Annotated in this window: 55 protein-coding genes (1 of these 55 running past the window's edge); 20 read left to right on the top strand and 35 right to left on the bottom strand. The window is 67.4% G+C overall.

Annotation, left to right across the window (positions count from 1 at the left end; translation table 11 throughout):
* Both G342_RS0107810 and G342_RS0107805 read right to left on the bottom strand, forming a co-directional pair.
* Positions 1–40, bottom strand: the beginning of a protein-coding gene (locus tag G342_RS0107810) for an Rrf2 family transcriptional regulator (RefSeq protein WP_026304236.1). 422 nt of this gene lie to the left of the window's left edge; only the first 40 of its 462 coding nucleotides appear in the window; the start codon lies at positions 38–40; the stop codon falls past the left edge of the window.
* Positions 41–109: 69 nt separating this feature from the next.
* Positions 110–751 carry an HAD family hydrolase gene (locus tag G342_RS0107805; RefSeq protein WP_018182565.1) on the bottom strand — a complete coding sequence of 214 codons (642 nt, stop codon included), beginning with the start codon at positions 749–751 and terminating at the stop codon, positions 110–112.
* Between the two features lie 340 nt (positions 752–1,091).
* Here G342_RS0107805 and G342_RS25215 point away from each other — a divergent pair, with 340 nt between their 5' ends.
* The gene (locus G342_RS25215) at positions 1,092–3,851 is read left to right on the top strand and encodes a hypothetical protein (RefSeq protein ID WP_018182564.1); all 2,760 of its coding nucleotides are present in this window, start codon (positions 1,092–1,094) and stop codon (positions 3,849–3,851) included.
* A 40-nt stretch (positions 3,852–3,891) separates the two neighbouring features.
* On the opposite strand, the gene mutY is transcribed toward G342_RS25215, so the two are convergent.
* Positions 3,892–4,983, bottom strand: a complete 1,092-nt coding sequence (mutY, locus tag G342_RS0107795) for an A/G-specific adenine glycosylase (RefSeq protein WP_018182563.1) — start codon at positions 4,981–4,983, stop codon at positions 3,892–3,894.
* A 188-nt stretch (positions 4,984–5,171) separates the two neighbouring features.
* Here mutY and G342_RS0107790 point away from each other — a divergent pair, with 188 nt between their 5' ends.
* A complete protein-coding gene (locus G342_RS0107790; RefSeq protein ID WP_018182562.1) occupies positions 5,172–6,086 on the top strand; it encodes an MBL fold metallo-hydrolase in 915 nt (304 codons plus the stop codon).
* Positions 6,087–6,097: 11 nt separating this feature from the next.
* On the opposite strand, the gene G342_RS0107785 is transcribed toward G342_RS0107790, so the two are convergent.
* Positions 6,098–7,702: an ABC-F family ATP-binding cassette domain-containing protein gene (locus G342_RS0107785; RefSeq protein ID WP_245557238.1), complete on the bottom strand. Its 1,605-nt coding sequence runs from the start codon at positions 7,700–7,702 to the stop codon at positions 6,098–6,100.
* Between the two features lie 225 nt (positions 7,703–7,927).
* On the opposite strand from G342_RS0107785, the gene G342_RS0107780 reads away from it, so the two are divergent.
* The gene (locus tag G342_RS0107780) at positions 7,928–8,743 is read left to right on the top strand and encodes a class I SAM-dependent methyltransferase (protein WP_018182560.1); all 816 of its coding nucleotides are present in this window, start codon (positions 7,928–7,930) and stop codon (positions 8,741–8,743) included.
* Between the two features lie 28 nt (positions 8,744–8,771).
* On the opposite strand, the gene smc is transcribed toward G342_RS0107780, so the two are convergent.
* The 3 genes from smc to G342_RS0107765 form a co-directional block, all read right to left on the bottom strand.
* Positions 8,772–12,233 carry a chromosome segregation protein SMC gene (smc, locus tag G342_RS0107775; RefSeq protein WP_018182559.1) on the bottom strand — a complete coding sequence of 1,154 codons (3,462 nt, stop codon included), beginning with the start codon at positions 12,231–12,233 and terminating at the stop codon, positions 8,772–8,774.
* Positions 12,234–12,380: 147 nt separating this feature from the next.
* Entirely contained in the window at positions 12,381–13,019 is a 639-nt protein-coding gene (locus G342_RS0107770; RefSeq protein WP_018182558.1) for a DsbA family protein, read from the bottom strand.
* A 112-nt stretch (positions 13,020–13,131) separates the two neighbouring features.
* Positions 13,132–13,638: a DUF721 domain-containing protein gene (locus tag G342_RS0107765; protein ID WP_018182557.1), complete on the bottom strand. Its 507-nt coding sequence runs from the start codon at positions 13,636–13,638 to the stop codon at positions 13,132–13,134.
* 230 nt (positions 13,639–13,868) lie between these two features.
* Between G342_RS0107765 and G342_RS0107760 the strand changes: the two genes are divergently transcribed.
* The 5 genes from G342_RS0107760 to atpF all read left to right on the top strand — a co-directional run bounded on the left by G342_RS0107760 (position 13,869) and on the right by atpF (position 16,568).
* A complete protein-coding gene (locus G342_RS0107760) occupies positions 13,869–14,264 on the top strand; it encodes an AtpZ/AtpI family protein (RefSeq protein ID WP_018182556.1) in 396 nt (131 codons plus the stop codon).
* A 55-nt stretch (positions 14,265–14,319) separates the two neighbouring features.
* On the top strand, positions 14,320–15,072 hold the full coding sequence (locus tag G342_RS0107755) for a F0F1 ATP synthase subunit A (protein ID WP_018182555.1): 753 nt from the start codon (positions 14,320–14,322) through the stop codon (positions 15,070–15,072).
* A 63-nt stretch (positions 15,073–15,135) separates the two neighbouring features.
* On the top strand, positions 15,136–15,363 hold the full coding sequence (locus G342_RS0107750; protein ID WP_018182554.1) for a F0F1 ATP synthase subunit C: 228 nt from the start codon (positions 15,136–15,138) through the stop codon (positions 15,361–15,363).
* Between the two features lie 93 nt (positions 15,364–15,456).
* A complete protein-coding gene (locus tag G342_RS0107745; RefSeq protein WP_018182553.1) occupies positions 15,457–16,068 on the top strand; it encodes a F0F1 ATP synthase subunit B in 612 nt (203 codons plus the stop codon).
* A gap of 14 nt (positions 16,069–16,082) precedes the next feature.
* Positions 16,083–16,568, top strand: coding sequence for a F0F1 ATP synthase subunit B (gene atpF / locus G342_RS0107740; RefSeq protein WP_018182552.1), 486 nt, complete (start codon positions 16,083–16,085; stop codon positions 16,566–16,568).
* 6 nt (positions 16,569–16,574) lie between these two features.
* Here atpF and G342_RS23580 read toward each other — a convergent pair whose 3' ends face one another.
* From G342_RS23580 to G342_RS0107720, 4 genes are all read right to left on the bottom strand, one after another.
* Complete coding sequence (locus G342_RS23580) at positions 16,575–17,294, bottom strand: ribonuclease HII (RefSeq protein WP_018182551.1); 720 nt, start codon at positions 17,292–17,294, stop codon at positions 16,575–16,577.
* Positions 17,295–17,408: 114 nt separating this feature from the next.
* On the bottom strand, positions 17,409–18,197 hold the full coding sequence (locus G342_RS0107730) for a hypothetical protein (protein WP_026304233.1): 789 nt from the start codon (positions 18,195–18,197) through the stop codon (positions 17,409–17,411).
* Positions 18,198–18,310: 113 nt separating this feature from the next.
* Positions 18,311–19,060, bottom strand: a complete 750-nt coding sequence (locus G342_RS0107725; protein WP_026304232.1) for an NYN domain-containing protein — start codon at positions 19,058–19,060, stop codon at positions 18,311–18,313.
* Between the two features lie 376 nt (positions 19,061–19,436).
* Positions 19,437–20,576: a PA0069 family radical SAM protein gene (locus G342_RS0107720; RefSeq protein ID WP_018182548.1), complete on the bottom strand. Its 1,140-nt coding sequence runs from the start codon at positions 20,574–20,576 to the stop codon at positions 19,437–19,439.
* Between the two features lie 112 nt (positions 20,577–20,688).
* Here G342_RS0107720 and G342_RS0107715 point away from each other — a divergent pair, with 112 nt between their 5' ends.
* Positions 20,689–21,279: a glycosyltransferase gene (locus G342_RS0107715; RefSeq protein ID WP_018182547.1), complete on the top strand. Its 591-nt coding sequence runs from the start codon at positions 20,689–20,691 to the stop codon at positions 21,277–21,279.
* Between the two features lie 3 nt (positions 21,280–21,282).
* Here the strand turns inward: G342_RS0107715 and moaB are convergent, their stop codons facing one another.
* The 4 genes from moaB to G342_RS0107695 all read right to left on the bottom strand — a co-directional run bounded on the left by moaB (position 21,283) and on the right by G342_RS0107695 (position 25,968).
* On the bottom strand, positions 21,283–21,837 hold the full coding sequence (gene moaB / locus G342_RS0107710; protein ID WP_018182546.1) for a molybdenum cofactor biosynthesis protein B: 555 nt from the start codon (positions 21,835–21,837) through the stop codon (positions 21,283–21,285).
* Positions 21,838–21,908: 71 nt separating this feature from the next.
* Positions 21,909–22,829, bottom strand: coding sequence for a 4-(cytidine 5'-diphospho)-2-C-methyl-D-erythritol kinase (locus G342_RS0107705; RefSeq protein WP_018182545.1), 921 nt, complete (start codon positions 22,827–22,829; stop codon positions 21,909–21,911).
* Positions 22,826–24,796 carry a tetratricopeptide repeat protein gene (locus G342_RS23575; protein WP_018182544.1) on the bottom strand — a complete coding sequence of 657 codons (1,971 nt, stop codon included), beginning with the start codon at positions 24,794–24,796 and terminating at the stop codon, positions 22,826–22,828. The genes G342_RS0107705 and G342_RS23575 overlap by 4 nt, the downstream gene beginning before the upstream one ends.
* A 152-nt stretch (positions 24,797–24,948) precedes the next feature.
* Positions 24,949–25,968, bottom strand: coding sequence for a polyprenyl synthetase family protein (locus G342_RS0107695; RefSeq protein WP_026304230.1), 1,020 nt, complete (start codon positions 25,966–25,968; stop codon positions 24,949–24,951).
* Positions 25,969–26,195: 227 nt separating this feature from the next.
* On the opposite strand from G342_RS0107695, the gene G342_RS0107690 reads away from it, so the two are divergent.
* The 4 genes from G342_RS0107690 (at position 26,196) to G342_RS0107675 (ending at position 28,406) form a co-directional block, all read left to right on the top strand.
* Positions 26,196–26,423, top strand: a complete 228-nt coding sequence (locus tag G342_RS0107690) for a putative signal transducing protein (RefSeq protein ID WP_018182542.1) — start codon at positions 26,196–26,198, stop codon at positions 26,421–26,423.
* 3 nt (positions 26,424–26,426) lie between these two features.
* Positions 26,427–27,266, top strand: coding sequence for a tRNA1(Val) (adenine(37)-N6)-methyltransferase (locus tag G342_RS0107685; protein ID WP_018182541.1), 840 nt, complete (start codon positions 26,427–26,429; stop codon positions 27,264–27,266).
* Entirely contained in the window at positions 27,263–28,144 is an 882-nt protein-coding gene (locus tag G342_RS0107680) for a S49 family peptidase (RefSeq protein ID WP_018182540.1), read from the top strand. Before G342_RS0107685 ends, G342_RS0107680 begins: the two co-directional genes overlap by 4 nt.
* Before the next feature lie 73 nt (positions 28,145–28,217).
* On the top strand, positions 28,218–28,406 hold the full coding sequence (locus G342_RS0107675; protein ID WP_018182539.1) for a hypothetical protein: 189 nt from the start codon (positions 28,218–28,220) through the stop codon (positions 28,404–28,406).
* A gap of 47 nt (positions 28,407–28,453) precedes the next feature.
* Here the strand turns inward: G342_RS0107675 and G342_RS0107670 are convergent, their stop codons facing one another.
* The 3 genes from G342_RS0107670 to G342_RS0107655 form a co-directional block, all read right to left on the bottom strand.
* Positions 28,454–28,843 (bottom strand): hypothetical protein, encoded by a 390-nt coding sequence (locus G342_RS0107670; protein WP_018182538.1) that lies wholly within the window; start codon positions 28,841–28,843, stop codon positions 28,454–28,456.
* A 197-nt stretch (positions 28,844–29,040) separates the two neighbouring features.
* Positions 29,041–31,251 carry a glycine--tRNA ligase subunit beta gene (gene glyS, locus G342_RS0107660; protein ID WP_018182536.1) on the bottom strand — a complete coding sequence of 737 codons (2,211 nt, stop codon included), beginning with the start codon at positions 31,249–31,251 and terminating at the stop codon, positions 29,041–29,043.
* A complete protein-coding gene (locus G342_RS0107655; protein ID WP_040878519.1) occupies positions 31,252–32,136 on the bottom strand; it encodes a glycine--tRNA ligase subunit alpha in 885 nt (294 codons plus the stop codon).
* Positions 32,137–32,405: 269 nt separating this feature from the next.
* Between G342_RS0107655 and acuI the strand changes: the two genes are divergently transcribed.
* Entirely contained in the window at positions 32,406–33,401 is a 996-nt protein-coding gene (gene acuI, locus G342_RS0107650) for an acrylyl-CoA reductase (NADPH) (RefSeq protein ID WP_018182534.1), read from the top strand.
* Between the two features lie 361 nt (positions 33,402–33,762).
* Here acuI and G342_RS25210 read toward each other — a convergent pair whose 3' ends face one another.
* The 7 genes from G342_RS25210 to ygfZ all read right to left on the bottom strand — a co-directional run bounded on the left by G342_RS25210 (position 33,763) and on the right by ygfZ (position 41,278).
* Entirely contained in the window at positions 33,763–35,067 is a 1,305-nt protein-coding gene (locus G342_RS25210) for a cell wall hydrolase (protein ID WP_018182533.1), read from the bottom strand.
* Between the two features lie 179 nt (positions 35,068–35,246).
* Positions 35,247–37,913: a pyruvate, phosphate dikinase gene (gene ppdK / locus G342_RS0107640; protein WP_018182532.1), complete on the bottom strand. Its 2,667-nt coding sequence runs from the start codon at positions 37,911–37,913 to the stop codon at positions 35,247–35,249.
* Between the two features lie 147 nt (positions 37,914–38,060).
* Entirely contained in the window at positions 38,061–38,633 is a 573-nt protein-coding gene (locus G342_RS0107635; protein ID WP_018182531.1) for a GNAT family N-acetyltransferase, read from the bottom strand.
* Positions 38,634–38,747: 114 nt separating this feature from the next.
* On the bottom strand, positions 38,748–39,005 hold the full coding sequence (locus tag G342_RS0107630) for a hypothetical protein (protein WP_018182530.1): 258 nt from the start codon (positions 39,003–39,005) through the stop codon (positions 38,748–38,750).
* A 97-nt stretch (positions 39,006–39,102) separates the two neighbouring features.
* A complete protein-coding gene (locus tag G342_RS0107625) occupies positions 39,103–39,624 on the bottom strand; it encodes a tyrosine phosphatase family protein (RefSeq protein ID WP_018182529.1) in 522 nt (173 codons plus the stop codon).
* 131 nt (positions 39,625–39,755) lie between these two features.
* Entirely contained in the window at positions 39,756–40,379 is a 624-nt protein-coding gene (locus G342_RS0107620) for an HD domain-containing protein (protein ID WP_018182528.1), read from the bottom strand.
* A complete protein-coding gene (gene ygfZ / locus G342_RS0107615; RefSeq protein WP_018182527.1) occupies positions 40,376–41,278 on the bottom strand; it encodes a CAF17-like 4Fe-4S cluster assembly/insertion protein YgfZ in 903 nt (300 codons plus the stop codon). The genes G342_RS0107620 and ygfZ overlap by 4 nt, the downstream gene beginning before the upstream one ends.
* A gap of 116 nt (positions 41,279–41,394) precedes the next feature.
* Between ygfZ and G342_RS0107610 the strand changes: the two genes are divergently transcribed.
* Positions 41,395–42,729 (top strand): dihydroorotase, encoded by a 1,335-nt coding sequence (locus G342_RS0107610; RefSeq protein ID WP_018182526.1) that lies wholly within the window; start codon positions 41,395–41,397, stop codon positions 42,727–42,729.
* 114 nt (positions 42,730–42,843) lie between these two features.
* Here G342_RS0107610 and G342_RS0107605 read toward each other — a convergent pair whose 3' ends face one another.
* The 6 genes from G342_RS0107605 to G342_RS25960 form a co-directional block, all read right to left on the bottom strand.
* Positions 42,844–43,254 (bottom strand): VOC family protein, encoded by a 411-nt coding sequence (locus tag G342_RS0107605; protein WP_018182525.1) that lies wholly within the window; start codon positions 43,252–43,254, stop codon positions 42,844–42,846.
* A gap of 65 nt (positions 43,255–43,319) precedes the next feature.
* The gene (locus G342_RS0107600; RefSeq protein ID WP_040878479.1) at positions 43,320–44,000 is read right to left on the bottom strand and encodes a hypothetical protein; all 681 of its coding nucleotides are present in this window, start codon (positions 43,998–44,000) and stop codon (positions 43,320–43,322) included.
* A 132-nt stretch (positions 44,001–44,132) separates the two neighbouring features.
* The gene (locus G342_RS0107595; protein WP_018182523.1) at positions 44,133–44,381 is read right to left on the bottom strand and encodes a hypothetical protein; all 249 of its coding nucleotides are present in this window, start codon (positions 44,379–44,381) and stop codon (positions 44,133–44,135) included.
* A 154-nt stretch (positions 44,382–44,535) separates the two neighbouring features.
* A complete protein-coding gene (locus G342_RS0107590; RefSeq protein ID WP_245557237.1) occupies positions 44,536–44,955 on the bottom strand; it encodes a TIGR02301 family protein in 420 nt (139 codons plus the stop codon).
* 85 nt (positions 44,956–45,040) lie between these two features.
* Complete coding sequence (locus G342_RS0107585) at positions 45,041–45,484, bottom strand: NUDIX hydrolase (protein ID WP_018182521.1); 444 nt, start codon at positions 45,482–45,484, stop codon at positions 45,041–45,043.
* Entirely contained in the window at positions 45,459–45,848 is a 390-nt protein-coding gene (locus tag G342_RS25960; protein ID WP_018182520.1) for a hypothetical protein, read from the bottom strand. Before G342_RS25960 ends, G342_RS0107585 begins: the two co-directional genes overlap by 26 nt.
* A gap of 139 nt (positions 45,849–45,987) precedes the next feature.
* Here G342_RS25960 and G342_RS0107575 point away from each other — a divergent pair, with 139 nt between their 5' ends.
* Positions 45,988–46,737: an SOS response-associated peptidase gene (locus tag G342_RS0107575; RefSeq protein ID WP_018182519.1), complete on the top strand. Its 750-nt coding sequence runs from the start codon at positions 45,988–45,990 to the stop codon at positions 46,735–46,737.
* Positions 46,738–46,840: 103 nt separating this feature from the next.
* On the top strand, positions 46,841–47,461 hold the full coding sequence (locus G342_RS0107570) for a LysE/ArgO family amino acid transporter (RefSeq protein WP_018182518.1): 621 nt from the start codon (positions 46,841–46,843) through the stop codon (positions 47,459–47,461).
* Between the two features lie 297 nt (positions 47,462–47,758).
* Here G342_RS0107570 and G342_RS0107565 read toward each other — a convergent pair whose 3' ends face one another.
* Positions 47,759–48,016 (bottom strand): hypothetical protein, encoded by a 258-nt coding sequence (locus G342_RS0107565; RefSeq protein ID WP_018182517.1) that lies wholly within the window; start codon positions 48,014–48,016, stop codon positions 47,759–47,761.
* A 168-nt stretch (positions 48,017–48,184) separates the two neighbouring features.
* Between G342_RS0107565 and G342_RS23565 the strand changes: the two genes are divergently transcribed.
* Positions 48,185–49,009: a DUF1499 domain-containing protein gene (locus G342_RS23565; protein WP_018182516.1), complete on the top strand. Its 825-nt coding sequence runs from the start codon at positions 48,185–48,187 to the stop codon at positions 49,007–49,009.
* An 11-nt stretch (positions 49,010–49,020) separates the two neighbouring features.
* On the opposite strand, the gene G342_RS0107555 is transcribed toward G342_RS23565, so the two are convergent.
* Positions 49,021–49,932 carry an MBL fold metallo-hydrolase gene (locus G342_RS0107555; protein WP_018182515.1) on the bottom strand — a complete coding sequence of 304 codons (912 nt, stop codon included), beginning with the start codon at positions 49,930–49,932 and terminating at the stop codon, positions 49,021–49,023.
* A gap of 143 nt (positions 49,933–50,075) precedes the next feature.
* Entirely contained in the window at positions 50,076–50,693 is a 618-nt protein-coding gene (gene wrbA, locus G342_RS0107550; protein ID WP_026304224.1) for an NAD(P)H:quinone oxidoreductase type IV, read from the bottom strand.
* A gap of 189 nt (positions 50,694–50,882) precedes the next feature.
* Here wrbA and G342_RS0107545 point away from each other — a divergent pair, with 189 nt between their 5' ends.
* Positions 50,883–51,809: an SMP-30/gluconolactonase/LRE family protein gene (locus G342_RS0107545; RefSeq protein WP_018182513.1), complete on the top strand. Its 927-nt coding sequence runs from the start codon at positions 50,883–50,885 to the stop codon at positions 51,807–51,809.
* Between the two features lie 124 nt (positions 51,810–51,933).
* Here the strand turns inward: G342_RS0107545 and G342_RS0107540 are convergent, their stop codons facing one another.
* Positions 51,934–52,359 (bottom strand): MerR family transcriptional regulator, encoded by a 426-nt coding sequence (locus tag G342_RS0107540; protein ID WP_018182512.1) that lies wholly within the window; start codon positions 52,357–52,359, stop codon positions 51,934–51,936.
* 98 nt (positions 52,360–52,457) lie between these two features.
* On the opposite strand from G342_RS0107540, the gene G342_RS0107535 reads away from it, so the two are divergent.
* Positions 52,458–54,758: a heavy metal translocating P-type ATPase gene (locus G342_RS0107535; protein ID WP_018182511.1), complete on the top strand. Its 2,301-nt coding sequence runs from the start codon at positions 52,458–52,460 to the stop codon at positions 54,756–54,758.
* Positions 54,759–55,205: the final 447 nt, after the last annotated feature.

The following is a 55,205-nucleotide window of genomic DNA, read 5'->3' as shown; positions in this document are numbered from 1 at the left end:
GGACGTGCAGCACGCCCGAAAGTCTGCTGTCGTGTTTCATGTAACAATAAATGTTACATGATGACGGTCTCTGTCAAGCCGGGCGGTATCGAACGTCGCGAGCGGCAGTTCAGGCTCGCATCGAGACGCTGTCGGCGTCGTGACCGGTGACGCCGTGGCGGGCGAGGTCGGCCCGCATCGTCGCGGGATCGACGAAGCGCTCCGCCTGCCAGCCGGCCTGGCGCGCGGCCTCGACATTGACGGCCGTGTCGTCGAAGAACAGCGTCGCTGCCGGCGTCAGGCCGAAGGTCTCCGCGTGCAGCCGGTAGATCTCCGGTTCTGGCTTCACCAGTCCGACCTGGCCGGAGACCGTGACGCCTCGAAACTGGCGCAGATAGGGAAAGCGCTCCAGCGCCTCGGCGAAGGTGTCATCGGCGAAGTTGGTCAGTGCTGTGACGTCCTGACCCGCGGAGACCAGCTCGTCGAGGATCACCGTCGTCTCCTCGATCGAGCCTGGGATCATCTCGTGCCAGTTCGCCCGCCAGGCGCGGATCATCGCTTCATGCTCGGGAAAGCGGTCGATCCGCTCGGCTTCCGCATCCGGCCAGCTGCGGCCGCGGTCCTGTTCCAGGTTCCAGTCTGGCGAGCAGATCTCGGTGAGGAAACGCCGCCGCTCGGCCGCGTCCGGTATCAGCCGCCGGAACGGAAGCTCCGGATCCCAGCGCAACAGCACGTTGCCGATGTCGAAGACGATGTGCTGGATCTCGCTCATGGCCCGATGCTCCTTGCGGTCTGCCGACGTGGGATAGGCCGAGCCTCAACATCATCGTGACGATGTGATGGCGGTCACTGACAATTTCGTATGTCGTCATAATGATCATGCTGGCCCGAAAATCTGCCTTGCGATAGATTTCGGCAAAAGAAGATTAGCTCGCTTCGTGTCCTGGATTGCGGCTCTTCTGTTTCGGCCTTGCCGCAGCCTCGCCACGGAAAGAAGTTCCGGGAGGGACGAAATGCAGATGCGCGCGGCTCTGGCGGCTCATGCACCGGTTGCTCGGCCGGTATCTCGTTGTTCGCGAAGCGGAGCGTGGCGCCGGATCGGTGCCTTCCTGATGTTCGCGGCGACCGGCATGGTGTCCACCGGCGATGTCCGCGCCCAGCAGGCGATCGTCGGCCCGGAGGACGCGGTGGTGACCGGCTTCTCCGGCACGGCCGATGGCCCGGCACCGGCCGGCGCCGATCCGCTCGATTATCTCGTCATTCCGCCGGACGGACCGTCGGCTCGCGTCGTCGACCTGTCGCGGCTCGGGCCGCAGGGGACGATTTCCGACGCGCCGAAGTCTTTCTCCGTTACGGCCGGGCAGGTCGGGCAGGTGTTCGGCGTCGCGCTCGACGACGCACCCGCGCCCTCCCTCTATCTCGCTGCGACCTCAGCCTATGGGCTGTCGATCGGCCTCGCCGACGCGCCGAACGGGCCGGTGAAGCGGCTGTTGCACGGCCTCGCCGGCGCGACGTTCCTGCCGAACCAGTTCGGCGCCGCCGATCCGCGCGGCGGACCCGCCTCGATCTGGCGGGTCGATGGCACGACGGGGCAGGTCGCGCTTTTCGCGAATATCGGCGAGGAGGGCGGCAACGGCGCCGCATCGCTCGGCGGTCTCGCCTTCGACGCCGACAGTCAGCAGATCTTCGTCGCCGATCGCGCCACCGGCAGGATCCACCGGCTTGGCCTCGATGGCACCGATCGCGGCAACTATGACCACGGCGTCGATGGCCGCGCCGCCAACGGCCTGCCGGAGGTGCCGTTCGCCCCTGTCGGCGTCGATATCGCCAGCCAGACCTTCGATACCGAGCAACCGGCGACCTGGGGCTTCGCCGATCCCGAACGCCTGGTCTTCGCGCTCGCGGTCCGCAACGGCCGCCTGTTCTATTCGGTCGCCGCCGGCCCGGAAATCTGGTCGGTCGGCATCAACCGGGACGGCTCCTTCGCGGGCGATGCTCGGTTCGAGACCGCAGTCGAGACCCTCGCGCCCGGCATCGAGATCGCATCCATCGCCTTCGACAATCGCGGCCTGCTCTATGCGGCCGAACGAGCGCCGCCAACCGGCGCCTATGATTTCCGCAATGTCGCGGAAGGCGGCAGCAGCCGCGTTCTGCGCTTCCGCCCGAAGACGCGGCCGGATTCCGAACCTGGGCTCTGGATGCCGGTGCCGGAGGAATATGCGATCGGCATCCTGCCCGATTACCAGAACGGCAATGGCGGCGTGGCGCTCGGGCGCGGCTATGATGCGAATGGCCGGATGCAGGTGAACGCCTGCGCGGTGACGTTGTGGTCGACCGGCGAGCTTCTGCTCGGCGCCGCGCCGCAGGCCGATCCGCTCGACGGCCTGCAGGGCAACGACACCCAGCTCGTGCTGCCGGCCAACGCGCCGCCGACCCGGAGCTGGTTTGTCGACTATGATGACCAGCCGGGCGACAGCGCCTTCGCCGGTCACATGGGCGCCGTCGCCACGCTTCCCTGCGTGCCGCCGCGTCGCGCGGCCGCGCCACCACCACCGCGTTTCTCGGAGCCGTTGCCGCCGCCTCCACCCGTCATCATCGGCTGTCCCATCGGCACCTTCCTCGTCGGCGACGCCTGCCTGCTGCCGCCGAGCTGCCCGCCGGGAACCCGCTTTCGCAATGGCTACTGCGTCGCCGTCGGTTGTCCGCCGGACATGATCCGCGTCAACGGAGCGTGCCTGCCGCCGCCGATGCTGTGCGATCGCTACGAGACTTTCGTCAACGGTCGCTGCATTCCCTGGCGCTGCCCATCCGATCTCGTGCGTCTGCCGAACGGTTATTGCGGCTGCCCGCGCGACGAGATCTACGTTCGCGGCCAGTGCATTCCGCAACGCTGCCCGCCGGACATGTTCATGACCCGCGACGGCCGCTGCGTGCCGCCCCAGGGTTGCCGTCCGCCGATGCTGCGCGACGACCGGGGACGGTGTGTCCCGCCGCAGAACTGTCGTCCGCCGATGCGGCTGGACCGCTATGGCCGTTGCGTGCCGCCGCAGGGCGAATGCCGCCCACCGCTGGTGCGTGACAACAGTGGCCGCTGCGTGCCGCCGCAGGGTGAGTGCCGCCCACCGCTGGTGCGGGACAACAATGGCCGCTGCGTGCCGCCAACCCGGCCGTGCCCGCGCGGCCAGGAGCGGGCCGACAATGGTCGCTGCCGCCCGATCGCCACGCCTTGCCCGGAGGGGCAGGTCCGCAAGGGCGGGCGCTGCGTGGCGGTTGGGGAGCCGCCGGTCCGGCCTCGCCCCGAGACGCCGGAATGCCGACGCGGCCAACGCCTCGTCGATGGTGTGTGCGTCAATGCCGGTCGGCCGCAGACGAGGGATTGTCCGGACGGCACGGTCTCGCGCGGCGGTCGCTGCGTGCCGGTCAAGGTCGAGCAGCCGGACAAGCCGGTTCGCCCGAAGCCGGTCGAATGCGGGCCGGACCAGCGGCTGCGCAATGGTCGCTGCGTCGACATCCGCCGGCCGCAGACGAGGGATTGTCCGGACGGCACGATCTCGCGCGGCGGTCGCTGCGTGCCGGTCAAGGCGGAGCAGCCGGCTCGGCCGGTCCGTCCGGCCCCGGTGGAGTGCGGTCCGGACCAGCGACTGCGCAATGGCCGCTGCGTCGACGCGCAGCCCCAGCGCAAGCCGGTGCCGCAGCGCCAGACAGAGCCGCAGCGCAAGGCGCCGGATTGTCCGGACGGCACGGTTCAGCGTCGCGGTCAGTGCGTCCCTGCACAACAGGAAAAGGGCGACGCACCGCAGAAGCCACCGATCCGGCTGCGCGAACAGCTGCAAAAACTGCAGCCGCAACCGCCGCAACCGCCGCCGCAATAATCCGGCGCGCGGCGAACTAGGACGGCGGGCGGTCCCGCCGTCATTTCCGTTTGCGGGTCGCCCCCGGCGCGGCGGCCTCGATCGCCTTCTTCATCACGCTCGGCAGCGCTTCGTGCGGCAACTCCACGGCGCTCGCCCACCAGGCGCCGACCGGGGCCGGTTCCGTCTCCGGCAGGCGGGCATGCCAGATGTCGAGCGTCAGGCGGAAATGGGTGAAGACGTGCACGACCGGGGCGGCGACGCGCTGCCATTCGGCCGCGAGCGGGGCGGCGGCGGAGCCCGGCGCGGGGGCCGGGCCGGCGATCCAGTCGGAGCCTGGAACCTCGGTCATGCCGCCGAGCAATCCCCGCTCGGCGCGTTTCCGCAGCAGGATCGCGCCATCGGCGCGGATCGCCACGAAGGCGGCGCCGGCGCGTTCCGGCCGCTCGGTCTTGGCCGCCTTGCGGGGGTAGAGCTCCTCGGTGCCGCGCGCATGGGCGAGGCACGAAGCCTCCCAAGGGCAGAGCGAACAGGCCGGGCGCTTCGGCGAACAGATCGTGGCGCCGAGATCCATCATCGCCTGCGCATAGTCACCCGCCCGCCTGGCCGGCGTCAGCTCCGCCTGCAGGACGCCGATCTCCTTCTTGGCGGCGGGAAGCGGCGTCTCGACCGCGAAGATCCTGGACAGCACCCGCTCGACATTGCCGTCGACGACGGCGGCCGGTTCGTCATGGGCGATCGAGGCGATGGCGGCCGAGGTATAGGCGCCGATGCCGGGCAAGTCGCGCAGGCCGGCGGCGTTCTCCGGAAAGCGCCCGCCATGGTCGCGCACCACCGTGTCGGCGCAGGCCTTCAGATTGCGGGCGCGCGAATAGTAGCCCAGCCCGGCCCAGGCCTTCATCACGTCCTCTGTCGACGCGGCGGCGAGATCGGCGACTGTCGGCCAGCGGTCGAGGAAGGCCTCGAAATAGGGCTTCACCGTCGTCACATTGGTTTGCTGCAGCATGATTTCGGACAGCCAGACCCGGTAGGGATCGGGCTTCACGCCGGCGCGGCGCTGCGCCGGCGGTGTCCGCCACGGCAGGCGGCGGGCATGGCGATCGTACCAGGCCAGGAGATCGGCGGCGCGGGGAGGCGGGAGGCTCGGAATCATGGGGCGATTGTCGTTGAACGCCGCAGTCGGCGCCAGTTTTTCGAGAGCGTGATTGTGGCCGTCACGGTCGCAGGCGTGCGGAAAGGCCGAGCTTGTGTCCGGTTTTCCGTTTCCGTAACGTCGCCTTCACGCGGGAGATGCACCGCCGCGCGTGGCGGCCTGAATCGGATGCCGGAGCAGGAACCATCATGAAGCATGCGGCCGAATCGGTCTCCGCTCCGTCCATCCTGTCGCCCCGGGTCGACGCCTTCTTCGAGCGCGAGACGTTCAGCATCCAGTATGTGCTGACCGATCCGGCGACCCGCCACTGCGCGTTGATCGATCCCGTTCTGGATTATGACGAGAGATCGGCGACAACGTCGACCGCGTCGGCAGATGCGCTGCTTTCCTTCGTCGAGGCGGAGGGGCTGCGGGTCGAGTGGATCCTCGACACCCATCCGCATGCCGACCATTTGTCGGCCGCCCATTACCTCAAGGAGCGGACAGGGGCCACAACCGCGATTGGCGCGCGGGTGACGGATGTCCAGCGGCTCTGGAAAGCGCTCTACAACCTGCCTCATTTCCCGGCCGACGGCTCGCAATGGGACCGCCTGTTCGCCGATGGCGACCGGTTCCGCATCGGCGAGATGGAGGTCGCCGTGCTGTTTTCGCCGGGCCATACGCTCGCCTCGGTCACCTATGTCGCCGGTGATGCCGCCTTCATCCACGACACGCTGTTCATGCCGGATTTCGGCTCGGCGCGCTGCGACTTTCCAGGCGGCGATCCGGCCGCCATGTGGGCGACGATCCAGCGCATCCTGACTCTCCCGGACGAGACAAGACTGTTCACGGGCCATGACTACATGCCGAACGGCCGCCCGCCGGCCTGGGAAAGCACGGTGGCGCGACAGAAGGCCGAAAACATTCACCTCGCCAAGGCGAAGAACGAGGCCGAATTCGTGGCGCTGCGCCGGGCGCGCGACGCCACGCTGCCGATGCCGAAGCTGATCCTGCATGCCCTGCAGGTGAACATCGCCGGCGGTCGGCTGCCGCCGCCCGAGAGCGACGGCCGACGCTATCTGAAGATCCCGCTCAACGCGCTCGGCTCTCCCGTCCGGGACTGAGCGGCAACGCTTCAGGCGAGCGGAAAGGCGATCCGCCGCGTGATGCCGATCGCGTCGAGGAAGTCGGGATCGTGGCTGGCAACGAGAAGCGCTCCGTCGAAGTCGCGCAGCGCCGCCTCGATCGCCGCGATCGAATCGAGATCGAGATGGTTGGTCGGCTCGTCGAGGATGAGCAGGCCGGGCGGCATCGTGCCGCCGAGCACGCAGGCGAGCCCGGCCCGCAGCATCTCGCCGCCCGATAGCGCATGGACCGGCTTCAGCGCCGCCTGGTTGCGGTAGAGGAAGCGCGCCAGCATGGCGTGGGCGTGATTGAGGCTGGCGTCCGGGTTGAGGCGGCGGAAATTCTCCAGGATCGACAAGGCAGGATCGAGCAGTCCGACGCCCTGGTCGAGCATGGCCGAGGCGACCGGGCGCTGGACCTCTCCGGCGGTCGGTGGCCACTCGCCGCTGGCGAGCCGCAGCAGGGTCGACTTGCCGGCGCCGTTCGGCCCGACCAGCGCGACCCGCTCCGGCCCGGTGATGGTCAGGCTGAAATCGTCGATCAGCGCCGGCAGCCCCGGATAGGCAAAGCCGACCGCTTCGAAGGCGAGCACGATCCGCCCGGCCGGCAGGCCGGTCGACGGCAGGCTGATCCCCAGCGTTTCGATCCGCTCGAGTTCCGCCGCGGCGCTGGAGAGCGCCTCGGCGGCGGCCAGCCGCTGCCGCTCGGCGCGCTGGCCAATGGCGCCGCTGGTCCGCTCGCTGCGGTCGCGCTTGGCGTCGAGCAGGATCTTCGGCTGGTCGCCCTTGGCGCGGCTGCGGGCGCCGCGGCCGTCGCGCTTCTGCTGGCGCTCTACCGCCGCCTGGATGCGCCGCTCGGTCGCCTTCGCCTCGCCCCTGGCAAGCTCGACTTCCCGCGCCGCATTGGCGCGTTCCGCTGCCTTCCGCTCGGCGTAGAGGTCGTAATTGCCGCCATAGATCCGGGCGCCGAGCGTTGACAGCTCGACGATGCGGTCCATGTCGCGGAGCAGCGCCCGGTCGTGGCTGACGACGATCGCGCCCTTCTTCCAGCCGGCGAGGATGCGGGCAACGGCCTCGCGTCCTTCGGCGTCGAGATTGTTGGTCGGCTCGTCGAGCAGCAGTAGGTCGGGCTCGTCGAGGAGGAGGGCGGCGAGGGCGAGGCGGGTGCGCTGGCCGCCGCTGAGGCTCGCCGCGTCGCGCGCTGGATCAAGCCCTTCGAGATCGATCGCCGCGAGCGCGTCGCCGAGGCGCGATTCGAGCGTCCAGTCGGCTTCGGCGGCATCCTCGACGGAGCCTTCACCGCGCTCCAGACGGTCGAGCCGCGCCAGGTCGGCGGCGATGCCGAGCGCTTCGGCGACGGTCTGGCCGATCGGCGCGCGCACGCTCTGCCGCAACAGGCCGATCCGGCCGGCGCGATCGACGGATCCCGCCGCCGGCGGGACCTCGCCGGCTATGATGCTGAGGAGCGTCGACTTGCCGATGCCATTGCGGCCGACAAGGCCGGTGCGCTCGCTGCCGAAGGCGAGGTCGATACGGTCGAGGAGGGGGCGGCCGTCTGATGTCGCGAACGACACGTCATGCAAGGCCACGAGCGGCATGGCGGCGCGAAGAGACATGGAAATACCGGAAGATGGAGCATGGCGAGGCCACTGGCCTGGCGCCGGAACAGGCGGGTACGGCGTTACGCCGTCACGTTGGCCTGATGCTTCATCGTCGGGATGCTCCTGTCCTGTCGGTGGCCGCAAGATAGTGGCTCGCGGCCTGAACGCAAGTCCGAATCAGGGAGCCATTGCCGCCGTGGCGCCGCCGCCTATTTCCCTAAGCAACAACCGAGGGTGATCATGGGCAGCGAAGTCGCGCGTTTCGTCGGCAACATCCCCGAGCACTATGATCAGGGACTCGGCCCCGTCATTTTCGTCGATGCGGCGGTGGATCTCGCCCGCCGCGTCGAGAGCTGCAACCCGGCGCTGGTACTGGAAATCGCGGCCGGCACGGGCATCCTCACCCGCCGCCTGCGCGACATCCTGCCCGCCAGCGTGCGCCTCACCGCCACCGATCTGAACGCCCCGATGCTGGAACGGGCGCAGCTGAAGTTCCGCCCGGGCGAGCCGGTCGAATTCCAGACCGCCGACGCCATGGTGCTGCCGTTCCGGGACGAATCGTTCGACGCGGTCGTCTGCCAGTTCGGCGTCATGTTCTTTCCCGACAAGGATCGCTGCAACCGCGAGGTCTTCCGCGTTCTGGAGCCTGGCGGCCACTATCTCTTCAATGTCTGGGGATCGCATGACGACAATCCGTACGGCCGGATCGCGCATGACATCGTCGGTAGCTTCTTCCCCGACGATCCGCCGCAATTCTACCTCGTGCCGTTCTCCTGTCACGATGCCGAGCCGATCCGAGCCTCGCTGTCGGCCGCCGGCTTCACCGATATCGAGGTGACGGAAGTTTCGCGCCAGGTCACGATCCCGAACGCGCATGCCTTCGCCGACGGGCTGATCTACGGCAATCCGGCCATCGCCGAGATCCGTGCGCGCGGCGGCGTCGATCCCGATCGCCTGGTCGAGGCGACGACCGAGATGCTGCACCGCAAGTTCGGTCCGGATCCCGGACACATGCCGGTGAAATCGCTGGTGTTCCAGGCGCAGAAGCCGGGCTGACGCGTCCTTGGCGTGGTGGACGAGGCGCTCAGCCCGCCTCGCGATATTGCTCGGCCGTCTCCAGGTCGACGGACACCAGCTGGCTGACACCGCGCTCGCCCATCGTCACGCCGAACAGGCGGTTCATCCGCGCCATGGTGATCGGATTGTGGGTGATCGTCACGAAGCGCGTGTCGGTCGTCCGGGCCATCTCGTCGAGCAGATTGCAGAAGCGCTCGACATTATGGTCATCGAGCGGCGCGTCGACCTCGTCGAGCACGCAGATCGGCGCCGGATTGGTCAGGAACACGCCGAAGATCAGCGCCAGCGCCGTCAGCGCCTGCTCGCCGCCGGAAAGCAGCGTCATCGGCTGCTGCTTCTTGCCGGGCGGGCTCGCCATGATCTCGAGCCCCGCTTCGAGCGGATCGTCCGATTCGGTCAGCTGCAGCTCGGCCGCGCCGCCGCCGAACAGATGCGTGAACAGGCGCTGGAAATGACCGTTCACGACGTCGAAGGCGGCGAGCAGCCGTTCGCGGCCCTCGCGGTTGAGGCTGGCGATGCCCTGCCGCAGCCGGCGGATCGCCTCGATCAAGTCGTCGCGGTCCTTGATCAGCGCCTCGCGCCGGGCTGCCACCTCGACGGCCTCGTCGTCGGCGCGCAGATTGACCCCGCCGAGCTTCTCGCGTTCCTGCCGCAACCGGTCGAGCCGGGTTTCCAGCTGGCCGAGATCCGGCATCGGCGCCGAGGGATCGATCTCGGCGAGCTGCACCACTTCATGCGGCGCACAGTCGAGAATTTCGAGGATGCGCGCCTCGATCTCGAGCCGGCGTTCCTGCGTCGCCTTCAGCCGTTCCTCGCCACGTCCGCGCTGTTCGCGCGCCTCGGACAAGGCCGTCATGGCATCCTGCGACGCCCTGTCGTAGGCGACCAGCGTCGCCTCGGCCTGGCCGAGCGCGTCGGCGGCGTCGCGCTTGCCGGCCTCCGCCTTGGTGATCTCGGAGAGCAGCGTGCGGCGCTTCTGCTCGATCTCGGCCGGAGCGTCGGCAAGGCCGCTCCGCTCCGTCTCGATCTCGCTGCGTCGGCTGGCGAGAATGCGGATCTGGCTGTCGGCGTTGGTGGCGCGCTCCTGCCAGTTCTGCCGCTCGGCCGCGATTGCCGCGAGCCGGCGACGGCGGATATCGGTCTCGCGGGTCAGGCCGTCGGCCGCAGCGCGAGCTTCGGAGAGCGCGCCGCGCTCCTCGGCGACGGCGCCGCGCAGGATCATGACGTCCTGCTGCGCGGCGAGCGGATCGGCGGCGGCGGCCAGCGCTGTCTCTGCCTCGATGCGTTGCGCGTCGGTCTCGGAGACGCTCGCAGCCATGCGCTCGCGCGATTCCTCCAGCGCTCCGCGCCGGCTGGTCAGGCGGCCCGCCTCGCGTTCCACCGTGGCGAGGCGGCTGCGCGCTTCGTCGAGCGTGCGCTGGGCAGCGCGGCCGGCGTCGCGTGCCAGCCGTTCCTGCTCCTGCGCCGCGCGGGCGGCGAGGGCTGTCTGCGCCAGGATGGACTGCTGTTCGGCGACGCGGGCGCGGGCGCCGATCGCGGCTTCTTCCAGTTCCGCCAGCCGGTTGCGGTTGGCAAGCCGCATCGCGGCGGCCGTCGGCGCCTCGGCGGTGGCGACATAGCCGTCCCAGCGCCAGAGATCGCCCTCGCGCGAAACGAGCAGTTGCCCGGTGCGGAGCTGTGGCTGCAGCGCCTGGCCCTGGTCGCGCGCCACGAGGCCGGTCTGGGCGAGCGCCCGCGCCAGAAGGTCCGGTGCCTTGACCTTCGCCGCCAGCGGTTGGGCGCCGGCGGGAAGTTGGGGATCGTCGCCGAGCGGTGCGACGCCGCGCCAATGCGCGGCCATGGCGCCATCGTCGGACGCGTCGAGCGCATCACCGAACGCCGCGGCCAGCGCCGCCTCATAGCCCTTGGCGACCGTCAGCGTGTCGAGCAGAGGCGGCCGCTTGCCGGCCGGCGCGCCGGAACCGAGAATCTTGGCGAGAGTCCGCGCTTCCGTCTCGATGCCGGATAGCGCGCGCTCGGCCTCGGCCAGCGGCGCGCGGGCGCTAGTCTCGGCGTCGCGGGCGAGCGCCGATTGCCGCTCGGCCGCGAGCGCCTTTTCCTCGGCGGTCGCGACGGCCGCTTCGCCGGCGGATACCGCTTCCTGCGCGGGCGCGACGCCCGGCAGTTCGGCGATCTGGCGCACGAGCGCGATCAGCTCGCGGTCGACATCGGCGAGCTGGTTGCGTGCGCGCACGGTGCGTTCGCCGGATTCGCGGTGGGCGCGCTCGAGCTCCGATTTTCGCGCGGCGATCGCCGCGTGCGCCGCCGTCGCTTCGGCGAGCTTGCGCTCCGTTTCGGCGAGCTTCGCTTCGGCGAGACCGCGCGCGGTGTCCGCTTCCGCCTGCCGGCCGACGGCTTCCGTCTCGTCGCGACGCAGGATCTGTTCCTCGCGGTCCAGCCCTTCGAGGATGGCGGCGTTCTCGCTCACCATCCGCTGTTCGCGCAGGATGTCCTCATTCAATTGCGCCAGACGGCGGTCGAGGTCGACCAGCCGTTCCTTCATCCGCCGCTCGTCGCTGTCGAGCGCGTCGCGGGCGAGCGTCATGCGCTGCAGCCCGGCCGCGGCGGCAGCTTCCGCCTCGCGCAGCCCGGGCAGGACGCTGGCCGCGACCGCCTGGTCGCGGGCGGCCTTGGCCTGCGCTTCGCTGCGCGCGACCACCGTCTCGCCGGCAGCCTGCAACGCGGCCTCCGCATCCCGCATCTGAACCGCTGAGGCGAGCATGCGCAGATAGAGGACGGTCGCCTCGGTCTTGCGGATGTCGGCGGAGAGATTGCGATAGCGGTTGGCCTGGCGGGCCTGGCGCCGCAGCGCCTCGAGCTGGCTCTCGAGCTCGGACAGCACGTCCTCGAGCCGTTCGAGATTCTGCTCGGCGGCGCGCAGGCGCAGCTCCGCCTCGTTGCGGCGGGAATAGAGTCCGGAGATGCCGGCCGCTTCCTCGAGCACCGCGCGGCGCGCCTGCGGCTTGGCCGAGATCAGCTCGCCGATCCGACCCTGGCCGACCATGGCGGGCGAACGGGCGCCGGTCGAAGCGTCGGCGAACAGCAGCTGGACGTCGCGGGCGCGCACGTCCTTGCCGTTGATCTTGTAGACGGAGCCCGATTCCCGCTCGATCCGGCGTGTGACTTCCAGCACGTCGGCATCGTTGAAGGCGGCGGGGGCCTTGTGGTCATGATTGTCGACGACCAGCGTCACTTCGGCCATGTTGCGGGCAGGGCGCTTGCCGCTGCCGGCGAAGATGACGTCGTCCATGCCGGACGCGCGCATGTTCTTGTACGAGCTCTCGCCCATCACCCAGCGCAGCGCCTCGACGAGGTTCGACTTGCCGCAGCCGTTCGGCCCGACCACGCCGGTCAGCCCCGGCTCGATCAGGAAGTCCGTTCCCTCGACGAAGGATTTGAAGCCGTGAACGCGGAGCCGCGTGAATTTCATGACGCGGAACCGGCGCTGGAGAGACGAAGAGACATGCGATGAACCCTCCCCCGCGGGGGAGGGGAATCCGGTGACAGGGAATGGAGGCCCGGTCCGTGGCGGCGCGGGCGCGCCGTCACGATGCCGGTCGGCTGGAAGCCGGCGTGGTTACGCCAGCAGCTTTTCCATTTCCTCGAACGTGAGTGCACCCGGATGCCTGGCCCCGTTGATAAAGAAGGTCGGGGTGGAGTTGACGCCGAACACGGTCGCCCCACGCTCCTTCACCGCGTTGACACCATCGAGCAGAGCCTGGTTTTTCAAGGTCAGCTCGAAAGTCTCCTGTGTAAAACCGACCTGCTTGGACAGCGCCAGCAGCGCGCTGACGGGATCCTCGACGAACGCCCACTTTTCCTGATGGGCGAACAGCAGGTCGACCATCGGGAAGAAGTTGTTGTTGGGGGCGGCATGGCACAGCATGATCGCCGCCGTCGCCAGCGGATCCAGCGGGAAATCGCGCAGGATGAAGTTCACCTTGTTGGTGTCGACATACTTCTCGCGGAAGGGCTTCCAGGTGGTGTCGTGGAAATGCTTGCAGTGCGAGCATGTCAGCGACATGTACTCGACCACGCTGGTCGCGGCCTTCGGATCGCCGAGCTGGTTGTCGCCGAGCGGGCCGGGCTTCAGCAGCTCCGCGACATCAACCGTCTCGCCGGCGGCGTGAGCGGCGCCCGGCAGCATTGCGAGTGCGCCGACGGCAAGCGAGCCGGCTCCGACCTGGCCGAGAAACTGTCTGCGATTGAACGTCACGGTTCCTGTTCTCCTTGGGCGCCGCGCGGCCCCTTGGGGAACGGCGGAGCGATTGACACGCTTTGCGCGAAACTTATCCGACCAATTGCGGCGATTGTCAGCCCGCCCGACCTCACGGCCGTCTGGCGGAACCATAGACCCCGCGGCCGAGCCGTGCGAGGGCCTCGCGCAACCCATCGCTTTCCACCGAGGCGACGGTCGAGGCGACCTCTTCCTCCTCGACCTTCGTCAGCGGCGGCGGCGCCACGATCCGGGGCGCCGGACGCGAAACGACCCCCTGCACGATCTTCAATTGCGCCACGGCGCCGAAGCCGAGGAAGCCGTTGATTCGATCGAGCAGCACGCCCGTCTCGTGCTGGAGATAGATAGCCATGCCCGAATCGACACGGATCACCAGTGTCGCACCCCCCGGCGCGTTCGCCTGGTCGCGGCGGGGCCAGGTCAGCTTTTCCGGCAGCGTCGTGGTGGCGTAGCGGGGACCGACGATATCGGCCCAGGCCGAGATCAGGTCCGCCGTCGCGAAGCCGCGCTTGGCGCAGACAGGGGCGATCACGCTGCCGATCAGCGCGCCGATGGACCGGGGGCCGCGATTGACCTTACTGTTCTTGCTGTCGCTCATGGCCCTGTTGTCGCATGACGGCCGGGCGCTGTGAACGCCGTGCTCGTCAAGGATTCGCCCATTTGGCCAAAATGTCTCACTTCCGCTCACGTAAACTCTAATAAAATCAAGTAGTTATGATGCGTTCACGGCTTCTTGACACAGTGGGGAGGCCTCACTATGGTGCGCGCGGTTTCGGGGGCGGCATGAGGCTTTGAGAGGCTTTACCGTCACTTGGCAGGGATGACGCGATGAGCGACACGGGTTCGCCGGGTGACGGAGAGAAGATCAGGCGGATGGCCGAGGACGAAGCTGCGTTGTCCGAAAGGTTGCGTGCGCTCAGTCAGAAGCTCGACAAGGCACATGGCGAGGCAAGACGGGCGGAAGCGGATGATCCCTCCGCGCGCGTCAATGCTCAGGGTATGAGCGTGGCCTTGCGGGTGGTCAGCGAGTTCGTCTCGGGTGTGATCGTCGGCGCCGGTCTCGGCTGGTTGTTCGACTATTGGCTGGGCACGTCACCGTGGGGAATGATCATTCTCCTCTTGCTCGGGTTCGTCGCAGGTGTTCTTAACGTCCTGCGATCGGTCGGCAAGGTTGCACAGCCCGAGGCGCGGCAGGTGTCGTCCAAGGGCAAACGGGCGAAGTAAGTTTTAAGGTCGTGGCATAGGCCTCGGTCAGACTCAGGCGAAGAAGGCGGGCTCGGTGGCTAACGATCCGATCCATCAGTTTCACATCCAGGAATTCTTCCAGATCGGCACGATCGGGGACACGGAGTTCCATTTCACCAACTCCGCCTTTGCGATGGGTGCTACGGTGGCGATCGTCGCCGGCTTCCTCTACCTCGCGACCGCGAAGAACAGCCTGATCCCCGGCCGCCTGCAGTCGGTTGCGGAACTCGCCTACGAATTCGTCGCCGGCACGCTCCGGTCGAGCACGGGCAAGGAGGGGATGCGCTTCTTCCCCCTGGTCTTCTCGCTCTTCATGTTCATCCTGGTGGCGAACTTCTTCGGAATGTTCCCCTATTTCATGACGGCGACGAGCCAGATCATCATCACTTTCCTGTTGTCGATGACGGTGATGCTGACGGTGGTCGGCTACGGCTTCGCCAAGCACGGCTTCGGCTTCCTCGGCCTGTTCGTGCCGAGCGGCGTCCCGATGGCCGTCGTGCCGCTGGTTTCCGCGATCGAGGTCATCTCGTTCCTCTCGCGTCCGATCAGCCTCTCGGTTCGTCTCTTCGGCAACATGCTTGCCGGCCACATCACCCTGAAGGTGTTTGCCGGCTTTGTGGCGAGCATGGCCAGTCTCGGCGCGATCGGCGTCGGTGGAGCGATCCTGCCGCTGGTCATGACGGTCGGCCTCACGGCCCTCGAATTCCTGGTCGCATTCCTCCAGGCCTACATCTTCACGGTCCTTACCTGCATGTATCTGAACGACGCCCTCCATCCCGGGCATTGATCAGCAGGTCGGCGAAGTTACACGTCCTTCCAACCCGAAATTACGTCTTCAAGGAGCATTAAAATGGAAGCGGAAGCTGCAAAGTTCATCGGTGCTGGTCTTGCCTGCTTCGGCATGGCCGGAACGGCTCTCGCCCTCGGCAACATCTTCTCGAACTACCTGTCGGGCGCCCTGCGCAACCCGTCGGCTGCTGATGGCCAGTTCGGCCGCCTGATCCTCGGCTTCGCCGTGACGGAAGCACTCGGCATCTTCTCGCTGCTGGTCGCGCTGCTCCTGCTCTTCGTGGTCTGATCCCTTCAAGGCCGCCGCAAGGCGGCCGGGTGAAGCCTCATGCGGCGGCCTCGTGCCGTCGCATGTGTTTTGTTCTACGATCTGGGGTCTTCGATGACTTGGTTCATCTCGCCTGCCCACGCCGAAGATGCCGCGCCCGCGCCGGCTTCTGCCGACGTTCCGCCGGCGCCGACTGAGACACATACCGAGGTCGGGCACGAGGCAGGGGGGAAGGCACCTTTCCCGCCCTTCGATACGCAGAAATTCCCGTCGCAGATCCTTTGGTATGTCGTCTTCTTCGGCTTGCTCTATCTGCTGATGAAGCGGGTTCTGGTGCCGCGTCTGAGCACGATCGTCGAAGGCCGTGCACAGCGGATCGCCGGTGATCTGGAAGAAGCCCAGCGTCTTCGTATCGAGTCCGACAAGGCTCTCGGCACTTATGAGAAGGCTCTCGCGGATGCGAAGAGCGCGGCTCATGCCATTGCCCAGGCCAGCACGGACGAGGCCAAGGCTGCTGCTACCAAGCAGCGTGCCGACATCGAAGCCTCGCTCGCCGCGAAGCTCGAGGCGGCCGAAGGCCGTATCGGCGAAATCAAGGCCAAGGCTCTTGGCGACGTCAACGCCATCGCCGAGGAGACGGCAGCTGCTGTCGTCGCCGCGCTGAGCGGACATCAACCGAGCCCGGACGAGGTGGCCAAGGCCGTCTCCGCCGTGGCGACGAAGTAAGGGGCGAGCGACCTATGCCAATCGATGCCTCCTTTTTCGCCCTTGTCGGCCTGATCCTCTTCTTCGTGTTGCTCGTCTATGTCGGCGTGCACACCAAGATCGGCAAGGCGCTCGACGCCCGCTCCGAAAGCATCGCCAAGGACCTCGACGAAGCCAAGCGCCTTCGTGAGGAAGCCGCCGCGCTGCTTGCTGACTATCAGAAGCGGGCTCGCGACGCCGAGACCGAAGCACAGACCATCATCGACAAGGCCCGCCGCGAAGCGGTTGCCCTGGCCGAGGTGGCAAAAGCCGACATGGAAGATTACGTCACGCGCCGCACCAAGATGGCCGAGGACAAGATCACCCAGGCCGAGCACCAGGCTCTGCAGGAAGTGAAGGCGCTTTCCGCCGATGTCTCGATTGCTGCCGCAGAGAAGATCCTCTCGGCCAAGCTCGCGGGCAAGGCTGGTGCCGATCTGGTGGCCGCCTCGATCGCCGACGTCAAGAACCGCCTCAACTAGGCCGGTTCAGTCGACGAGGATTTCCTCGATCGGAAAAATGACGCCGTCGGCTCTGCCGGCGGCGTTTTCGTTTGTGCGCAGCGCCCGGATCGGCGCGAAGCTGGACCGATGCAGCGGGCAGGCGCCAAGCGTCGTCAGCGCGGCCATGTGAATGGCAGTGCCGTAACCCATGTGGCGCTCGAAGCCGTAATTTGGGAAATGCGCCGCGGCTCGTACCATCATGCGATCGCGCGTCACCTTGGCGATGATCGAGGCGGCGGCGATCGAGACCGAGCGGGCGTCGCCCTTCACATAGGCCTCGCCCCGGCAGGCGAGGGCGGGGGGCACGTCGTTGCCGTCGATGATGGCGAGATCCGGCGCATGGGGCAGGCCGGCGATGGCGCGCGTCATCGCCCACAGCGTCGCCTGGCGGATGTCGGTGGTGTCGATCCGAAGCACCGAGGCGGCGACGACCGAGACATGCGCCGATGCCATGATCTGCTCGAACAGCGCCTCGCGCGCCGGCGCCGTCAATTTCTTGGAATCGTTCAGCCCGTCCGGAATGTTCTTCGGATCGAGGATGACGGCGGCAGCCACCACCGGCCCGGCCAGCGGCCCGCGGCCGGCCTCGTCGACGCCGGCGATCGCCTTCAGGCCGCTTCGGCGCAGCCGTCGCTCGATCGCGTCGGTGGGGACGGGCGGGAGCTCGAACAGGAGCGGCGATTCGTTTGCGGTGCGGCGTGCCATGGCCGGAAAATCCCCGACCGGCCTGCTGATTGCAAGCGGCAAGCGCCGCTTTCGAAGTGGGTGCGGCGGTTTGATCCGCCGCGATCCGTTGGCGTGCCGCGAGACGGGTCGAGCTCAGCTGCCGACGAGCTGGCGGAATTCGTTCTTCAGGAAGTTGCCGACGCGCTTGCCGCGGTTACGGGCCTTCTCGAAGGCGGTCTGGTCGACGAAATAGGTGTGCAGGATGCTGTCGCGCGAGGTCGGCAGAACGCCGGTTGGGTCGACCGAATGCCAGGTGTTGTCGCCGACGGCGAAGGCGTAGCCGTGGTTCGGCACGAAATCCATCTGCTTGACGCGCGTGAAGCCGCCCTCGGGCTCGCGCGAGGAGAATACGGTGCCGACGCCGTTCAACTGCTCGTCGCGCGGCAGATAGAGCTGGACGGTAATGCCCTTCCAGCGCGTATCGGTGTGCTCGGGGATGCGATAGCCGGACGTGTCGCGGGTCAGCATCGGGATCGGGAAGAAGTCGCTCGGCTTGTAGGCATTGCCGAAGCGGCGCTTCAGGCCCGGCTCCAGCCGCGCGACGAAGGCGTCGCGCACCGGCTCCGCGCAGAGCGCGGCGCCGACCAGGTTCCAGATCGCCTTCCGCCGGCCCTCAAGGTGGCGCAGATATTCCGGGAACAGGTCCACCTTGACGCGGGTCGCGCTGCCATCGGTACGGATGTTGACATTTCCGCGCCCTGCCAGGGCGCGGAAATGGTTGGCCGACGGCATCAGCTCCTGCATCTCGGCGTAGATGTCGTGCGGAAAAATGCCGTCGAGGACCAGATGATAGAACGGATCGTCGAACGACGCGGCCGAGCGCACGGCCTGGGCGATGTGGCTGACCAGATAGTCGAGTTCGGACTGTGCGGCCTTGAGCACGGCGACCCTCATGAATGAATGCTGTCGTCCCGTTCTAGTGAACGTAGCGGAAGCTGCACAAGGCCGAGATTGTCTTTATCCGGCGACGTTGCTTTTGGGACGCAGCGGATCGGCTACTTGACCTTCAGCCGGATCATCACGGCCTTGCCGCCGGCCTCCAGATCGACCCGCTTGACCTCGACGCCGGCCACGGTCTCCATTAGGTCGACCAGCTTGCGGAAGCCGAAATTGCGCGGGTCGAAATCCGGCATGCGCTTGAACAGGATGGTGCCGACCGGCCCGAGATGCGCCCAGCCGTCGTCGCCCGACACGTCCTCGATCGCCGCGAAGATCTCGTCGCGCGGCAAGCGCGGCGCCGACTTCGCGGGGGCCTTGCTCGCCGTCTTGGCCGGACCGCCGGTCTGGCGCTCTTCCGCCAGCAGCAGGTCGCAATAGAAGAAGCGGTCGCAGGCGGCGACATAGGGCTTGGTCGATTTCTGCTCGCCGAAGCCATAGACGGCGAGACCGTCCTCGCGGATGCGGCTCGCGAGCGTGGTGAAATCGCTGTCGCTGGAGGCTATGCAGAAGCCGTCCAGCCCCTTCTCGTGCAGCATGTCCATCGCCTCGATGGCGAGCTTCATGTCGGTGGCGTTCTTGCCGACTGCGGCCGGCGGCACATGCACGGGCGTCAGAGCATGGGAATGCAGCAGCGGCTGCCACTGGTTCATCGCGCTGGAGGCGAAATGGCCGTAGACACGACGAATCACGACGCGGCCGATGGTCGAGGCCTCGCGGATGATGATCGGCAGGAAGTCGGCCCGAACATTGTCGGCGTCGATCAGCAAAGCGAGCTTCGCTGTGGCTCCGGGAAGTTGATCCGCCAATTTGCACTCCGATCGCAGCAGGGGAGCGGCATGCGATGCCGGCGCCGGGCGCCTGCCACATGCGCGCCAGATCCCTCCTTGTTAGCACAGAAGCGTTCCGGCGGCTGCCGGGCTAGGGTCCGTACTCCATTGGAAATGGGGCAGCTTTGGGCCAAAATCCTGCGCAGGCAGGAGCCGACCACAGCGATGGCTATCCATCGGCGCGGATCGGCGACGCACTGGCGCATGATTTTCGCCCAACCCGGAGGGCTTGACCGAAACCGGGCCATTTCGGCGTCGCTGCCGTCTCGTTGGGTGAGGCCCAACGTCGCCATCATCTCCTGGAACTGACCCGGCTTCCATCAAGCGCTGCCTCGTTTCCAATGGAGTACGGGCCCTAGAACAGGCTGAGCTGGGCCGGCTGGCGAACGGGTGGGGAAAACAGGTCGGTGCGGAGCTTGAGATTGCGCCGGTTGAGCTCGAGCCGCTGCGCCGCGATCTCGAAGCGGCGGCCGATCTGCCAGGCATAGGGACCTTCGCCGCGCTGCCGCTTGCCGAAGGTCGAATCATAGTCCTTGCCGCCGCGCATCGATCGCAGCACCGAAAGTACATGCCGGAAGCGGCCGGGGTAGTGACGCAGCAGCCACTCCTTGAAGATCTCGCTGACTTCGAGCGGCAGGCGCAGCAGGACATAGCCGGCCTCGGTGGCGCCGGCCGCCGCCGCCGCGTCGAGAATGCGCTCGATCTCGGCATCGTTGAGCGCCGGAATGATGGGGGCGACCAGCACGCCGACCGGGACGCCGGCATCGGCGAGACCCCGCAGCGCATCGAGCCGGCGGCCCGGCGTCGCGGCGCGTGGCTCCATGTCGCGCGCCAGCTTGCGGTCGAGGGTGGTGATCGACAGCGCCACCTTGGCGAGCCCGCGTTCGGCCATGCGGCTGAGAATGTCGACGTCGCGCAGCACCAGGGCCGACTTCGTGACGATGCCGACCGGGTGGTTGAACCGGTCGAGCACTTCCAGGATGTCGCGCATCATGCGGTGCTGGCGCTCGATCGGCTGGTAGGGATCGGTATTGGTGCCGATGGCGATCGTGCGCGGCTTGTAGGCCGGATCGGAAAGCTCCTTCTCGAGAAGTTTCGCGGCGTCCGGCTTGTAGAAAAGCTTCGATTCGAAATCGAGGCCGGGCGACAAGCCCATATAGGCGTGCGTCGGCCGGGCGAAGCAGTAGGAGCAGCCATGCTCGCAGCCGCGATACGGATTGATCGACCGGTCGAAGGCGAGATCGGGCGAATCGTTGCGCGTGATGATCGTCCGTGCCTTTTCCGGCTGCACTTCCGTCTTGAACGGCGGCAGCTCGTCCAGCGTCTGCCAGCCATCGTCGAACGGGATCGACTGGAAGCGCTCAAAGCGCCCAGAGCTGTTGCTCTGGGCGCCGCGGCCGCGTCGACGGTCAGGATCGATCGACGCGGCAAGTGCCGGGTCCGTCTGCAGCAGCAGCGGGTCGAGATGCGGGGGGAGGGAGCGTGCGAGCGACATGCCAAGACTCATACGCGCCTTTCGAGAACAAAACAAGAACACATGACGTTGCGACGGAACGTCCCGCCTGTTTCATCTCGCAGTCGCAAAAATTGTCGCTAAGATCGAAGGAATGATCAGCGTGATCCTTTCAACCCGCAATGACGAGCTGGCGCTGGCGCATGCGCTGGCGGCGCTCGTTCCGGCCGCGGCCGACGGCATGGTGCGCGAGGTGATCGTCGTCGACAGCGGCTCGACCGACGGCACGATCGCCGTCGCCGACGCGGCCGGTTGCAAGATCGTCGAAGGCGTCGGCGAGCGGGGCGCCGATTTGGCCAAGGGGGCCGCAATGGCGCGCTCGGACTGGCTGTTGTTCCTGTCGCCCGACGTGATGCTCGAAGCGGGTTGGCAGCGCGAGGCGCGCGATTTCATCGATCGGCTGGCGATGGCGGGCAGCGCGTCGCGGGCGGCCTCGTTCCGGCTCGCCCATGCCGGCTTCGGCTGGCAGTCGCGCCTGCGGGAACTGGTCGCCGTGCTGCGCGCCAAGCTGCTGGCGGCGCCGCTGCCGGAGCAGGGCCTTCTCGTCCCGTCGAGCCTCTATCGCGCCGTCGGCGGCCACCGCGGCGGAGCCCGGCTCGCCGAGAGCGATCTCGGCCGTCGCATTGGCAGGGGCCGGCTTTCCTTCCTGCGGGCGCGCGCCATTTCGCGCGGCGCCGGCGCCTGATCCTCAGGCCTTCAGCTTGCCCCGCTTCAGATGCTCGTCGAGGCGCGGCATGATCTCGACGAAGTTGCACGGCCGGCTGCGATAGTCGAACTGCACCTGGATGATGCCGTCCCAGGCATCCTTGCAGGCGCCAGGCGATCCCGGAATCACGAAGATGAACGTCGCGTTGGCGACGCCCGCCGTCGCGCGCGACTGCACCGTCGAGGTGCCGATCTTGTCGTAGCTCAGGCGATGGAAGACGGCCGAAAAGCCGTCCATGCGCTTTTCGAACAGTGGCTCGATGGCCTCGGGCGTGACGTCGCGGCCGGTGAAGCCGGTGCCGCCGGTGGTGATGATGGCGTCGATGCCGTCATCGTCGATCCAGCACGAGACGATGGTGCGGATCTCCTCGACGTCGTCGGGAACGATGGCGCGCTCGGCCAGGACATGGCCGGCCCCCTCGATGCGCTCGGCCAGGGTCCTGCCGGAGCGGTCATCCTCGAGCGAGCGAGTGTCGGAGACCGCGAGCACGGCGAAGCGAACGGGGATGAAGGGCAGGCTCTCGTCGGTGGCGGCCATGGCGGATGTCCTCGTCCTGCTAGATGTCGCTAGTCGAGACATAGTCCGTGCCGGGCCGGGAGGAAAGCGGGCTAGCTGCCGGCTGAGTGGGTCGCGACGATCCACCACTCGGGATGCGCCGCGGCGAGGCGTTCGGCGGCGCGGGCGGTGCTTGCATCGTCCGGGAACAGGCCGAAGACGGTAGCGCCGGAACCGGACATCCGGGCCAGCAGGCAGTGCTCCGTGGCGCCGACGGCGGCGACGAGTTTGGCGATGACGGGGAGGGCGGCGATGGCGGGCGCTTCCAGATCGTTGCGGGTCGCGCGCAGCCATGCGGCCAGCGCGCCGGCATCGGCGAAGGCGGACGGCAATGCGGGCAGGCCGGAATTGTCGGCGCGGTCGAGCCGCCGGAACACGGCCGGCGTCGAAACGGCGACGCGCGGATTGACCAGCACCATCGGCAGCCGTGGCACGCCGGCGACGGCGGTCAGCACCTCGCCGATGCCGGTGGCGCGCAGCGGCGTCGAGCGCAGGCACATCGGCACGTCGGCGCCGAGGGTGGCCGCGACGGCTCCTTGCCGGTCCGTGGACGCAGAGGGAAGGGGCGCGAGGCGCGCCAGCAGCCGCAGCGTCGCCGCGGCGTCGGCCGAGCCGCCGCCGATGCCGGAGGCGACCGGAAGCTGCTTGTCGAGCCGCAGATGAAGGCCTTCGACATGGCCGCCCATCGCCGCATGCGCCCGCACGGCGCGCAGGACGAGATTGTCCGGCCCGGCGTCGAGCCCATCCGAGAACGGGCCGTCGATCTCGAGCGTCGGCGCGGCATCGCGAGGGGCGGTCGTGGCTTCGATCGTGTCGCCGATGGCGGCGAATACGACGAGGCTGTCGAGCGTGTGGTAGCCGTCGGCCCGTCGGCCGGTCACGTGCAAGGCGAGGTTGATCTTCGCCGGGGCGAACTCGGCGCCAAGCACGACGCCGGGAGCGGCGTCGCGCGCTTTGCCGATCGTCTTGGTCACTGCGCCGTGTCGAGCTTCGGAATGTCGATGACGAGGCCCGGACGAATGTTGTTCGGGTTGCGCAGCTTGTCGCGGTTGGCGTCGATCAGCCGGCTGTAGAGCTCGCCGTCGCCATAGACCTTGAGCGCGACCTTCCAAAGGCTGTCGCCAGCCTCGATCGTGAACTGCTCGCCCGTCGCCGGATTGCCGGCGCTGCCGTCGGTGGCGGTATCCGTCGAGGCCGAGGCGACCTGCGTCTCCTCGACCTTGTCGAGGCCCTTGGCGAGCTTGGCCAGGATGCGCTCCTTGTCGGCCGGCTCCGGGTTCAGGTCGCGCGCATGCGCCCACTGGAACGTCGCCTCGAGCTTGCGTCCCACCTTCCAGTAGGCGTCGCCGAGGTGATCGTTGATGGTGGCGTCGTCTGCTTTCAGCGAGATGGCGCGTTCGAGCTGGCCGACGGCCTCCTCGTATTTGCCGAGCTTGTAGTAGGCCCAGCCGAGGCTGTCGACGATGTAGCCGTCGTTCGGCCGCAGCTCGACCGCCTTCTTGATCATCTCCGTCGCGCGGTCGAGATTGAGGCCGCGATCGATCCAGCTGTAGCCGAGATAGTTCAGCACCTGCGGCTCGTCCGGGGTGATCTCCAGGGCCTTCAGGAAGTCGGGTTCGGCCTTCGACCACTGCTTGGCGCGCTCATAGGCGATGCCGCGGAAGAAATAGATCAGCCAGTTGCGCGCATGGTCGTCGGTGATCGAGTTGACCGCCTTGGTGTACATGGCGGCCGCCTCGGCATAACGCTTGCCGGTGCGGTGGATGGTGGCGAGCGTGGTCAGCGCGTCGATGTCGTGCGGATTGGCGGCGATCAGGCGCTTCAGCCGCTTCGCGGCGTCGTCATGCTTGCCGATCGCATCATAGCTGAGCGCGATCTGCAGTTCGGCGTTGCGCCGCAGCGGCGACGACTTCGACACCTGCTCGAAGATCGGGATCGAGCGCTCGAAACGCTGGGCATTCTGCGTCAGGTCGCCGAGCGCCATCAGCACGAGTTCGTTCTTGGGCTGCAGGAAGAGCGCCAGCCGCAAATAGAGGGTAGCGAGGTCGGAACCGCCATTCTCGCCGCCGAGCGCCGAACCGAGGCCATAGAGCACCTCGGCGGCGCCTTCCTGCGGATTGCGCACGAGCGGCGCCGGCTTCTTGCCGGCATTGACCTCGGCCAGCAGCGCGGCGATGACCGGATGGCCAACGCTGTTCTTGGTGAAGCTTTCGAGGGCCTTCTTCGCCTCTTCGGTCTTGCCGGCCCGCGCCATCATCCGGGCATAGGCCTCGGCGACGCGCATCGAACCGCCCTCGGCCTCATAGGCCTTGGTGATCGCCGCCAGCGCCGCGTCGGTGCGGCCCGCATTGGCGTTGATCAGCGCGATGTTGAAGTTCTTGAACACCGAGTACCACTCGGGGCCCTGCAGCGTGTCGACGATCTTCAGCGCCGCGTCGGTCTGGCCCTGGCCTTCCGCCGCCCAGGCCGACATCAGGCCGGACGAGATGTTGGCGAGGGGACCCCGGTCGCCCTGGCCGAACTGCTTGCCGGCCTCGGCGTATTTCTTGGCCTTGAGGGCCTTCACGCCCAGCGCCAGCCGTCCGATCCGGTTGTCGGGGTTGAGCTTGACCAGCTCTTCGGCCAGCGGGATCGCGCGCTCGATCTCGCCATTCGCCAGAAGCAGCGTGAAGGTGCGCTCCAGCAGGATCGGATTTTCCGGATCCTGGCTCAGGGCCTCCTCGAAGAAGAGGACCGCTGAATCATAGTCCTGCGCATTGGTCGCGCTCAGCGCCGCCAGATAGCTGCCCGTCAGGGTCGGCATGGCGTCGTCCAGAAGGTCCGAGATCGACGTCTCGGCCTGAGCCGCGGCGCCGGCCATCAGGCTGGTGCTGGCCAGCAATGCGAAACAGACCGCCACGGAGCGAAGCGGTCGGACGAGCGATGTCAGCGTGCGGTGCATCGGAATCCTGTCTGATACCGTGGGTTGGTATAGAACCTCGGTTCCGAGGCTGGGCAAAGAGGATGGCGCTTTTAGGACCACCCCGCAAGCTGGCCTCCGGCCGAAGCGATGCGTCTGCGGGAGGGCCGCTGGCGCCTCCGCAGGTCGGACTATCAGTGCGCCCGCTCGATGCAAAAGTCGATGACTTCCAGCAGCGCTTCCTTCCAGGGCGTATCCGGGAACACGTCGAGCGCCTGGCGGGCGGTCTCGCCGAACTGGCGCGCGCGTTCGATCGTATCCTCGATCGTCCGGTGCGAGCGCAGGATGGCGATCGCCTTATCAAGGTCGCCGTCCTGAATATCGGCCTTTTCCAGCGTGCGTTGCCAGAAGGCGCGCTCGCTCTCCGAGCCGCGCCGGTAGGCAAGCACGACGGGGAGCGTGATCTTTCCCTCGCGGAAATCGTCGCCGACCTTCTTGCCGAGATCGGCGGAATTGCCGCCATAGTCGAGCGCGTCGTCGATCAGCTGGAAGGCGAGGCCGAGATAGGTGCCGTAATCGCTGAACGCCTCGCGGCGAACCTTGTCATTGTCGGCGATGATCGGTCCGACCTCGGCGGCGGCGGCGAACAGCGCCGCGGTCTTTGCCTTGATGACGGCCAGATATTCCTCTTCCGTCGTCGCCATGTTCTTGGCGGCCGAAAGCTGCATGACCTCGCCTTCGGCGATCACGGTGGCGGCCGTCGACAGGACGTCGAGCGCGTCGATGGAGCCGACCTCGACCATCATGCGGAAGGCCTGGCCGAGCAGGAAATCGCCGACCAATACGCTGGCCTGGTTGCCCCAGAGCATGCGCGCGGCCAGCTTGCCGCGCCGGAGCTCGCTCTCGTCGACCACGTCGTCATGCAGCAGGGTGGCCGTATGCATGAACTCGACGCTGGCGGCGAGCTTCACATGGCCATCGCCCTCATAGCCCGACATGCGCGCCGCGGCGAGCGTCAGCATGGGCCGCAGCCGCTTGCCGCCCGAAGAGATCAGATGCTGGGCGACCTCGGGGATCATCTCGACATCGGATCCGGCCTTGGAAAGGATGATCTGGTTCACCCGTTCCATGTCGGCCGATACAAGCGCGACGAGAGGCTCGATCCGGGCTGCGCCCTTCTTCTTGCTCTCGTCGAGCGGAACTACCAATCCCACGGGCAACGCTCCCGGTTCGCCTCTGTTTCGCGGGCGACAATAGGGGGCCGGGGGGATCGGAACAAGTGACACGATGGCTCAGAACGGCCCTGACGGCGCCGACGGGGCACTTTATTGCTGCGTTGCGATGATTCCCGGCGCGGTACTCCGCGCATCATTGCCGCCGCGCCCGCCCGGCCTTAGGCTCGACCGCACCGATCATCGTCCGCAACCGCCCTTGAGGGGATATGGAAGAGCTCATCCGCACCAACGACATCGTCATGATTTCCTTCGTCGAGGCACTCCTGAAGGACGCCGGCATTGAACATCTGGTCGTCGATCAGAACATGAGTGTCATGGAAGGGTCGCTCGGCGTGCTGCCGCGGCGCATCCTGGTGCTTGCCGACGAGATCCAGGATGCGCGCAAGCTTCTGACCGATGCGGGCATTGGCGGCGAACTGCCGGAGGAGTCCTAGGCGATGCTCGACACAGGCCTCGAGACGACGATCGATGCGTTCCTCGGCGGCCGGGTGGAAGCGGTCCAGCCGGCGCGCGGGCATCATCGTTCGGGCCTCGACGCCGTCATCCTGGCCGCGTCCCTTGGTCCTAGCGTCCGGGGCCGCGTCGTCGATCTCGGCGCCGGGGCCGGTGTCGCCGGGCTTGCCCTGGCGGCGCGCGCAGCTCGGGCGCATATCGTGCTGGTCGAGCGCGAGGCCGATCTCGCCGCTTGCGCGCGCTCGGCGCTGGAGCGGCCGGCCAATGCCGCCTTCGCGGCGAGGGTCGATGTCGTCGTCGCGGATCTGCTCGCCGGCGAAACCCGCAAGGCGGCCGGCCTGATACCCGAAAGCTTCGATCACGCGCTGATGAACCCGCCCTTTCACGACCGCGGCCGCGTCCGCGCCTCGCCGGACGATTTTCGCGCTCGCGCCCATGTGCTCGCCGATGGCGGGCTGGACGACTGGTTTCGCGCCGCCGCCGCGCTCGTCCGTTCGCAGGGCACGCTGGCAGCGATCCTGCCTGCCGATCGACTGCCGGCCATTCTCGCCGCCTGTGACGGCCGCTTCGGCGCGCTCGCCGTCCTGCCGCTGCATCCCCGTTCCGCCGAGCCGGCGACCCGCGTGCTGGTGCGCGGCGTCAAGGCGAGCCGGGGAGCGATGCGCCTGTTGCCGGGCCTGGTCCTGCATGGCGGTTCCGGCTCCCCGTTCCTTCCCGGCGTCGCGGCCATCCTGCGCGACGGCGCCTCGCTCGCCGACATCCATCCCGTCTGGTCCGACCCCGGTTGGGGCGAGACCACTGCCGATCCCCTCATGAAGGTTTGATCACCGTGATCCAGGACCTCAAGCAATCCTTCCTCAAGCTGCTTCCGGCGCGTTTCCGCAAGGGGGAGATCGTCATTCCCGTCGTGCGCCTGTCCGGCGTGATCGGCGCGGTGTCGCCTCTTCGAACCGGCATGACACTTGCCGGTGTCGCCGCGCAGCTGAACCGCGCCTTCGCCAACAAGCAGGCGCCGGTGGTGGCCATCCTGATCAACTCGCCCGGCGGCTCGCCGGTCCAGTCGCATCAGATCTTCAAGCGTATCCGCGCGCTCGCCGAAGAGAACAAGAAGGAAGTGATCATCGGGGTCGAGGATGTCGCGGCTTCCGGCGGCTACATGATCGCGCTGGCTGGCGACGTCATCATCGCCGACCAGAGCTCGGTCGTCGGCTCGATCGGCGTCGTTTCGGCCGGCTTTGGCTTCGAGAAGCTGATCGAGAAGATCGGCGTCGAGCGCCGCGTCTATACCGCTGGCGAGAGCAAGGCGATGCTCGATCCCTTCAAGCCGGAGAAGGAAAGCGACATCCAGCACTTGAAGTCGCTGCAGCGCGATGTGCACGACATGTTCATCGACCTGGTGCGGTCGCGGCGCGGCGAGCGGCTGGCGGATGATCCGACGCTGTTCTCCGGTGCCTTCTGGTCGGGGACGCGGGGGCTGGAGCTCGGCCTGGTCGACCGGATCGGCGATCTGCGCTCCTATTTGCGCGGCCGTTTCGGCGACAAGATGCGGATGGCGCTGATCGCGCCGAAGCGCGGCGTGTTGGCGCGGTTCGGCGGTGGCGGCCCCGGTGGCCTTGCCTCCGCCGCGATTGCGGCCAATATGGTGGAAGGTGCGGTCTCCACGCTGGAAGAACGCGCGCATTGGGCTCGGTACGGGCTCTAGTCGCGGGCCGATCCGTCGTCGGTGTTCAGGCAATTGGATCGGACGAGCCGCCGGCTCGACAGGGAAGGATGAAATGATGCCTCAGGTTCTGATGCTGGCGCTGCTGGGTACGCTGGGTGTTGTCGCCGCCCGGACCCTGATCAAGACGCGCGAGCGCGTCGCGGTTCGGCTGCGGGAGGCCGAGCGTGCCATGGCGAACCGGCCGATGGCGACGCTCGTTCAGGATCCCGTGACAGGCATCTATCGCCCCAGCGACCGCTGACGGCCGCTTTCACTACCGGAAGAGGGGACGCGTGCTCCGCGTCCCGGCTACAACACGCGGCGCATCGCGCCGGTGTGGATGGCGCATTGCCGCTCGGCGGCGCGCCGGACATTGCGCTGAATTCCCTCGCAGCTGGATGGCGCCCGATAGTTCGGGTCGCTGTCGTTCGGGCAGATGCAGGACATCGCCTGGGTCAGGCAGCCGGACGGCATGTTGGCATAGCCATATTCGCCGCAGGCGATCGACCGCATGCCGCCACCACCCCCATTGCCGCCATCCGGCCCGCCGGGAACCGTCGACGAGGGCGTGCGCGACGGCGCTGCCTGCTGGGCGACTGCCGGAGCGATGTCGGCGATGAACAGGGACGCGACGGCGAAGGCCGCCAGGGTGAAGGAAATGCGTTTCGACTTTGCGGCACGAGAGGTCTGGGTCGTCATGATGGGCTCCTCCGAGCTTGCCATCGATGGCGACGCGATCCCGGAGCGACGTCATGTCGTCCGCGCGCCTCAGGCGATCCGGTGTTCGGAATTCGCTCCGGGCCTAGTCCCGGTCGACGGCATGGGCACCATGTCCCACGCCGTCGTCCGATCGTATGAAGCGGGTCACAGGCCTGTGACCGCGTGCACTGGCGCGATCAGCCGCTGACCTTGGAGAAATCCGCAACCGCCAGCGTCGCGCTGCGGATGGCGTTCAGCATCCGGAGCCGGTTGGCGCGGACTTCCGGCTCCTCGGCATTGACCAGCACCTTGTCGAAGAACGCATCGACCGGCGCGCGCAGGCGGGCCAGCGCCGAAATCGCGCCTTCATAGTCCTCGCGCGCAACGGCGGCCTCGGCTTCGGCGCGCGCCGTGGCGACGGCCACATGCAGCGTGCGCTCCTCCGAAACCAGCAGATGCGAGGCATCCACCGCGCCATCGAAGCTGTCGCCCTTCTTTTCCTCGGCCTTGAGGATGTTGGCGGCGCGGCGATAGCCGGCGAGCAGGTTCTTGCCGTCCTCGGTATCGAGGAACTGACCGAGCGCCTCGACGCGACGGGCGATCAGCAGCAGGTCGTCCTGGTTGCCGAGCGCGAACACGGCGTCGACGAGGTCGTGCCGGGCGCCCTGGTCGCGCAACTGCACCTTCAGCCGGTCGGCGAAGAAGGCGATCAGGTCGGCAGTGATCGCCGGCGTCTTGGCGTCGAGATCGCGGCGCAGCCGGCGGCCGAAGCTCTCCAGCGCGTTGTCGAGATCCTGCTCGCCGTCGACGTCCTCGGTCGAGACGGTGCTCTGCTCCGTCTCGTAGGCGGTGAGCGCTTCGGCTTCGGTCTGGTCGTTGTAGCCGGCGATCGCCTTGGCGATGGCCGCGTTCAGCGACAGCTTGGCATCGATCGAGAGCGCGATGCGGATGATGCCGAGTGCTGCGCGCCGCAGCGCATAGGGGTCCTTGCTGCCGGTCGGCTTCTCGTCGATCGCCCAGAAGCCGGTCAGCGTGTCGAGCTTGTCGGCGAGCGCCACGGCGATCGCGACGGGATCGGTCGGCACGCGGTCGCCCGGGCCCTGCGGCTTGTAGTGATCCTCGATCGCGGTAGCGACCGAGCCGTCCTCGCCCTGGGCTATGGCGTAGTACTTGCCCATCAGGCCCTGGACTTCCGGAAACTCGCCGACGACCTCGGTGACGAGGTCGGTCTTGGCGAGCAGCGCCGCACGCCGCGCCTTGTCGACATCGGCGCCGACCAGCGGCGCGATCGCCGCGGCGAGCTTCTGCAGGCGCAGAATGCGTTCTGCCTGCGTGCCGAGCTTCTCGTGGAAGACGATCTGCTCGAACTTCGGCAGCCGGTCCTCGAGACGGGTCTTCAGATCGGTGTCGTAGAAGAACTTGGCGTCGGACAGGCGGGCGCGGATGACGCGGCTGTTGCCGGCCGTGATCGCCTCGCCGCCGTCGATCGCCTCGATGTTCGAGACGAGCACGAAGCGGTTGGCGAGCTCGGTGGTGCCCGGCCTGCGGACGACGAAGCACTTCTGGTTGGCGCGGATGGTGGCGCGGATCACTTCCGGCGGGATCGCCAGGAAATCTTCCTCGAAGGTGCCGACCAGCACGACCGGCCATTCGACCAGGCCCGAGACCTCCTCGAGCAGGCCCTCGTCCTCGACCAGCTCCAGCCCGAGCGCGAACACCCGGTCGCGCGCGTCATGCAGGATGATGTCCTTGCGGCGGTCGGCGTCGAGCACGACGGAGGCATTGTCGAGCTTCTCGACATAGTCGTCGAAGCGCTTCACGGAAATCGCGCTCGGCGCGATGAAGCGATGGCCATAGGTGACGTTGCCGGAACGGATGCCGTCGATCTCGAAATCGATGACTTCCGGCTCTTCCGTCTCCGGGCCGAAGGTGCAGACGATCGACTGCAGCGGCCGCACCCATTGCAGCTTGCCCGAGCCCCAATGCATGGATTTCGGCCAGGGGAAGGCTCGGATGATGGCGGGGATTGCGGCCGCGATCACGTCCTTGGTGTCGCTGCCCGGCTTCTCGATATGGGCGACGTAGAAATCGCCCTTCTTCGGATCCGAATGGACATGCGCCTGATCCAGCGAAGTAAGTCCAGCGCCGCGAAGGAATCCCTGGATGGCGGCGTCGGGCGCTCCGACCTTCGGGCCCTTGCGGTCTTCGCGGGTCGCGGCCGAATGGGTCGGGATGCCGTTGACGGTCAGCGCCAGGCGGCGCGGCGTCGAGAACGCCTTGGCGCCCTCGTAATGCAGGCCGGCCTCGACGAGCGCGTCGGTGACGAGCTTCTTCAGATCCTCCGCCGCCTTGCGCTGCATGCGGGCGGGGATTTCCTCAGAGAAGAGTTCAAGCAGAAGATCGGGCATTTATTCTTTTCCCCCGGCCGGGGTTTCGAGCCAGGCGGCGCCGCAGGCCTTGGCCAGTTCGCGGACGCGCAGGATGTAGCTCTGGCGCTCGGTGACGGAGATCACGCCGCGCGCATCGAGCAGGTTGAAGGCGTGGCCTGCCTTGAGGCACTGGTCATAGGCCGGCAGCACCATGCCGCCGGCGGCGAGCAGCGCCTGGCATTCCCGTTCGCAATCCGCGAAGCGGCGGAACAGGATCTCCGTGTCGGCATACTCGAAATTGTGCCTCGAATATTCCTGCTCGGCCTGCTTGAAGACGTCGCCATAGGTGACCTTCTCGTCGCCCTCGCGGCCGTTGAAGTTCAGGTCGTAGACGTTCTCGACGCCCTGCACATACATGGCGAGGCGCTCGAGCCCGTAGGTGAGTTCGCCCGAGACCGGATTGCACTCGATGCCGGCAACCTGCTGGAAATAGGTGAACTGCGACACTTCCATGCCGTCGCACCAGCATTCCCAGCCGAGGCCCCAGGCGCCGAGCGTCGGGTTCTCCCAGTCGTCCTCGACGAAGCGCACGTCATGCAGCGCCATGTTGATGCCGATGGCGCGCAGCGAGTCGAGATAGAGCTCCTGCAGGTTGGGCGGGTTCGGCTTCAGGATGACCTGGAACTGGTAATAGTGCTGCAGCCGGTTCGGGTTCTCGCCATAGCGGCCGTCCTTCGGCCGGCGCGAGGGCTGCACATAGGCGGCCTTCCACGGCTTCGGACCGAGCGATCGCAGCATGGTCGAGGGATGCGAGGTACCGGCGCCCACTTCCATGTCGTAGGGCTGCAGGATCGCGCAGCCATAATCGGCCCAGAAGCGCTGCAGCGTCAGGATCAGGCCCTGGAAGGACCGGTCGGGGCGCATGTGCGGAGGAAGCGTGTCGAACACCGGCAAACCTTGAGAAATTCGGACGCGTGCGTGATGCGACGCGAAGGCGGCGCACCCTAATCGCGCGGCGCCCGCCCGGTCAAGGAAGCGTGGCCCGGTGACCGGAGGAAGGGGGGCGGAAACGGCCCGTCCGGGAGCCTTCGGCAACGTGGCACAGCTATCGATCGACGGTTCGGCCTTATCGAGCCGCCGTCGACTTCCTATGATCCGGTCGGCACTGCTTTGACGAACGAACCGCGAGGAGAATGACCATGCCCGGCTTCAAGGCCGTCCTGATCCGCAAGGACGCGAGCGGAGCGCAATCGGTGGGCTTCGAGACTCTGACCGACGCGGATCTGATGGAGGGCGACGTCACCGTTCGCATCGAGCGCTCGACGGTCAACTACAAGGATGGCCTCGCCATCACCGGCCGGGCGCCGGTGGTGCGGCGGTTTCCGATGGTGCCGGGCGTCGACGGCGTCGGCATCGTCGAACAGTCGCTGGCGCCGGGCTTGAAGCCGGGCGACCGGGTGCTGCTGAATGGCTGGGGCGTCGGCGAACTGCATCTGGGCGCCTGGGCCGAGCGTGCCCGCTGGAAGAGCGACTGGCTGATCTCCCTGCCCTCCGGCTTCTCGCCGGACGAAGGCATGGCGATCGGCACGGCCGGCTATACGGCGATGATGGCGGTGATGGCGCTGGAGCGGCATGGCATCGGCCCGGCCGGCGGGCCGATTCTCGTCACGGGGGCGGCCGGCGGCGTCGGCTCGATCGCGGTCGCGCTGCTTGCCGGTCTTGGCTACCACGTCGTCGCCTCGACGGGGCGACCGGAGGAGGCAGCCTATCTGAAGGGGCTGGGGGCGGCGGAGGTGATCGCGCGCTCCGAACTGGAAGGCGAGGGCAGGCCCCTGGCGCGTGAGCGCTGGATCGGCGCGATCGACGTCGTCGGTGGCCAGACGCTCGCCAATATCCTCTCCATGATCCGCTATGATGGCGCGGTGGCAGCCTGCGGCCTCGCCGGCGGCCTGGAGCTGCCGACCACGGTGGCGCCGTTCATCCTGCGCGGCGTGACGCTTTACGGCATCGATTCGGTCTATGTGCCGAAGCCCGTCCGGGTCGCCGTATGGGACCGGCTCGACCGCGACCTCGACCGGGTGAAGCTCGAGGCGATGACCCGGCGCATCGCCTTTGACGACGTGCTCGACGCGGCGCGCCAGATCGTCGACGGCAAGGTCCGGGGAAGGATCGTCGTGGAGATCGGGTAGGGGGCTTCGAGGCTTGTATGCACCACGCTTCCGTCGCCCCTCGCTCTCCGTCACCGACGCTCTCGTCACCCACGCTCTCCGTCGGAGCACGCGTGACGTCACCCACGCGACGTTGCCTCGCGCTCGCCGTCATCCCGGCGAAGGCCGGGATCCACCTTTTGGCATCAGCGGAGCTGTGGCTGAGTGGTGCACGTGGCGGATCGGCGTCTTCGACCCAAGAGCCCAGCCTTGCGGATCGATGGATCCCGGCCTTCGCCGGGATGACGGGGGGCGGAATGTCCGGGACTACGAACCCATCCGGGGTCGCGCCAAGAACCCGGACCTGTCTCGGACGGGTTCCGTCAGCATCAGGCCTCGCGCCTCAGATCCAGCCGCCGCCATAGGTCTTGTAGAAGACGTGGTGGCCGAGCTTCTGCATCTTCTTCATCGTCCTGGCCCAGCGCGGCTTCACATAGGTTGCGTGGTAATGCGTCGACGAACCGACGTCGGCGTTCCACCAATTGTCCTCGTTGAGCACGCGCTTCGCCAGCATCTGCGCCCGCTTCCACGACTCCATGTCGGTGATCCGGTCGGGGATGCCGTCGCAGGCGAACGAGAACTGGCAGGCGTTGCGCATGTTCTTGTTCTGGTAGACGACGCCGCAGACGGTGTTCGGATAGGCGGGGTTCTTCAGGCGGTTGATGACGACCTGGGCGACGGCCAGTTCGCCCTTCATCGGCTCGCCGCGCGCCTCGAAATAGATCGCGGTCGCCAGGCATTTCTGCTCGGTGGCGGAGCGGGCGTTGTTGGGGATCTTGTTCATGACCCACCAATGGTCGGGCTTGCCGTCCTTGCCGATCGACGTCGCGCCCATCGGCTTGCCCAGCAGCGCCTGGAACGGCGCGCTCATCGACTTGTCGATATCGGCCGGCGCATAGGCGGAGGCGACGGCGCTGCCGCTGGCGACATTGTCCGAACCCTTGGCGCTCTTCGCCCCGGTCTTGCCGGCGGCGCGGGCGAGTTCGTTGCGGCGGGGGATCGGCGCGATCGAGGCCAGCGTCACGACCGGCTTTGCCACGGCGTCCCCGGAGCCGGTGCCGGCGGATACGGCCTCCTTCGAGGCGTATCGCAGCGCGCCATCGGGCTTGGCGATGTCCTGCGCCGTCATGAAGGCCATCTTCGGCACGGCGTTGGCGCTGGAGAAGACGTCCTGAAGCTTGGCCGATTTGAGGGTGCCGGCGGTGAAGTGAGCGGCCGCGCGCACCGGCTCGGGCTTGCGCAGCGCGACCGTGATGTCGCGCTTGCCGCCGCGATTGACCTTGGGCGGAATGAATTCGGGCGCCGAGACGAGACCGGTCTTCATGACGTCGAGTACCGGCTCGATGATCAGGCCGTCGCTGATCGCCTCGGCGGCGACGTGGGTAGTCGGCGGCGTCGACACGAAGGCCGGCAGATAGGCCTCGCCCTTCGGCGTCGGCACCAGCCGCGCCAGCCAGCGCTGCTGCACCGGCATGTCCTTGCCATGGGTGCTGGCGACATCCTGCAGCGCCACCGTCGTCGACGAGAGGGCGAGAAAGCCGCCGGCGATCAGGCCGGAAAGCAGCGCGATGCGATGGAAGGAGGGCTTGGCGCGGCGCTTGCGGAGAACGAGGCGAGGGTCGCGGCCGAGATGGGCGCGGGATGTCATTGCCGTCGTCGGAGACCGCTCGAGACCAGCCATGAGGGACGCAACTCCACGCGCACGGAACAACACCGACCAGTGTGGTTTGCTGGTCACGTGGCTTGAATCTGCGGCATTAACCTTGAAAGTCGGTTAACGGCCCGGCAGGCCGAGGCGGGAGCACAAGGCAGGGGGAGGGGAATGGCTCAGTCTCTGTTTTGCAAGGCGGCCTGGGCAGCCGCCAGGCGGGCGACGGGCACCCGGAATGGCGAACAGGAGACGTAGTCAAGGTTAATTTCGGCGAAAAAATGGATCGAGGCGGGGTCGCCGCCATGTTCGCCGCAGACGCCGAGCTTCAGATCCGGCCGCGTCGCACGGCCGCGCGCGCAGGCGATGCGGATCAGCTCGCCGACGCCTTCTCGGTCGATCGAGGCGAACGGGTCGTGCGGCAAGATGCCCTTGGCGAGATAAGTGCCGAGATAGGTGGCGGCGTCGTCGCGCGAAATGCCGAAGGTCGTCTGCGTCAGGTCGTTGGTGCCGAACGAGAAGAAGGTCGCCTCGCGGGCGAGTTCGCCGGCGGCGAGTGCGGCCCGCGGCAGCTCGATCATGGTGCCGAGCTGATAGGCGGGCGCGCGGCCATGGATCTTCCGCACCAGCGCCTCGGCGGCGCGGATATGGCCGTTGACTAGATCGAGCTCGGCCTTGCCGGCGATCAGCGGCACCATGATTTCCAGATCGACCGGAGTGCCGGTCTGGTCGGCGACGTCGAGCGCCGCCTCGAGAATGGCGCGCGCCTGCATGGCGATGATCTCGGGGAAGGAGATCGCCAGCCGGACGCCGCGATGGCCGAGCATCGGGTTCGCTTCCGAGAGCGCATGGGTGCTCGCCCGGATCTTGGCCGGCGAGATGCCCATCACGGCGGCCAGCTCGGCGATTTCCGTCTCGCCCTTCGGCAGGAACTCATGCAGCGGCGGATCGAGCAGGCGGATCGTCACCGGCAGGCCAGACATGATCTCGAACAGCGAGGCGAAGTCGCTGCGCTGCATCGGCAGCAGCTTGGCGAGCGCGTCGGCCCGCGCGGCGTTGGTTTCGGCCAGGATCATCTCGCGCACGGCGACGATGCGGCGCGCGTCGAAGAACATGTGCTCGGTGCGGCAGAGGCCGATGCCCTCGGCGCCGAAGCCGCGCGCGGCGCGCGCGTCCGACGGCGTGTCGACATTGGTGCGGATCTTCAGCCGGCGGAAGCTGTCGGCCCATTCCATCAGCTCGGCGAAGGCGCCGGAGAGCTCGGGCTCGCGCAGCGGCACCGCGCCGACCAGCACCTGGCCGGTGCCGCCGTCGATGGTGATGGTGTCGCCGCGGCGGATGGTGCGGCCGCCCGCCGTCATCGTGCCGGCGTGGAAATCGACCCGGATGGTGCCGGCGCCGGAGACGCAGGGCTTGCCCATGCCGCGCGCCACCACGGCGGCGTGGCTGGTCATGCCGCCGCGCGTCGTCAGGATGCCGCGTGCCGCATGCATGCCGTGCACGTCCTCGGGGCTGGTCTCGACCCGCACCAGGATGACCTTGCGGCCCTGCGTGCGCGCGATCTCGGCCTCGTCGGAGGTGAAGACGACCGCGCCGCTCGCAGCACCCGGCGAGGCCGGCAGGCCGCGGGCGAAGATGTCGCCGCTCGATTCCGGATCGATGGTGGGATGCAGCAGCTGCTCGAGCGTGCGCGGCTCGATGCGGGCGACCGCCTCGGCGCGGGTGATCAGTCCCTCATGCGCCATGTCGACGGCGGTCTTCAGCGCCGCGTGGATGGTCCGTTTGGCAGGCCGCGCCTGCAGCATCCAGAGCCGGCCGCGCTCGATGGTGAATTCAAGGTCGAGCACGTCGCGATGATGCTTTTCGAGCGCCGTGCAGACGGCCCGGAACTCGGCGAAAACCTCCGGCATCGCCATTTCGAGCGATTGCGTCTCGGATCCGGTCTCGCGGCGCGCCACCTCGGTCAGGTCCTGCGGCGTGCGCATGCCGGAGACGACGTCCTCGCCCTGGGCGTTCGGCAGATATTCGCCCCACAGGATGTTCTCCCCCGTCGAGGGATGGCGAGTGAAGGCGACGCCCGTTGCGGAGGTCTCGCCGAGATTGCCGAACACCATCGCCTGCACGGTCACGGCCGTGCCGCCGCCATCCGGCAGGGCGTTGATGCGGCGATAGGCGCGGGCGCGAGGATTGTTCCAGGAGCGGATGACGGCCGAGATCGCGCCCCAGAGCTGGTCGTGCGGCGCCTGCGGGAAGGGCTCGTCAAGCTCCTCCGCGACGAGCGCCTTGAACATCTCGCAGACGGCCTGCCAGTCGCCGGCGTCGAGATCGGTGTCGAGCGTGTAGCCGCGTTCGAGCTTGTAGTCCTCGAGCCGCTCCTCGAACACGGAATGATCCAGTCCGAGCACGACGTCGCCATACATCTGGATGAAGCGGCGATAGCTGTCGAAGGCGAAGCGGCGATCGTCGGCGACGAGCGCGAGGCCCTCGACGGTCTCGTCGTTGAGGCCGAGATTGAGGACGGTGTCCATCATGCCGGGCATCGACACGGCGGCGCCGGAGCGGACGGAGACCAGCAGCGGATGTTCAGCGTCGCCGAAACGATGGCCGGCGACGCTGGCTATGCCGTCGAGGGCAGCCGAGACCTGGTCCGCGAGCCCGGCCGGAAACGCTTCCTCGCCCGCGAGAAAGCGTCGGCAGATCTCGGTCGAGATGGTGAAGCCGGGCGGCACGGGCAGGCCAAGCGCGCTCATCTCGGCGAGGCCCGCACCCTTCGCGCCAAGGATGTCCTTCAGCGCGCTGTCACCCTCGGCACTTCCGCCACCGAAGGTGTAGACCCATTTCGTCATCTGCGCACGCTCCCGCGGCAACCGGCAGAAGCCGGCGCGACAACTAGCTAGATCAAGCGCTTAGTGCGCTGCAACACGAAAATGTTGAAACATACTGGAAGCTGTGGCGCTGCGTCGATTGGCGCTGGGTGCCGATGCCCGGTCGCATCAGGCGAAGGCGGATCTCCGGCGCCACTCCGAGGCCAGCACCGCATAGATGTATTCGTCGCCCCACGCGCCGTTGAAACGGTCATTCTGCACGAGATGCGCCTCGCGCCGCAGGCCGAGACGTTCGACCACGCCGATGGATCCCTGATTGGCCGCATCGAGCCGCGCGAAGATCCGGTGGAAGCCAAAATGGGAGAAGCCGAAGTCGATCGTCGAAGCGACGGCCTCGGTGGCATAGCCCTTCCCGGCGAAGACGGGATTGAAGATGTAGCCCACTTCACCTTGCAGGGCCGCCCGGCTGGCCATCTTCAGAATCGTCTCGCCGATCACGGCATTGTCGTCGATCGATAGGACTGCCAGCCGGAAGGCATCGCCATCGGCGCTGAACGGCGCGGAGAGCCCATCATCAAACTGCTTCCGCAGGGTCTCGCCGACCGGCGGGGCGGCATAGAGATAGCGGTAGACCTCGGGAAGCGAGTGGTAGGCGGCATAGGCGGTGAAATCCGTCGCCACGAACGGTCGAAGCGATAGACGGTCTGTCGCAAGCGGGAGTGGCAGGCACTCGAAATTCATGCGGTTCGGCCTTCGAAGGCGCCGCGACAATGGCCGATCGCCGCGACGGCGCCAACCCTGCGGCCGCGGCGGCCGAGTCTGGTGTCGGCCCCAGGGGGCCGACACTCGATCGGTTCAGAGAACGTCGATGGAGAGCTCGTCGAGGAGAGCCTCTTCCTTCTGTTCTTCCGTCAGGGTGACTTCTTCGGAATTGCCCTCTTCGTCCTTCACTTCGAAGGTGTCGGGCAGTTCGTCGTTCAGCGACCAGTAGGCGAGCATCGCGGCCTCGGTCGCATTGCTCGCGATCACATCCACGGTGATGGTCACCTGGAAATGGTCGCCTTCGAAATCGTCGAAGTCGGGATCTGTCGCGTTGTCAGTCTTGTCGGACATGGTTTTCTTCCAGTTTTCTGCGTGCCGTGGCGCTCTCATTGCGCGTTGCACCGCAGCGGGTCAAGCCATGCGGCCTTTCGCCCGGGCCCCGGAAGCCCTAGCGAATGCCGTCCAGATCCAGTGCGAAGGGATGTCCTTCGAAAGCGTCGCGGCCACGACCGATCGACTCGATGGCGCTGACCATGCGGCCGCGGCGGCCGAGCACCTCGTCGGCCAGGCGGACCAGGCGCAGGTTCGGCGTGGCCGAGGGCGAGCCGGTGCGGATCAGCGCCGCGATCTCCGCCTCGTCGCGCTCGGGGCGCAGGGCGCAGACGGTGATGAAGGCGGCTGCCGTCGAACGGCTGATGCCGGCGAAGCAGTGGATGACGATCGGCTTCTCCGGCTTCCAGCTCTCGACGAAATCGAGCAGCGCCGTGACATGTTCCTCGGCCGGCGGCGTCATGCCATCCATCGGCTCGAGAATGTCGTTGAAGGCCAGGAAAAGGTGCCGCTCTTCCGGGATCGCCACCGGGCGCTCGACCGGGGTACCGGCATTGATCAGGGTGACGAGGTGGCTGGCGCCGGTCTGGGCGACGGTGGCGCCGATGCGGGACAGTGAGCAGACGTGAATGCGGGACATTGTTGTTCTCCTTGCACCTTCTCGGTGTGCGGTTCGCGGCCGACATCGGAAATGAAATCGTCGTCGCGGCATTTCGGGGGAGCGGCGGGCGGGCTCCCGGCAGGCTTATGTAGTGGTTCGAGGCGGCCGGGTCACGCCGAAACGGCGCTTGCCGCCATGGTGCCGGCGAGGGCGTCGAAGCGCTCCAGGAAAATCCGCTGCGCCTCCGCCGTCGGCCAGGGTTCCAGCGCCAGCTGTGTGCGCAGGATGCCGCGCGGCCGGCCGAAGAATTTCGCCGCTTCCGCCTCGGTGAAGCCGGCAAGCCCTGTCGCCTCGAAGAAGGCGGCGACCCTGTCGGCCGCCTTGATCGCGTCGGTCAGCGCGGCCGGACGTTCCGCAGGCAGGCCGAAACGCAGGTGGATCGCCGCCTGCAGCCGGGCCTCGACCACCTTGTACTCGCCGCCGACCAGCGCCTTGAAGGGCGAGATCATGTCGCCGACGACATATTCCGGCGCGTCGTGCAGAAGGGCTGCGAGGCGGTCCGCCTCGCTCATCGACGGCTTGGCCAGGGCGGCGATCTGTTCGACCAGCACCGAATGCTGCGCGACCGAGAAGGCATGCGCGCCGCTGGTTTGGCCGTTCCAGCGCGCGACCCGGGCGAGGCCATGCGCGATATCGCTGATCTCGATGTCGAAGGGGGAGGGGTCGGCGAGATCGAGCCGGCGGCCGGACAGCATGCGCTGCCAGACGCGCGGGCGCGGAGATTTCGCGTTCATGCCGCGCCGTCTCCATCCTCGCCGTCGCCCGGCCAGTCGAAGCGGGCGAAGGGCGGCAGCGCGATGGCGAGCGGAACGCCCCCGGACGTGACGGCGATGCCCTGGTCGAGGGCGCTCTTGGCGCGGTCGAGCCGGATCAGCCCGATGCCGGCGGTGCCCGTGTCGGTACCGAACGAACCGCCCAGCGTGCCGATCGGCTTGCCGTCCGCCTCGATCGAACTGCCGGCCGGCGGCAGCGGCGCGGCGCTGGTCACCGCGACGGCGCGCCGGCGCGCCGTGCCGCGATGTTCCATGCGCGAGACGATCTCCTGGCCGACATAGCAGCCTTTGCGGAAATCCAGCCCGCCGAGATCGTCCATGTCGACGTCATGCGGGAAGGCGTCGCCAAAGGAAAAGTCGCGGCCGCCCTCCGGCACCGTCAGGCCGGTGCGCCAGGCGTGATAATCCGCCTCCGTCGCCGCTTCATAGCCGGCGACGGCAATCGGTGTCCCGACCGGCAGGATGGCGCGAAAGCCGAGCGCGGCCAGGCGCGGATCGCGCGCGACCGGGCCGGGAAGGACTGGCGGCGTGTCGCTGTTCCAGAACGCGTAGACGGCGTCGCTCTCGCTCCGGTTGGCGATCTCGACCTTGGCGCGGAGGCGATACAGCGTCATCCGCTTCTGGAAATCGGCAGCCAGCGCGCGCGGCAGGTCGAACAGATAGCCGTCCTCCACCTTCAGGATGAGGAAATCGAACAGGATCTTGCCTTGCGGCGACAGCAACGCGCCGAAGCCGGCGCCCGTGGCGTCGATCGCCGCCATGTCGGTCGTGACGATGTTCTGGAGGAACGATTCCGCCTCCGCGCCGCCGATGAAGACGGCGCCGCGATCGGCAAGTTGGGCGTATGACCCATTACGCATAGACATGGTTCCCATGCATTGGACGCGCTTGTGAAGTTGGCTCACCTTCCTTAAGCCGGTGCTCGCGATCCGTCTTCAGGCTTCGTCGGATCGGGTATGCACTGGGGAGGGCGGCCATGACGGAAACCTACGAGTTTCTCTTTCGGAACGGAACGGTCGTCAATCAGGACGGCACGGGAACGCATGACATCGCGGTCCGCGACGGACGAATCGCCGCCATCGGCGACGTCGACCCGCGCCGCGCCGGCAAGGTGATCGACTGCACCGGCCTGCATATTCTGCCGGGCGTCGTCGACACGCAGGTGCATTTCCGCGAGCCGGGCGCCGAGCAGAAGGAAGATCTCGAGACCGGATCGCGCGGCGCCGTGCTCGGCGGCGTGACCGGCGTCTTCGAAATGCCGAACACCAAGCCGACGACGACGAACGCCGACGCGCTCGCCGACAAGATCCGCCGCGGCACCCACCGCATGCATTGCGACTTTGCCTTCTGGGTCGGCGGCACCCGCGACAATGTCGCGGACATTCCGGATCTCGAGCGCCTTCCGGGCGCCGCCGGCATCAAGGTCTTCATCGGCTCCTCGACCGGCGACCTGCTGGTTCCCGACGACGAGGGCATCGCCGCCATCCTGTCGAAGACGCGCCGTCGCGCCGCCTTCCACTCCGAAGACGAGATGCGCCTCGAATCGCGCAAGTCGCTGCGGGTCCCGGGCGATCCGTCGTCGCATCCGGTCTGGCGCGACGAGATCGCCGCCATGCAGGCGACCGAGCGCCTGGTGTCGATCGCTCGCCGCACCGGCGCGCGCATCCACGTGCTGCATATCTCGACCGCCGAGGAAATCGACTACCTGGCCCTGCACAAGGATGTCGCCACCGCCGAGGCGACGCCGCATCACCTGACGCTGTCGGCCGACGACTATGCGCGGCTCGGCACGCTCCTGCAGATGAACCCGCCGATCCGCGACGCCCGCCATCGCACCGGCGTCTGGAAGGGTATCTCGCAGGGGATCATCGACGTTCTCGGTTCCGATCACGCGCCGCATACGCTGGAAGAGAAGGCTGCGCCCTATCCGTCCTCGCCCTCCGGCATGACCGGCGTGCAGACGCTGGTGCCGATCATGCTCGATCACGTCAATGCCGGCCGGCTGACGCTGGAGCGGCTGGCCGACCTGACCTCGGCAGGCCCGGCGCGCATCTTCGGCATGGCCCGCAAGGGCCGCATCGCCGTCGGATACGACGCCGATCTCACCATCGTCGACATGAAGCGCCGCGAGACGATCACCAATTCGTGGATCGCGTCGCGCGCCGGCTGGACGCCCTATGACGGCAAGCGCGTCATCGGCTGGCCAGTCGGCACGGTCGTGCGCGGTCGTCGCGTCATGTGGGACGGCGAGATCACCGAACCCTCCATCGGCGAGCCGATCCGCTTTCTCGAGACGCTGCGCCCGGCCTAAGGCGAACTCCACGGACATCGGGCGGTCGCTCCTGCGGATAGCGCGGCGCGGCCGCCCGTATTGCTGCCGGGCCGATCGAATTCGCCCGCGTCTCGACCGGCGAATTCGCGGCGATCAGATCGCTTCGATGACGACCGATTCCGCCGATCGCTTCGCCGGGCCGTGATTGACGGCCTCGATGTTGTTGCCGTCCGGATCGATCAGGAACGCCGCGTAGTAGTTGGGATGATAATCGCGCGGACCCGGCGCGCCATTGTCACGACCGCCCGCGGCGAGGCCGGCGGCGTAAAAGGCGTCGACCGTCGCCGGATCCTTGGCCTGGAAGGCGAGATGGCAGCGACCGGTCAATGGCGAGCCGCCGCTGACGAAGAGGTCGTCCGCGAAGAAATAGCCCTCGGCGGAGACCATGGGGATCTCCAGCACTTCGAGCACCGCCGCGTAGAAACGGCGGCTGGCCTCATAGTCGCTAACAACAAGCTGGACGTGGTCGATAAGTCGACCGCGGTGAAAAGACTCGCCCGTCATGACCGTTCCTCCGTTGGATGCGGAGAACAGATCATGAACAAGTGGTTTGGTCAAGTCGGGGTGGTTCAGTCGCCGGCTTCGAAATAGGTCCAGGTGCCGTCCGGTGCGATGCCGACGCGATAGAACAGGTAGGCGCCGAAGCTCTTCATCTCGTCATAGTCGGAGGAGGTGAGGAGGCGGAACAGCTCGACCATCTGCGGCGGCGTCAGCGCATTGATCGGATAGCGCGCGAAATAGGGCCAGATATAGGCTTCCTGCGGCGTGCCGACATCGACATGCACATAGCCGGCATCCAGCACTTCGCTCAGAATCGCCAGGATCTCGCGGCCGTCCTCGTCGCCGGAGAGCGACTTCAGGAAGGCGATCGGATCCTTGTCCTGGTTGGCGTCGGCGCCGAGATTGGGTGGCGCGCGGTTGGCGTCGATGATCGGCTTCAGCTGCTGGATGTCGCCGGTCTTGGCCGCTTCGAGCAGCTTTTCGCGCAGGCGCTTCACCGGATCGGGCAGCTTCGAGACGTCATACTCGATCACCGGCAGTGGCTCGTCCGGCGAGATCTTGGCAGGGGCGGCGGCCTGTTCGGCGTCGTCGGCCCCGTCGAGGCTGTCGTCATCGACCGGATCAGGCTGGATGATGATGCTCTGCGTCGGCACGGATTTGCTCTCGCCGGCCACGAGCGCGTGGGACGGAGCCGTCCCGACCATCGTCATCGCGACCGCGATTCCAGCAACCGTCCAACGCCCAAGCATGCCTGCCTCCGAGAATCTGTCCGCCAGTCTTAGCTGACAGGCCGGCAGCGGCCAAGCGCCGGCCGGGCACAATAAAACCTCGCCAGCGTCATCGCTGCGAGGCTTCCGGCGTCCGGCAAAGGAGACGCTGCGTTACTGGATCGTGCGCTGCAACGTGAATTCGCCGCGGCGGACCCGGTCCGGCAGCGAGACGGCGAGATCGGCGACGGCGTCCTCGCCATAGGTGTCGATCAGGTCGGAAAGCGCGGCGAACAGGGCGGCATGGGCGAGGATGTCGGGCTCGATGCCCTCGGCGATCGCTTCGTCCCAGGCCTCTGTCAGATAGGCGAGCGCCGCGCGCTTCTGTTCCGCAATTTCGATCTCGTCGTGATCGTGTTCCATCGGGTCGCCTTCTTGCCGCGTCGCATGTGGGCAGAAATCGAATCGCCCTGTCCGCAGGGTAGCATGGGTGGCGGCCGAGGGGCCGGGATCCTGAAGAAGGGGTTAACTTGACGATAACAATTCGACGGTTTTGGTTAACGGCGGCGCGGAATTTTCAGCGTCCGTAACGAGCCGTGATGTCGCGGGTGAGGCGGGTTCCCTCCGCCATGTAGCGATCGACCGCCGTCAGCGCAGCCGGCGTGCAGGCGCGATAGACGGAGGCGAAACTGGCGAAGCCGTGGTTGAACTGCGAGGCGAGGCGCGCTCGGCGTTCCGGCGTCGGCGCCTCGGCCTCCAGGATCTGGTCCATCTGGTCGCGCCAGACTGACGGCTCCTCGGCGCCGCAGAGCGGCCGGAGATAGTGCAGCGCGCCGAGAATCTCGGCCAGGCGCTGCAATTGCGCTTCATAGGCGGGATCGCCGGCCGCCGTCTGGGCCGAGGCGGGGAAGGGCGCGGCGACGAGCGCCAGCCCGAGGGCAACCATTACCCGCCAGCGGGCGCGGTGCCTCCGTCGGGGCGTTCCACCGGTCGTCATGCCCACCCGATCCAATTCCTCGCCTGTCCGTGCCGGGGGATCATCGTTTGCCTCGCTCGCTGTCGCAAGCGGGAAGGACGGGCGCTCATGGCGCGGTCAGGAGGATGATGCGCTTCAGCTCCGGCGTCGTCTCCAGCCCGTCGAGCTGGTCGATGGTGAACCAGGCGGCGTCCGCGGCGTCGGAAGCCGCCTTCGGGGTGCCCTCGGCGGTCGCGGTGAAGACGACGATGACATAGTGCCCGCGCACGGGGCCGCCGGCCGGATGGTCGATGGCGTCGAGCGCATCGACGAGGCGCGGGGTGCCGAGAATGAGCCCCGTCTCCTCGCGCAGTTCCCTGGCGGCAGCGGCGGGCAGCGTTTCGCCCCATTCGACCCGCCCGCCGGGCAGCGACCAGGCGCCGCGCCAGGGGGCGTGGCCGCGCTGGACGAGCAGCACCTTCCCGTCGCGCCAGACGGCGACGCTGACGCCGAGGACGGGACCGGCGGGCTTGGAACTGGGAAGGTCAGGCGACGCGGACGAGCTCGACATGGCGTTCTTCCTGCGGCCTTGGCTCGGCGATGGCGTCGCGCGCCTCGGCGATGATGGGCCGAAATTCCTTGCCGACGACCGAGGCGATCGGCCAGAGCAGCTCGAGCTTTCCGGTTCGCACCGCCTCGCGCACGGCATCCTGGGCGGCGGCGGCCTGGCGATCTAGCCGCGTCGCCAGATCGTCCAGCCGCCGGCGGGCGCGATGGTCGGCCGGGCCAGGCAGCACCGGCCGTCTGGGCTCGGGTCGCCAAGCGAGGACGCCGTCGACGAGGTCGAGCCGGTGCGGCAAAGTCTCAAGAAGCAGCGCCAAATCCTCGGCGTGATTCAGATATTTGCTTTCCGGCGGCGCCGGCTCGAACAGCATGCATCGTCTCCCAGCATGCGATGGCGTGCCCGCCACCGCAGAAGCGCGGCGAATTAGATGATAGGGTGCTGATCGTTAGCGGCGCTTCCTTACGAAGTCTTTACCAAATGGCCGCGGCGGCTTGAGTTGGAGCAATCGGATGTGTGGACGCTACGCGCTGGCGGTGCCGAAGGAGGATGTCGAAGCCGAATTCTCGATGATCCGCATCGAGTGGTTTCCGCCGCGCTACAACATCGCGCCGACGCAGCCGATCCTGATCGTGCGGGCCGAGCGGGGGCAACGCCGGCCGGCGCTGGTGCGCTGGGGGCTCATTCCGTCCTGGACCAAGGACCTGTCGGCCATGCCGCTGCTCTTCAATGCGCGCTCGGAGACGGCCGCCGACAAGCCGGCCTTTCGCGGCGCCTATCGTCATCGCCGCTGCCTGATCCCGGCGACCGGCTTCTATGAATGGCAGAAGGGTCCCGACGGCAAGAAGCAGCCTTTCTACCTGCAGCCGGCAAGCGGCGGCGTCATCGCTTTCGCCGGTCTCTGGGACGAATGGGCGGATGACCAGGGCAACATCATCGACACGGCGACGATCCTGACCACGGCGGCGAACCGTGAACTGGCGCCAATCCACGAGCGCATGCCGGTGGTGGTCGGGCGCGACCAGTATGATCTCTGGCTCGGGCTCGATGCTGGACGGGGAGAGGGGGCCGGGCGTGTGCTGCTGCCGGCGCCTGATGGCACTTTCGAGCCGATCCCGATCGGCGCCGGCGTCAACAGCTTTCGCAATGATGATCCTTCGATCCAGGCGCGCAGCGTCCTGAATGCACAGGCGGCTATGGCGAAGGCTCCGGCGGCGCCGAAGAAACCTCCGCCCGAGGACGACCAGCTGAAGCTCTTCTGAACGCGCCGCCCAGCGGCGATGCATTCCAGATGACGAAGTCCGGGGTGTCGCCTAAACGTGGCGCGACAACGCCCCGCCATTCTCCGTTCGGAAATTGTTAAGCATGATTGAACTTTTGTTGCCCGCGGTCGAAGGTTTCTTCCTCGGGGCCAGTCTCATCGTCGCGATCGGAGCGCAGAACGCCTTCGTGCTCCGGCAGGGGTTGACCCGGAATCATGTGTTCCCGATCACCACCTTCTGCTTCCTGGCGGATGCTATGCTGATCGCGGCCGGCGTCGGTGGGCTGGGCACGGTCGTGCAGGCGGCGCCGCGCGTGCTGTTCGTCGTGACGCTCGCGGGCGCGGCGTTCCTGACCGCCTATGGTGCGATGGCGATCCGGCGCGCCTTCCACTTGGAAGCCCTTACCGCCTCGGGCTCCGCCGAAATCCGGCTCGGCCCGGCCTTGGCGACGGTCGCCGCGCTGACTTTCCTCAATCCGCACGTCTATCTCGATACGGTCGTCCTGCTCGGATCCCTGTCCGCCCGTCATGCGGGCGAGGCGCGGATCGCCTTTGGCCTCGGCGCCATGGTGGCGTCCGGCGTCTGGTTCTATTCGCTGGGGTTTGGCGCAAGGCTGCTGGCGCCTGTCTTCGCCAGGCCGATCGCCTGGCGGATTCTCGACGTTGTGATTGGCCTGGTGATGTTCGCGATCGCGGCGTCGCTGCTGTGGCAGGCCCTTGCCTGAGCCAAAAAGGCAGGCGTCTCAGAGGCTTCGCCGATCTGTTTCAGCCCGATTAGGCCCGCGATGCCGCGAGGCCGGCGATCAGCCGGATCGGAAGAGGGGGAGGGCTGCAAAGCCTTCGGCGGCGCAGGGGCTAGGGACCCCGCCGACTCTGGCAAGCCCGCCTTGGCGAGCACGACCGAAGCCATGATGAACCCTCATCATAGACCTGGATCATCCCTGGATTCGGGAACCGGCGGAGTCGCTTCCGCCGTCGCCCTCGATGGGATCGTCGGCCGGCCGTTCAGGCCGACGCGCGGGTCAGTCCCGCTCGCTCGGGATCAGCGTGGCCTGCATCTGGGCCTGCTGCTGCTCGAGCTTCTTCTTCTGCAGGATCGCCGCGACGAGCTCGGGGTTGCCGAGTTCACCATACTTGGCCTGCAGATCCTGTTCCTGCTCACGTTGAGCCTTGGAACGGAAGGTCGGGTGCTTCTCATGGGTCATGATAGTCTCGAAATCCTGAGCATTTCCGCCGAAAGCCGTACTGATCTTCGCCTGCTGGCCGTCGGGGATGCGCATATGAAATTCAAGTATGGCGGATTCGTGGTTTACCAAGCCGTTAAGATGCGGATGTCATTGTCAATTTTCATGTCGGGTTGTTGCAGGTGAGGAACAGGTAGGAATGCGCGTGAGCTGCGATAGACTGGCCGCTTCCCCTTCCTCACAGCGTGGCTGCGGAGAGAGAGCATGACCGCGCGTCCGTACGAGCGCGAGGCCGGTACGGCCAACTGGTCGCTGCGGCTCGCGCTGCTGCCGATCCCGCTGCTGGTCGTCGCCGGCGTGATGCACCGCCTCGACCAGATCGAGACGGTCCCCTTCTTCGTGGTGATCGCCATCGCCTGGGCGCTGGCCATGCTGGCGCTCGTTCTCGGCGGGCTGGCCATGCGCGACATCTGGCGCGAGGGCCTCCGCGGCTTCGGCCCGGCGCTCGCCGGATCGTTGCTGGCGCTCGTCATTCTCGCCATGCCGGCCTTCGTGGTGGCCGAGATGGTCCGCCTGCCACGGCTTTCCGATGTTTCCACCGACACGCAGGATCCGCCGGGTTTCACCGATCCCGCTGCGGCCGCCCGGCCGCTCCCGGACGCCGTCGACCGGGCCGAACAGGCCAAGGCCTATCCCGATATCGTCGCCCGCCACTATCCGGTTTCGCCGGAGCGTGTCTTCACCGAAGCGATGAAGCTGGCCGAGGCGCGCGGTTGGCGCCTGGTCTTCAGCGATGCGCCGGATCCGGAAGATGCCGACGCCAGCATCGAGGCGACGGCCAAGACGCTGGTTCTCTCGATGCCCGTCGATGTCTCGATCCGCATTCTTGCCGATGACGACGGAACGCTGGTCGACATGCGCTCGGCCTCGCGCATCGGCGCCCATGATCTCGGCGACAATGCCCGCCGGATCCGCGCCTTCTTCGCCGATCTCGACACCGCGCTGCAGGGCGTCACCGAATCCGAGGAAACGGTCGAGCCCGAGGCTGTGCTGCCGCCGCTGCCGCCCGTATCGCCCAAGGCGCGCTGACGGGATCTGGCTCAGGCGACCGGTTCGAAACGGCCGGACAGCGTCACGCCTTCCGGCGCGATCAGCCTGTCTCGTCCGACCAGATCTTCGAGATGGGCGAGCACGGAGAGGGCGGCGGCGCCGTGCAGGGCCTGCGGCGTGTCGCGATAGATCGCGGTGACGATGTCGGAGATCGTGCGGTCGCCGCGCGCGATGCGTTCGACGATGGCCGCTTCGCGCATCCGCCGGTGCGCCTTCAGGGCGCGGACGAAGGCCGGGGCGTCCTCGACTGGGCCGCCATGGCCGGGCAGGTAGATCGTCTCCGGCCGGTCGCCCAGGCGGTCGAGCGAAGCCATGTAGTCCGTCATCGCGCCATCGGGCGGGGCGACGATGGTGGTTGCCCATTTCATGACGTGATCGCCGGAAAAGAGCAGGGGGCTGCCCTCCAGCGCGAAGGCGAGATGGTTGGCGGCGTGACCGGGCGTGGCGATCGCCGTCAGCGCCCAGCCGCCACCGTCGACCCGCTCGCCGTCGACGAGGCGCCGATCCGGCATGAAGTCCATGTCGCCGCTGGCGTCGAGCATGTGGATCTCGCCGAGCGCCAGCGGACGGGCCAGCCGGTGCGGACCCTCGCCGAGCAACGTCGCGCCGGTGCGCGCCTTCAAAAGCGCCGCTCCGGGCGAATGGTCGCGATGGGTGTGGGTGACGAGGATATGGCTGACCACCTCGCCCCGGGTCGCCTCGAGCAGCGCCTCGATGTGGGCGGGGTCGTCGGGCCCGGGATCGATGATCGCCACCGTCCCGCGGCCGACGATGTAGCTGTTGGTGCCGTGGAAGGTGAACGGCCCGCCATTGGGCGCGGTCATCCGCCTTACCGTGTCGCCGATCGGAACGGCGCGACCATGGGCGGGATCGAAATCCCGCTCGAATGCGATGGAACTCATGCCCCTGAGCTAGCGGGATCGGGCGGGCGGTTCAAGCGCCGACGCGATCAAAGTCCCGTGCCGACATGAAAACGCCCCGGCCGAGGCCGGGGCGTTTCGGGAGCGCGCCACGTCTGAAGGGGGGCGCGGCGACGGCTCGCCGATTATGCGGGCTCAAGCACCTTGCCGGCGACCTTGGCAGCGATCGTCGCAACATGGGCGCCCTGGTAGCGGGCGGCTTCGAGCTCGATCGCCGAAGGCTGGCGGCTGCCGTCGCCATCGGTGATCGTCGAGGCGCCGTAGGGCGAGCCGCCCTTCACTTCTTCAACACCCGTCTGGCCCTGGAAGGCGTAGGGCAGGCCGACATAGGCGAGGCCGTGATGCAGGAAGGTCGGGAGGAAGCCGAGGATGGTCGACTCCTGGCCGCCATGCTGCGTCGCCGTCGAGGTGAACATCGAGCCAACCTTGCCGACCAGCTTGCCCTGGGCCCACAGACCGCCGGTCTGGTCCCAGAAATTGCGCATCTGCGAGGCGACGGTACCGAAGCGGGTGCCGGCGCCGACGATGATGGCGTCGTAGTTTTCGAGATCGGCGGGGGTGGCGATCGGGGCGGCCTGGTCCATCTTGTAGTACGAAGCCCTGGCGACGTCGTCGGGTACCAGCTCGGGCACGCGCTTGATGTCGACCTTGGCGCCGGTGGAGCGGGCGCCCTCCGCCACGGCTTCTGCCATCTTCTCGATGTGGCCATAGGCGGAATAGTAGAGAACGAGAACCTTGGTCATGACGACCTCCTTCATTTGCACTGCAGCATATGTCGGCTGCCTGAGTGCTTTTGGAAAGCCATCCCCCGGTGAACAGTCTGTCTATGCAGGGATAAGGAACCGCGGCCTGCCCGCGAGCTCTTGCGGCAAAGGTTCGTTGGCCTATGCTCCGTCGTCATTCGAAGACTTGAGCACTTTCGAGGAGGGGACATGCTCACCAAGGATTACGTGGTTTACGACGATCGATTCCGGCGCCTGGCGATGGGGAACGTCCATGTCGAGAAGCTGGCCGAGGGCTGCCGCTGGGCGGAAGGTCCCGCCTATTTCCCGGCCGGCAAGTATCTGATCTGGTCGGATATCCCGAACGACAGGCTGATGCGCTATGACGAGACGGACGGCTCCGTTTCCGTCTTCGCCACGCCCTGCAACAACCAGAACGGCCACACCGTCGACCTCGAGGGGCGCCTGATCGCCTGCGAGCATCGCGGCCGCGCCGTGACCCGCATCGAGCACGACGGCTCGCGCAAGGTTCTCGCCGACAGCTTCGAGGGCAAGAAGCTGAACTCGCCCAACGACGCCGTCGTCAAGTCGGACGGCTCGGTCTGGTTCACCGATCCGAGCTACGGCATCGACGGCGAATATGAGGGTGACAAGGCCGAAAGCGAGATTGGCGCCTGCAACGTCTATCGCATCGATCCCGCCACCGGCGCCGTCACCGCCGTCATCACGGACATGGTGCGCCCGAACGGCCTGGCCTTCTCGCCGGACGAGTCGATCCTCTATGTCGCCGACACCGGCGCGACCCACGTGGCCGATTGTTCGCCCGACATCCGCGCCTATCCGGTCGCGGCGGACGGCAAGTCGGTCGGCGCCGGCCGGACCTTCGCCACCAGCGATTTCGGCCTGTTCGACGGCTTCCGCGTCGACATCCACGGCAACATCTGGAGTTCGGCCGGCGACGGCGTGAACTGCTATGCGCCGGACGGCGTCCTGATCGGCAAGATCAGGATCCCCGAGGTCGTGGCGAACGTCGAGTTCGGCGCCCGCAAGCGCAACCGGCTCTACATCTGCGGCACGACGAGCCTCTATTCCGTCTACCTCAACACCCAGGGCGCCAAGCGTCCGGCGGCGAAGTAGGTCTTTATAGCCAACTGCATGTTCCGGGTGTCAGCCCGGAACATGCGTTCAGGCGCCGCGCAATCGTCAGCCGCCGAGCTGCGGTCGCGCGGCGGCCCGATCACCTTAAGGTAGGCCCGGACCCTTAATGCGTCTCGTGCAGGCAAGTCGCATGGTCGCCGAGCACCTCGATGACGCGGCATTCGGCGACCCGGCCGTGCGCGCCCTCGTCGACCATGCGCTGAACCTCGGAGCGCAGCGCCGTCAGGCGCGCGATCTTCTCGTCGATCTCGGCCAGATGGCTGCGGGCGATGACATCAACCTCGGCGCAGGAACGGTCCGGCTGGTCGGAAAGCGTCAGCAGCTGGCGGATCGCCTCGACCTCGAAGCCCAGCTCGCGCGCATGGCGGATGAAGCGCAAACGCTGCACGGCCGCCGCGTCATAGCTCCTCCGGTTGCTGTCGGTGCGCACCGGCGACGGCAGCAGACCGACCTCCTCATAATAGCGAATGGTGGGAACCTTGATGCCGGTCTCGCGCGAAACCGTGCCAATGGGAACCGTCCGGCTCATCGAATTACCCTCTTGATCCTCTAGTCGCTAGAGCATGTAGGCTCTCCCTCGAACCGCACAAGAGCCTTTCTCCACGAGGCCGAATTCGAGAGCTGATCATGGGCATTCAGGACCGCTACCGCATCACCGGGATGGACTGCGCTTCCTGCGCGCAGAAGATCGATACGGCTGTGCGCCGAATCGATGGCGTCGAGGATGTCTCGGTCTCGGTGTCCGCCGGCACGATGACGGTGCGGCGCGGCGAGGCGTTGGATCCGGCGGATCCGATCCAGAAGATCGTCGCCAAGCTCGGCTATGGGATCGCGCCGCTCGCGGCCCGCGCGGCTCCTGTCGCGCCGGCGCCTGCGCCGCAGGAGCATGACCACGATGCATGCGGGGGGCATGACCATGATCATGGCGCCCATCACCACGGCCACAGCCATGATCACGGTTCTCACGATCATGACCACGATCACGGCCATTCGCCTGCCGCGCCGGTCGCCGCCGCTGCGCCAAAAATCGACCTGCACAGCCATGACGTCGGCGAGGATGATGGCGCCTGGTGGCAGTCGAAGAAGGCGCGGCTGACGTTCGCCGCCGGCGCCGCGATCGTCGTCGCCTTCCTGGTTTCGCATCTCTTCCCGGAGACGAAGCCGATCACCTTCGCCATCGCCATGCTGTTCGGCCTCGTGCCGATCGCCCGGCGCGCTTTCATGGCGGCGCGCTACGGCACGCCGTTCTCGATCGAGACGCTGATGACGATCGCCGCCGTCGGCGCGGTGATCATCGGCGCTGCCGAGGAAGCGGCGATGGTCGTCTTCCTGTTCCTGATCGGCGAATTGCTGGAAGGTGTCGCGGCCCGCCGGGCCCGTTCCAGCATCCGTGGTCTCGCGACCCTGTTGCCCGAGACGGCGCGGGTCGAGGAGGCGGGCGGTACGCGCGAGGTTGCCGCCGCCGACCTGCAGCTCGGCTCGATCATCCAGATCCGTCCCGGCGACCGTATCGCCGCAGATGGCCTCATCCTCGGGGGCGAGAGCGCCATCGACGAGGCTCCCGTCACCGGCGAGAGCGTGCCGAAGCGCAAGGGCGTCGGCGACACGGTCTTCGCCGGCACGATCAACGCCGACGGCGTCATCCGCGTCGAGGTGACGGCGGTCGCTTCCGACAACACGATCGCCCGTATCGTCCGTCTGGTGGAGGAAGCGCAGGAGGCCAAGGCGCCGACCGAGCGTTTCATCGATCGCTTCTCGCGCTGGTACACGCCGGCCGTGCTTGTCGTCGGCGCGCTGGTGGCGATTGTACCGCCGCTCGCTTTCGGCGGCGACTGGGGCGAGTGGATCTACAAGGGCCTCGCCATCCTGCTGATCGGTTGCCCCTGCGCGCTGGTGATCTCGACGCCCGCCGCGATCGCGGCCGGCCTCGCCGCCGGCGCGCGCCAGGGCCTGTTGATGAAGGGCGGCTCCGTCCTGGAGACGCTGGCCGGCATCAACCGCGTCGCCTTTGACAAGACCGGAACGCTGACGCTCGGCCGCCCGGTGGTCAGCGACGTCGTCGGCTATGGCCGCACGGAAGCCGAGGTGATCGCGCTCGCCGCCTCGCTCGAGACCGGCTCGAACCATCCGCTCGCCCGCGCCATTCTCGGCAAGGCAACGGACATGGCGGCGCCGACGATCGTTGCGCAGGAAATCGCCGCCGTCGCCGGCAAGGGCATGACCGGCAAGGTCGGAGCCGATGCCCTGCTGTTGGGCTCGGCCGCCGCCGCTGCCGAGATCACGCCGCTGACGGTCGAACAGGAAGCGACGATCGCCGCACTCGGCGGCGAGGGCAAGAGCGTCTCCGTTCTGCTCGTCAATGGCGCGATCACAGGCATTATCGCCATGCGCGACGGGCCTCGTGCCGACGCCAGGGAAGGTCTTGCCGAGCTGAAGGCGCTCGATGTCGCGCCGATCATGCTGACCGGCGACAATGCGCGGGCGGCAAAGGCGGTCGGCGGCGATCTCGGCATCGAGGTCCGGGCCGAACTGTTGCCGCAGGATAAGCAGCGCATCATCCGCGAATTGCAGGCCGGCGGAGCCAAGGTCGCCAAGGTCGGCGACGGCATCAACGACGCGCCGGCGCTCGCCGCTGCGGATGTCGGCATCGCCATGGGCGGCGGCACCGACGTGGCGCTGGAGACCGCCGATGCGGCGATCCTCAACAACAATGTCGGCGATGTCGCCCGGTTGATCCGGCTGGCGCGGCGGACGATGCGGAATATTCATCAGAACATCGTCATCGCCCTCGGCCTCAAGGCGGTGTTCCTGGTGACGACGATCGTCGGGATCACCGGCCTGTGGCCTGCCATCCTCGCCGACACCGGCGCCACCGTGCTGGTGACGATCAACGCGCTGACGCTCCTGGTGGTGAAGAAGAAGGCGTAGGGAGGCGGGGCGTCTCCGGGGCGCTTGGGCCGGCTCCATATGGGCCTCGGTCCGTGCCGATAAACTGCCGTCATCCCCGCGAAAGGCAGGGATCCATTCCGCCGGGATTTGGGGAATGCGCACCCTCAACCGTTCGGCTGAATGGATCCCGGGTCAAGCCCGGGATTGTCTGTTTGGAATTTGCTAGATGGTTTGGGCCGGTTGCGGGTTTCGAAACGGCCATCCCGAAACCCGCGTCCATGGCCGAGACCGTCCCGGGATCGGGCGCCTGCCCGTCGTCATCTGGGTCCGGCGGTGGACCGGCTTCGCTTGCTTGTTGACTTGATGGGGCCGCGTTCCCGCGAGCCCGCAGACAATCCGAAGCCAGGACAAACCATGCCATCACCCAGCCCAGCCGTCGAGACGGTGCCGCGCATCCTCGGCATCGACGTCGCCAAGGAAACGGTC

The sequence above is a fragment of the Kaistia granuli DSM 23481 genome, from assembly GCF_000380505.1.
Lineage (GTDB): Bacteria > Pseudomonadota > Alphaproteobacteria > Rhizobiales > Kaistiaceae > Kaistia > Kaistia granuli.
Note: the sequence above shows the minus strand (reverse complement) of the source record. Positions and strands in the feature narration are given on the sequence as shown.

Excerpts from the sequence above, each read along its gene's own strand:
- G342_RS0107805 (WP_018182565.1), bottom strand. The coding sequence starts at position 751 with ATGAGCGAGATCCAGCACATCGTCTTCGACATCGGCAACGTGCTGTTG.
- G342_RS25215 (WP_018182564.1), top strand. The coding sequence starts at position 1,092 with ATGTTCGCGGCGACCGGCATGGTGTCCACCGGCGATGTCCGCGCCCAG.
- mutY (WP_018182563.1), bottom strand. The coding sequence starts at position 4,983 with ATGATTCCGAGCCTCCCGCCTCCCCGCGCCGCCGATCTCCTGGCCTGG.
- G342_RS0107790 (WP_018182562.1), top strand. The coding sequence starts at position 5,172 with ATGAAGCATGCGGCCGAATCGGTCTCCGCTCCGTCCATCCTGTCGCCC.
- G342_RS0107785 (WP_245557238.1), bottom strand. The coding sequence starts at position 7,702 with ATGTCTCTTCGCGCCGCCATGCCGCTCGTGGCCTTGCATGACGTGTCG.
- G342_RS0107780 (WP_018182560.1), top strand. The coding sequence starts at position 7,928 with ATGGGCAGCGAAGTCGCGCGTTTCGTCGGCAACATCCCCGAGCACTAT.
- smc (WP_018182559.1), bottom strand. The coding sequence starts at position 12,233 with ATGAAATTCACGCGGCTCCGCGTTCACGGCTTCAAATCCTTCGTCGAG.
- G342_RS0107765 (WP_018182557.1), bottom strand. The coding sequence starts at position 13,638 with ATGAGCGACAGCAAGAACAGTAAGGTCAATCGCGGCCCCCGGTCCATC.
- G342_RS0107760 (WP_018182556.1), top strand. The coding sequence starts at position 13,869 with ATGAGCGACACGGGTTCGCCGGGTGACGGAGAGAAGATCAGGCGGATG.
- G342_RS0107750 (WP_018182554.1), top strand. The coding sequence starts at position 15,136 with ATGGAAGCGGAAGCTGCAAAGTTCATCGGTGCTGGTCTTGCCTGCTTC.
- G342_RS0107745 (WP_018182553.1), top strand. The coding sequence starts at position 15,457 with ATGACTTGGTTCATCTCGCCTGCCCACGCCGAAGATGCCGCGCCCGCG.
- atpF (WP_018182552.1), top strand. The coding sequence starts at position 16,083 with ATGCCAATCGATGCCTCCTTTTTCGCCCTTGTCGGCCTGATCCTCTTC.
- G342_RS23580 (WP_018182551.1), bottom strand. The coding sequence starts at position 17,294 with ATGGCACGCCGCACCGCAAACGAATCGCCGCTCCTGTTCGAGCTCCCG.
- G342_RS0107720 (WP_018182548.1), bottom strand. The coding sequence starts at position 20,576 with ATGTCGCTCGCACGCTCCCTCCCCCCGCATCTCGACCCGCTGCTGCTG.
- G342_RS0107715 (WP_018182547.1), top strand. The coding sequence starts at position 20,689 with ATGATCAGCGTGATCCTTTCAACCCGCAATGACGAGCTGGCGCTGGCG.
- moaB (WP_018182546.1), bottom strand. The coding sequence starts at position 21,837 with ATGGCCGCCACCGACGAGAGCCTGCCCTTCATCCCCGTTCGCTTCGCC.
- G342_RS23575 (WP_018182544.1), bottom strand. The coding sequence starts at position 24,796 with ATGCACCGCACGCTGACATCGCTCGTCCGACCGCTTCGCTCCGTGGCG.
- G342_RS0107690 (WP_018182542.1), top strand. The coding sequence starts at position 26,196 with ATGGAAGAGCTCATCCGCACCAACGACATCGTCATGATTTCCTTCGTC.
- G342_RS0107685 (WP_018182541.1), top strand. The coding sequence starts at position 26,427 with ATGCTCGACACAGGCCTCGAGACGACGATCGATGCGTTCCTCGGCGGC.
- G342_RS0107675 (WP_018182539.1), top strand. The coding sequence starts at position 28,218 with ATGATGCCTCAGGTTCTGATGCTGGCGCTGCTGGGTACGCTGGGTGTT.
- G342_RS0107670 (WP_018182538.1), bottom strand. The coding sequence starts at position 28,843 with ATGACGACCCAGACCTCTCGTGCCGCAAAGTCGAAACGCATTTCCTTC.
- glyS (WP_018182536.1), bottom strand. The coding sequence starts at position 31,251 with ATGCCCGATCTTCTGCTTGAACTCTTCTCTGAGGAAATCCCCGCCCGC.
- G342_RS0107655 (WP_040878519.1), bottom strand. The coding sequence starts at position 32,136 with ATGCGCCCCGACCGGTCCTTCCAGGGCCTGATCCTGACGCTGCAGCGC.
- acuI (WP_018182534.1), top strand. The coding sequence starts at position 32,406 with ATGACCATGCCCGGCTTCAAGGCCGTCCTGATCCGCAAGGACGCGAGC.
- G342_RS25210 (WP_018182533.1), bottom strand. The coding sequence starts at position 35,067 with ATGACATCCCGCGCCCATCTCGGCCGCGACCCTCGCCTCGTTCTCCGC.
- ppdK (WP_018182532.1), bottom strand. The coding sequence starts at position 37,913 with ATGACGAAATGGGTCTACACCTTCGGTGGCGGAAGTGCCGAGGGTGAC.
- G342_RS0107635 (WP_018182531.1), bottom strand. The coding sequence starts at position 38,633 with ATGAATTTCGAGTGCCTGCCACTCCCGCTTGCGACAGACCGTCTATCG.
- G342_RS0107630 (WP_018182530.1), bottom strand. The coding sequence starts at position 39,005 with ATGTCCGACAAGACTGACAACGCGACAGATCCCGACTTCGACGATTTC.
- G342_RS0107625 (WP_018182529.1), bottom strand. The coding sequence starts at position 39,624 with ATGTCCCGCATTCACGTCTGCTCACTGTCCCGCATCGGCGCCACCGTC.
- G342_RS0107620 (WP_018182528.1), bottom strand. The coding sequence starts at position 40,379 with ATGAACGCGAAATCTCCGCGCCCGCGCGTCTGGCAGCGCATGCTGTCC.
- ygfZ (WP_018182527.1), bottom strand. The coding sequence starts at position 41,278 with ATGCGTAATGGGTCATACGCCCAACTTGCCGATCGCGGCGCCGTCTTC.
- G342_RS0107610 (WP_018182526.1), top strand. The coding sequence starts at position 41,395 with ATGACGGAAACCTACGAGTTTCTCTTTCGGAACGGAACGGTCGTCAAT.
- G342_RS0107605 (WP_018182525.1), bottom strand. The coding sequence starts at position 43,254 with ATGACGGGCGAGTCTTTTCACCGCGGTCGACTTATCGACCACGTCCAG.
- G342_RS0107600 (WP_040878479.1), bottom strand. The coding sequence starts at position 44,000 with ATGCTTGGGCGTTGGACGGTTGCTGGAATCGCGGTCGCGATGACGATG.
- G342_RS0107595 (WP_018182523.1), bottom strand. The coding sequence starts at position 44,381 with ATGGAACACGATCACGACGAGATCGAAATTGCGGAACAGAAGCGCGCG.
- G342_RS0107590 (WP_245557237.1), bottom strand. The coding sequence starts at position 44,955 with ATGACGACCGGTGGAACGCCCCGACGGAGGCACCGCGCCCGCTGGCGG.
- G342_RS0107585 (WP_018182521.1), bottom strand. The coding sequence starts at position 45,484 with ATGTCGAGCTCGTCCGCGTCGCCTGACCTTCCCAGTTCCAAGCCCGCC.
- G342_RS25960 (WP_018182520.1), bottom strand. The coding sequence starts at position 45,848 with ATGCTGTTCGAGCCGGCGCCGCCGGAAAGCAAATATCTGAATCACGCC.
- G342_RS0107575 (WP_018182519.1), top strand. The coding sequence starts at position 45,988 with ATGTGTGGACGCTACGCGCTGGCGGTGCCGAAGGAGGATGTCGAAGCC.
- G342_RS0107570 (WP_018182518.1), top strand. The coding sequence starts at position 46,841 with ATGATTGAACTTTTGTTGCCCGCGGTCGAAGGTTTCTTCCTCGGGGCC.
- G342_RS0107565 (WP_018182517.1), bottom strand. The coding sequence starts at position 48,016 with ATGCGCATCCCCGACGGCCAGCAGGCGAAGATCAGTACGGCTTTCGGC.
- G342_RS23565 (WP_018182516.1), top strand. The coding sequence starts at position 48,185 with ATGACCGCGCGTCCGTACGAGCGCGAGGCCGGTACGGCCAACTGGTCG.
- G342_RS0107555 (WP_018182515.1), bottom strand. The coding sequence starts at position 49,932 with ATGAGTTCCATCGCATTCGAGCGGGATTTCGATCCCGCCCATGGTCGC.
- wrbA (WP_026304224.1), bottom strand. The coding sequence starts at position 50,693 with ATGACCAAGGTTCTCGTTCTCTACTATTCCGCCTATGGCCACATCGAG.
- G342_RS0107545 (WP_018182513.1), top strand. The coding sequence starts at position 50,883 with ATGCTCACCAAGGATTACGTGGTTTACGACGATCGATTCCGGCGCCTG.
- G342_RS0107540 (WP_018182512.1), bottom strand. The coding sequence starts at position 52,359 with ATGAGCCGGACGGTTCCCATTGGCACGGTTTCGCGCGAGACCGGCATC.
- G342_RS0107535 (WP_018182511.1), top strand. The coding sequence starts at position 52,458 with ATGGGCATTCAGGACCGCTACCGCATCACCGGGATGGACTGCGCTTCC.